The sequence below is a fragment of the Curtobacterium sp. MCPF17_031 genome (assembly GCF_003234035.1).
Taxonomy (GTDB): Bacteria; Actinomycetota; Actinomycetes; order Actinomycetales; family Microbacteriaceae; genus Curtobacterium.
This window is the reverse complement of the sequence record NZ_QKSG01000006.1, coordinates 56,537-114,207: the sequence shown is the minus strand read 5'-3', so window position 1 is coordinate 114,207 and position 57,671 is coordinate 56,537. Positions and strand designations below refer to the sequence as shown.

Sequence of the window (57,671 nt, the reverse complement as noted above, 5' to 3'; positions counted from 1 at the left end):
GCCCACGGCGGCGCGATCCCCGTCGAGCGGATCACCCTGCACCCGGGCGTCGGCGACCGCGGTGGCATCAACCAGACCGAGAAGATGGTGATCGCCGAGGCGGCCCTCGCCGAGCTGCCGGAGAACGGCTCCGTGATGATCGACGCCGGCACGTCGACGATCTGCCTGGCCGAGATGCTGCCCACCGACCGCGGTCTCACCGTCGTCACGCACTCGCTGCCGGTGGCGATGGCCGTCGCCAACCGCCCGGGCATCGACCTGCACCTGCTCGGCGGCAACATCCGGAGCGATTCGCTCGCCGGCGTCGGCACGTGGACGCACCAGCTCATCGGCATGGTCAGCGTCGACGTCGCCTTCGTCAGCATCAACGGGATCACCCCGGAGCGTGGGCTGACGACGCACAACATGGCCGAGGCCGCCGTGAAGTCCGCCATGATCAAGTCCGCCCGCCGGAGCATCCTGCTCGCCGACCACACCAAGTTCGGTCGCGAGGAGTTCGGTCGGGTCGCTCCGCTCGCCGCGATCGACACGATCATCACCGACCCCGACGTCAACCTGGACCTGGTGCGCGAGGTCGAGGCCGCCGGCACCGAGGTCTTCTGGCCCGGGCGCGACTGACCACGGGACGTCGACCACGCCGGCCCGTCCGCGCCCCACCAACCCCGGGAACCACCCGCCAGGCGCTCGCTACCATGAGCGCACCACCCATCGACAGGAGCCCATCGATGTCCGAAGCCACCCGCACCGTCACCGTCGCCAGCGCGTCCGGCCTGCACGCACGACCCGCGTCGCTGTTCGTCCAGACCGTCACCGCGTCCGGTCACCAGGTCACCATCACCAAGGGTGAGAAGTCGGCCAACGCCGGCAGCATCCTCGGCCTCCTCGGCCTCGGCGTCGAGAACGGCGACGAGGTCGCGCTGACCGTGTCCGGCGACGACGCCGAGACCACCGCGGACAGCCTGGTCGACTTCCTGCAGACGGACCACGACGCCGCCTGACCCGGCCTGTGCGCGACCTGCGCGACCAAGATCGGACGGGAGGCCCGGTACCAGCTGGTGCCGGGCCTCCCGTCCGTCGTCGGGTCACCGCTGACGTCCGCGCCGCCGCGTCGGACGCCGCCGATAGGCTGGTCGGCATGACACGCCTGCGCCTCGCGACCGTCAACGTCAACGGCATCCGTGCCGCGTTCCGGAAGGGGATGGGCGACTGGCTCGCCGAGCGCGACGTCGACGTGCTCGCCCTGCAGGAGGTCCGCGCCTCGACCGAGGACCTGACCGGCCTCCTCGGCGACGAGTGGGACGTCGTGCACGACCCCGCGTCGGCGAAGGGCCGCGCCGGTGTCGCCATCGCCTCGCGGCACCGGGCGCACCTGCACCGGGTCGAGCTCGGGGCCGAGGACTTCGACTCCGCCGGCCGCTGGCTCGAGGCCGACTACGAGATCGGCGGACGGACGGTCACGGTCGTCTCCACCTACGTGCACTCGGGCGAGGTCGACACCCCGAAGCAGGACGAGAAGTGGAAGTTCCTCGACGCCATGACCGCGCGGCTGCCCGCGCTCCGCGAGCACAACCCGCTCGCCGTCGTCGTCGGTGACCTCAACGTCGGCCACGACCAGCGGGACATCAAGAACTGGAAGGGCAACGTCAAGCGCGCCGGCTTCCTGCCGCGCGAGCGCGCCTACTTCAGCCGGTTCTTCGGCGCCGACGGCGAACCGGTCGAGGGTGCCGACGGCAGCACCGCACCCGGCCTCGGTTGGGTCGACGTCGGCCGTGCTCAGGCCGGTGACGTCGACGGGCCGTACACGTGGTGGTCCTGGCGCGGGCAGGCCTTCGACAACGACTCCGGCTGGCGCATCGACTACCAGGTCGCGACGCCCGAACTCGCCGCGACGGTGACCTCGTACACCGTCGACCGGGCCGCTGCGTACGACCAGCGATGGTCCGACCACGCCCCCGTGGTCGTCGACTACGAACTCTGATCCCCCACTCGCTCCCGAGCACCAGGACTCCCGCATGACCAGCACCCGCATCTTCTCCGGCATCCAGCCCTCGGCCGGGTCCCTCCACCTCGGCAACTACATCGGCGCCCTCATGCAGTGGCGCGACCTGCAGGACGACCACGACGCCGTGTACTGCGTGGTCGACATGCACGCCATCACGTCCCCGCAGGACCCGGCGGCGCTCCGCGAGAACACCCGACGGACCGCGGCGCAGTACATCGCCGCGGGCATCGACCCGACGAAGTCGACGCTGTTCATCCAGTCGCACGTGCCCGCACACGCCCAGCTCGCCTGGGTGCTCAACACCATCACGGGCTTCGGCGAGGCGAGCCGGATGACCCAGTTCAAGGACAAGTCGGCGCGACAGGGTGCCGAGGCCGCCTCGGTCGGGCTGTTCACCTACCCGATGTTGATGGCCGCCGACATCCTGCTCTACGACGCCCAGGTGGTGCCGGTCGGCGACGACCAGCGCCAGCACGTCGAGCTGACCCGAGACCTCGCCGGCCGCTTCAACTCCCGCTTCGGTGACACGTTCGTCGTGCCGGAAGCGCGGATCCTCGGCGACACCGCCCGGATCTACGACCTGCAGGAGCCCACGAGCAAGATGAGCAAGTCGGCGGCGTCGGACAGCGGCCTGGTGCTGCTGCTCGACGAGCCGAAGCGCACCGCGAAGAAGATCCGATCGGCGGTCACCGACACCGAGCGGGAGATCCGCGCCGACCGGGCCGGGAAGCCCGGTGTCACGAACCTGCTGGCGATCCTCTCCGCGTTCACCCACACCCCGGTCGCCGAGCTCGAGGCCTCGTTCGTCGGCAAGGGCTACGGCGACCTGAAGGGCGAGGTGGCCGACGCGGTCGTCGCCGAGCTCGAGCCGGTCCGCACCCGGACGCTCGAACTCCTCGACGACCCCGCCGAGCTGGACCGCCTGCTCGAGGTCGGCGCCGAGCGGGCCGAGTCGATCGCCGAGGCCACGCTCGCCCGCGTGTACGACGCGATCGGCTTCGTGCCCCGCGCCCGCTGACCGGCCGTGCTCCCCGTCACCCTCGAGTCGGCACGGGTCCGGCTCGACATGCCGACCCGTGCCGACACGGCCGCCATCACCGAGGCCTGTCAGGACCCGGAGATCGTCCGCTGGACGACGATCCCGCAGCCGTACCGGGCGCAGGACGCGCAGTCCTTCGTCGACGCGCTCGTCGGACCCGGATGGGCGTCGGACCGCGAGTACACCTGGGCGATCCGACGGCAGGGGTCGACCTGGCTCGACGGTGTCATCAGCTACCGGACGGCCCGCCGGGACCTCGGGTTCTGGCTGGCGCCCACGGCCCGCGGTACCGGACTCGTGCACGACGCCGTCGAACTCGTCGTGGCGTGGGCGTTCGCGCAGGGCGCCCCGGACGTGTACTGGGAGTGCTACGTCGGCAACACCGCGTCGGCCGCGGTCGCCCGTCGTGCCGGCTTCGCGTACACCGGAAGCGGTGACGCCCTCGTGCCGAACCGTGACGGCTCGCCGGCCCCGGCGTGGAAGGGCCTGCGGCGCGCGGACGGGACGCCCGCGTCCGACCTGCCCTGGCCTCCCGGATCGACGTCGCAGACCGCCGGTAGTCTCGCTCCGTGAGCCACACCGCACCCGACACGGCCCCGGGGCCGCACGGCCTGCCCGCCAGCGACGCCGAGGTCCGCGCGATGCGCCGCGCACTCGAACTCGCGGCCCGGGGCCCGGCCGTCGGCGACCACGCCCGGGTCGGCGCCGTCGTGCTCTCCCCCGACGGCGACGTCCTCGGCGAGGGTTGGCACCGCGGTGCGGGCACCCCGCACGCCGAGGTCGACGCGATGCGGAAGGTCGACCCGGCGCGGCTCCGTGGCGCGACCGCGGTGGTGACCCTCGAACCGTGCGACCACGTCGGCCGGACCGGGCCGTGCTCCGTCGCCCTCATCGAGGCCGGCGTCGCGCGGGTCGTGTACGCCGTCGACGACCCCGGTCCCGCCGCCCACGGTGGCGCGGACCGACTGCGAGCCGCCGGCGTCGACGTGGTGCCGGACGTCCTCGCCGACCAGGCCGAGGCGTTCCTCGAGCGCTGGCTGCTCTCCGTCCGTCTCGGGCGTCCCTGGGTGACCGTGAAGTGGGCCGCCAGCCTGGACGGTCGTGCCGCCGCGGCCGACGGGTCGAGTCAGTGGATCACCGGCGCCGCCGCCCGCCAGCACGTGCACGAACAACGGGCCGCGCACGACGCCGTCCTGGTCGGTACCGGTACCGCCCTGGCCGACGACCCCAGCCTGACCGCACGCGGCGACGCCGGGGAGTTCCTCGCCGACCAGCCGTTGCCCGTCGTCCTCGGCGACCGAGCCCTGCCGGCGGACGCCGCCCTGCACCGGCATCCCCGCGGGGTCGTCACGATCTCCGGACACGACCTCGACGCCGCGCTCCGCTCGCTCCGAGCACGCGGGGTGCACAGCGTCCTCGTCGAGGGCGGCCCGACCGTCGCCTCGGCGTTCATCGCCGCCGGACTGGCCGACGAACTGCTCGTCTACCTGGCCCCGGTACTGCTCGGCGGACCCCGCGTCGCACTCGGCGACATCGGGGTGGGAAGTATCCAAGAGGCGCGGACGTTGCGTGTACTGTCGACGTCCAGCCTCGGCCCCGATCTGCTGGTCCGCGCCCGCACGGTCCCGCAGCGGCCTGACGGCGCGGTCGACGGGGCCCCCACCGACCGGAGCACCACATGACCGACGCACTGACCTCCGCCACCCCCGGGAGCCCGGTGTCGTTCGAGGTGTCCACGAACGTCCCCACCACGCACGGCCTCTTCGAGATGCGCGCCTACCGCGACCTCGTGACGAGCGCGGAACACGTCGCCGTGATCGCGAAGACCCCCGACGGCCAGGCACCCTCGGACGGCGCACTCGTGCGGGTGCACTCCGAGTGCCTGACCGGTGAGGCCTTCGGGTCGCTGAAGTGCGAGTGCGGCCCGCAGCTCGACGCCGCCCTCGACACCATCGCCGCCGAGGGCGGGGTCGTCGTCTACCTGCGGGGCCACGAAGGTCGCGGCATCGGCCTCATCAACAAGCTCAAGGCCTACCGCCTGCAGGAGGACGGGCTCGACACGCTCGACGCGAACCTCGCGCTCGGCCTCCCGGCCGACTCCCGCGAGTACGGCGGCGCCGCCGGGATCCTCGCCGACCTCGGCATCACCCGTGTGCGGCTGCTCTCGAACAACCCCGAGAAGCGCCGACAGTTGGTGGAGCACGGCATCACGGTGGACTCCCTCGTGCCGCTGGTCGTCGGGATCTCCGCGCAGAACGCCGGGTACCTGGACACAAAGCGCGACCGCATGGGCCACACGCTGCCGTCGCACCTCGGCACCGGCGCGAGCAACTGACCGACCGGCAACCGTCCGACCGGCGAACTGACGGCCAGCTCAGGGTCGATTCGCAGCTGCCCGACATCCGTCGTACACTGAGGACCCCGTCACGAGCGGGACCACCACCTCCGAACGCACCCGACCCGGTGTCCGCGCCACCCCGCGCGAACCGTGTCGCCAGTCCGCCGTCCGGTCACCGCAGCGCTCCTCGAACGCGCGCACCTCGAAGGTCCTCACACGCATGTCCGCCGCCCCGGCCACCCCGACGTCTGCCACGAAGACGAACCCGCGCTCGCGCGTCGTCATCGCGAGCCTCGTCGGCACCTCCATCGAGTTCTACGACTTCTACGTCTACGCGACCGCCGCCGTCCTCGTCTTCCCCACCCTGTTCTTCCCGAACGAGGACCCGACGGCGTCGCAGCTGTCCTCGTTCGTGACGTTCGCGCTGGCGTTCTTCGCCCGTCCGGTCGGATCGATCCTGTTCGGTCACTTCGGTGACCGCGTCGGACGGAAGACCACCCTCGTCGCCTCCCTGCTCGTGATGGGCACCGCGACGTTCCTCATCGGCTGCCTGCCGACCTTCGGCTCGGTCGGGGTCCTGGCGCCCGTGCTCCTCGCCGTCCTCCGCTTCGCCCAGGGCGTCGGACTCGGCGGCGAGTGGTCCGGCGCGGCACTGCTCGCGACGGAGAACGCCCCCGAGGGCAAGCGCGGCGTGTTCGGTTCGATGCCGCAGCTCGGCGCCCCGATCGGCTTCCTGCTCGCCAACGGCCTGTTCATCATCATCAACGCGGCGCTGCCCGCCGGTGCCGACGGCACCCCGAACGCCGACTTCCAGGCGTGGGGATGGCGCATCCCGTTCCTGGTGTCCTCCGTGCTCGTCCTCATCGGGCTCTACGTGCGCTTCCGTCTGGTCGAGTCCACCGTGTTCCGTGGCGTCCAGGAGTCCGGCTCGGTCGCGAAGGTCCCGCTCGGCCGGGTGTTCCGCACCTCCTGGCGCGCGGTCGTCGTCGGCACCTTCGGCATGGTCGCGACCTACGTGCTCTTCTACTTCATGACGACCTTCACGCTGAACTACGGCACGGCGGGCGACACCGCGTCGAAGCTCGTCCCGAAGATCGGGCTCGGGTACTCGCGCGGCGAGTTCCTGTCACTGCTCATGATCGGTGTCGTCTTCTTCGGCATCTGCACGCCGATCGCGGGCCTGCTCGCCGACCGGTTCGGACGCCGCCGCACGCTCATCCCGACCACCATCGGCATCGCGCTCTTCGGCCTGACGTTCCAGTTCTGGTTCGCGGCGGCTCACGGACCGATCACCGTGGTCACGTTCCTGATCGTCGGACTGTCACTGATGGGGCTCACATTCGGTCCGATGGGCGCGCTGCTGCCGGAGCTGTTCCCGACCAACGTCCGGTACACCGGCTCCGCGCTGGCGTACAACGTCGCGTCGATCCTCGGTGCCTCGCTCGCGCCGACCATCGCCCTCAAGCTGTGGCAGCCGGACGGGAACATCTTCCTCGTCGGCCTCTACCTGACCATCGCGGCGGTCGTGACGCTGGTCGCGCTGTTCCTCGTCCGCGAGACCCGCGGGAGCGACCTCGCGGACACGGTCGACGACCAGCCGGCCGTGGAGCGCGTCGCCCCGTAGCGCGAGCGCTCCTCCGCGAGCATCTGACGGACGGGAGGCTCCCCACCACACCGGTGGGGAGCCTCCCGTCCGTCTGTCGGTCCCGCGGTGAGAGAATCGACCCACGATGAGCAACCCGTTCGCACGCCCGAAGAAGACCGACGGGCCCCGCGCCACCTTCGGTCGCCTGCTGTCCTACCTGTTCGAGAACAAGCCGGCGATGGTCGTCATCATCGTGCTGAGCATCCTCGGGGCAGGAGCGTCCCTGGCGCAGCCGCTGCTCGTGAACCAGGTCGTGACCGCCGTCCAACAGGGCACCGGCATGTCGGCGCTGGTGTGGGCGCTCGTGGTCCTGGTGCTCGTCGCCGGCGTCCTGAACGGTGTCCAGCACTTCCTGCTGCAGCGTGCCGGCGAAGGCGTCGTGCTCTCCACCCGGCGCAAGCTCATCGCACGGATCCTCAACCTGCCGATCTCGGAGTTCGACGTCCGACGCACCGGTGACCTGGTGTCCCGCGTCGGCAGCGACACCACGCTCCTCCGGGCCGTCCTGACGCAGGGGCTGATCGAGTCCATCGGCGGCGCGCTCACCTTCGCCGGCGCGGTCATCGCGATGGCGATCATCGACCCGCTGCTCCTCGTCGTGGTGATCGTCATCGTCATCGTCGCGGTGGTCGTCGTCGGCGGCCTCAGCCGGCGCATCCGGGTCGCCTCGAAGGCCGCGCAGGAGAAGGTCGGCGACCTCACCGCCGCGGTCGAGCGCGGCATCGGCGCCGTCCGCACCATCCGTGCCGCGGGTGCCACGGCGCGCGAGGTCAGTGAGGTCGACCAGCACGCGACGGAGGCCTACCAGCGCGGGCTCGTCATCGCCCGGATGTCAGCGTTCGTGGTGCCGGTCGCGAGCATCGTCATGCAGGTCGCGTTCATCGCCGTGCTCGGCATCGGCGGCGCGCAGGTCGCGGCGGGGACGATCACGATCGCGACCCTCATCACGTTCATCCTGCTGCTCTTCATGATGATCATGCCGCTCGGTCAGGCCCTCGGCGCGGTCGTCGCCGTGGCGCAGGCCCTCGGTGCCCTCGGCCGCATCGAGGAGGTCCTGCACCTGCCGACCGAGGACCAGGACGACGCCGCGGTCCGGCCGGCCGCCGCGATCGCCACGGACGACGCGATCACGTTCGAACACGTCACCTTCCGGTACGCGGTGTCCCCGGACGCGGTCGGCACGGACGGGGCCGAAGGGGCGGGCGACGTCAGTGCGGTGGCACCGAGCGCCGAGGACGACCAGGTCGTGCTGCGCGACGTGTCGTTCAGCGTCCCGCGCGGCTCCCGTGTCGCGCTGGTCGGTCCGTCCGGTGCGGGCAAGTCGACGACGCTCGCGCTCATCGAGCGCTTCTACGACCCGACCGACGGCGTCATCCGACTCGGTGGTCTGGACGTCCGCGGCCTCGACCGCGCCGAACTCCGAGCGCAGATCGGGTACGTCGAACAGGATGCCCCCGTGCTGGCCGGCACGATCCGAGCGAACCTGCTGCTCGGGTCGCCGGACGCGTCCGAGTCCGAGTGCGTCCGGGTGCTCGAGGCCGTGAACCTCGGCGACGTGCTGCACCGCGACCCCCGCGGCCTCGACGCGCAGGTCGGTGAGGACGGCGTGATGCTCTCCGGCGGGGAACGGCAGCGCCTCGCCATCGCGCGGGCCCTGCTCGCCGCTCCCCCGATCCTCCTGCTCGACGAGTCGACGTCCTCGCTCGACGGTGTGAACGAGCAGAAGATGCGCCTGGCGATCGACGCCGTCGCCGAGGACCGCACCCTGCTCGTCATCGCCCACCGACTGTCCACCGTGGTGGACTCCGACGTCATCGTCGTGCTCGAGCACGGCCGCGTCGTCGGTGTCGGCACCCACTCCGAACTCGTGCAGAGCACCCCGCTCTACCGCGACCTGGCGAAGCACCAGCTCCTCGTCTGAGGCCACCTCTGCGAGGGGCTCAGGCGGCGAAGGGGTCCGGCGTCAGGACGTAGACCGTCTCCAGGTACTCCTCGAGGCCCTCGTGCGAGCCCTCGCGGCCGAGACCGGAGGCCTTCACGCCGCCGAACGGGAACGCCGCGTTGGACACGACCCCCGTGTTCCATCCGAGCATCCCCGTCTCGAGCCGTTCGGCCAGCCGCTGCCCACGGCGCATGTCCTCAGTGAACGCGTATGCGACGAGGCCGTACTCCGTGTCGTTGGCGAGGCGGATGCCCTCCTCCTCCGTCGCGAAGCGCGTGATCGACACGACCGGTCCGAAGATCTCGGTGGTCAGGATGTCCGAGCCGGGCTGGACGTCGTCCAGGAGCGTCGGTGCGTAGAAGGTGCCCTCGCGCTCGACCCTCACCCCACCGGTGACGAGTCGTGCGCCGCGCTCGACGGCGTCGTCCACGAGCCCCGCGGCCTTGTCGACCGCGCGAGAGTCGATGAGCGGGCCGATGTCCGTACCGTCCTCGGTGCCCCGACCGATGCGCAGCGCGTCGATCCGCTCGGTGAGTGCCGCGGTGAACGCGTCGGCGATGCCCTCCTGCACGAAGAAGCGGTTGGCCGCGGTGCAGGCTTCGCCGACGTTGCGGAACTTCGCCTGCATCGCGGCGTCCACCGCGCGGTCGAGGTCGGCGTCGTCGAACACCAGGAGCGGGGCGTTGCCCCCGAGCTCCATGCTCGTCTTCAGGACGTTGTCGGCCGCCTGCTTGAGCAGCGCCGAACCGACCGGGGTCGAGCCGGTGAAGGTGAGCTTCCGCAGCCGGCGGTCGGCGATGACCGGCGCGGACAGGGCCTTCGCGTCCGAGGCCGGCACCACGTTGAGGACACCGTCCGGCAGCCCGGCGCGACGGAACAGCTCGACCAGGTACAGCGTGGTCAGCGGGGTGAGGTCGGCGGGCTTCAGCACGACCGTGCACCCGGCGGCCAGCGCCGGTGCGAGCTTCCGGGTGGCCATCGCCAGTGGGAAGTTCCACGGCGTGATCGCGTAGACGGGGCCGACCGGACGCTTGAGGACGATGCCGCGACCGGTGCCCTCCGGGTTCGTGCGGTAGTCGCCGCCGATGCGCACGGCTTCCTCCGAGAACCAGCGGAGGAACTCGGCACCGTAGACGACCTCGCCGCGGGACTCTGCGAGCGGCTTGCCCATCTCGAGCGTCATGATCGCGGCGATGTCGTCGGCGTGCTCGTGCACGAGGTCGAACGTGCGCCGGAGCAGGTCGGAGCGGTGCCGGGGTGCGGTCGCCGCCCACTCGGCCTGTGCGGCGACGGCGGAGTCGAGTGCGGCGATGCCGTCCTCCGGGGTGGCGTCCGCGACGCTCGCGAGGACCGCGCCGGTGGAGGGGCCGCGGACGTCGAAGGTCGCACCGCCGCTCGCGGGACGCCAGGAGCCGCCGATGAAGAGGCCGGTGGGCACGTCGGGGACGCTGACGTGCTCGTCACCGACCGTGGTCCTGGTGGCGGTCGTGGTGCTGGTCGTCTGCTCGTCGGTCACAGGACTGCTCCTCCCGGGCGCTGACGCCCCTCGTCCATGTCGCTGTGCCCGGTGTGCCCGCCCTCGTCGCGGACCTCCTCGAGCGCGGCGTCGCTGCTGGCCGGGTCGATGCCCACGACGAGGTCCTCGTAGACGAAGACGTCGAGGCCCGCGTGCACCCCGTCGAGCGCGGACGCCCGGACGCAGTGGTCGGTCGCGATGCCGACGATGTCGACGGCGTGGACCTCGCGGTCGAAGAAGACGTCGACGAGGTCGGCTCCGGCTTCGGTCGTGCCCTCGAATGCCGAGTACGCCGGCTCACCCTGCCCCTTGCGGACGTGGACGTCGACGAAGGACAGGTCGAGGGCCGGGTGGTACTCGGCGCCCGGCGTGTCGGCGACGCAGTGCGGCGGCCACGTCGTCCGGAAGTCCGGACCCTCCGGACCCGCGAAGTGTCCGCCGTTGTCCCCGGTGGCGTCGTGCCAGTCCCGGGAGGCCACGACGAGGTCGTACTCGTCCGCATGCCGACGGAGGAACGCGGTGATCCGCTCGGCGAGTGCCGCTCCCCCGTCGACCGCGAGCGCACCGCCTTCGGTGAAGTCGTTCTGGACGTCGGTGATGAGCAGTGCCCTTGCCATGCCCCCATCCAACACCCGTCGGGTCAGGACCCGGTGAGCGAGCCTCCGCATCGGTAGACCGCGGCCGTGACCGCGTCGAGTGCCGGGAGCGCGGCGGCCCGAGGCGACCCGATGGCGTAGAACGCGAACGTCAACTTCGTGCCGTCGGCAGCGTCGATGTAGCCGCCGAGGGTGTTCGCACTGTCGATCCACCCGGTCTTCGCGTGCACCTTGCCACGCGCCACGGCGTTCGCGCCGGTGAACCGACTCGAGAGCGTACCGGACACGCCGGCCACCGGCAGGACCTGCGCGAGTGTCCCGAGCCCCTTGTCACCCCGGGTCACCGGGACCATGAGGTGCGCGACGAACGAGGGCGAGACGGCGTTCGACGCGCTCTCGCCGGAGCCGTCGACGATGCGGATGCCGGACGGGTCCACGCCGTACCCGCGGAGAGCACTGCTGTAGACACCGGTCAGCGACGCTGCGGTGCCACCGGCGCCGGCCTGCTTCGAGGACACGCGCGCGAGCATCTCGGCGAGGGTGTTGTCCGAGTTCGGGATCAATTGCCCGATCAGCGTCGACACCGGCTGGGACTGCACCTGCGCGATCGTGTTCTGCGAGGTCGTCGCCCGCTGCGTCACCTGAGCGGTCGACGCTCCGACGACTCCGGCGTTCGCGAGGGCCGTCCGGAAGGCCACACCGGCCCGGCCGATCGGGTCCTCGGAGCGCGGCGAGGTCGCGGCCGCCGGGTTCGCGCGGTCGCCGTCGACCATCAGCGCGGTGACGTTCGGCTGGTACCCGATGGTCCGCTCGCTGACGGGCCAGGTCGGGTCCCAGGCGTCGGATGCGCTCCACCAGGTGCCGTCGGCGACGATCGTCGTCACCGGCGTGCCGCCGAGCCGCCCCTTCACCTGCTGGGCGAGTTGCGCGAGGCTCGGCGCCCCCGGGTAGACCGTGCCGTTGCCGGCCGTCAGGGTCGCGTCGCCGTGTCCGACGAGGGCGATCGTGCCACCACCCTCGTCGGTGACGGTCGTCGGGATGGTGTGCCCGGCACCGAGGACCGCCAGCGCGGTCGCGCTCGTCAGGGTCTTCATCACGCTGCCGGTCTGCGCCGGCGTCCCACCGTCGCGCGAGAACAGCTCTTCCCCGGTGGCCGCGTTCAAGACGTAGCCCTCGAAGCGACCGAGCCCACTCGCGGAGGCTGCGCCAGCGACCGAGCAGGTGCGGGCGGCAGCCTTCGCCGACGGGGTCGGTGTCGGGGTCGCAGTCGGTCTCGCGGTCGGCGTGGCCGTCCGGGCTGCCGACGGGGTCGGGGACGACGCCGGTGTCCGGGTGCCGAGCGGCGTCCGGGAGGCGCTGGCCGACCCGATCGCGCTGGGCTGGTCCGCGGTCGCCGCGTTCACCGCGACCACACCGCCGGAGGCGACCGCGAGGACGACGACGAGCCCACCGACTCCCCACGGCACCGGCTTCCGGCGGACGGAGGCGCGCAGGGCTGCGACGGAACGGTGGACGGGGCCGCCGGTGGGCGGCTGGGGTGACTGCTCGGACATCCAGGCGATCCTACGAGACGCGGGTCCGTGCCTCCAGGCCCACCGTCGTCAGCCGCCGGGCTGCGAGGTGTTCAGTGCCCGGGATCGGCCGGGTACCGGACGCCGACCTGCCGGCGGGCCTCGTCCATCACGGCCATGATCGCGACCGTGTGGTCGATGTGCGTGGTGCTGTCGGCCGGCACCCCGGCCGTGATCGCGGCCTCGAAGCCACGGGCCTCGTGGTTGTAGCCGGCGAGCTCCTCGCGCCCGTCGAACTCCTCCACGACCGCACCGTCGGCGTCCCGGATGCGCCAGGTGGTCGGCGTGCACCACGTCGGGTCGAGGTCGATACGCCCCTCGGTGCCGATGATCGACGCACTGTTCGGGCTGCGCAGGTCCAGGGCGAAGTGCACCGTCGACTGCGCCCCACCCGGATGGGTCATCACGATGCCCATCTGCGTGTCGACGCCCTGGTCGCTGAGGGTGCCGGACGCTGTGACCGCGGTCGGGACGCCGAGCACGTCGACCGCGAACGACACGGGGTAGACGCCGAGGTCGAGCAGCGCGCCACCGCCGAGAGCGGGGTCGTTGAGCCGGTGGCGCGGATCGGTCGGCAGCGCCTGGTGGTGCGTCGCCTGCACCAGTCGGGGGGTGCCGATGCGGCCCTCGGCGAGGACCCGCCGCATCATCGCGGTCTGCGGCAGGAAGCGGGTCCACATCGCCTCCATCACGAGCACACCGCGGTCGTGCGCCGCGTCGCGGACCCGTCGGGCCTCCTCCGCGGTGATCGTGAAGGCCTTCTCGACCAGGACGTGCTTCCCTGCGGCGATCGCGAGCAGGGCGTCCTCGGCGTGGCGGGAGTGCGGCGTCGCCACGTAGACCGCGTCGACCTGGTCGTCCGCCACCAGTGCGGCGTAGTCACCGTGCGCGTGCGGGATGTCGTGTTCGTCCGCGAAGGCCCGCGCGGACTCGTCGGTCCGTGAGCCGACCGCGGTGAACACCACCCCCGCGGCACTGCAGTCGCGGACGAAGGACCGGGCGATGCCGCCGGTCCCGAGTACTCCCCATCGGATGGCCATGGGTCGTGTCTACCAGCCGCTCCCGCGCAGGTCGTCGCGCGATCGCCCCGCTGCGGACAGGCCAGCTGTCCACAGGGGCTCGTGCAGCGGTGTCAGGACCGCCGGAGTACCGTGCGGGTGACCAGCCGATCGACTGGAGGCCCGACACCGGAACGCAGGACGGGCCTCCGGTCCGACGCACTGGTGGGCATGCGCGTAGGGGCGCGCACCGACGCGAGGAGGCGCCGTGACCGGACCGGAACCATGGTGGACGGGAGCCGTCGTCTACCAGGTGTACCCGCGGAGCTTCGCGGACGGCAACGGCGACGGCGTCGGCGACCTCGCCGGGCTGCGGCAGCACCTGGACCACATCGCCGACCTCGGCGTGGACGTCGTCTGGCTGTCGCCGGTCTACCGATCGCCCCAGGCCGACAACGGGTACGACATCGCCGACTACGAGGACATCGACCCGCTGTTCGGCACCATCGACGAGTTCGACGCGTTGCTGGTCGAGGTGCACCGGCGCGGCATGAAGCTCGTCATGGACCTCGTCGTCAACCACTCCAGCGACCAACACCCCTGGTTCCGCGCCGCCCTGCAGTCCCGCACCTGCCCGAAGCACGACTGGTACATCTGGCGCGACCCCGTCGACGGCCACGAGCCGAACGGGTGGCGTGCCGCCTTCGGCGGACCAGCCTGGTCGTGGGACCCCGGTACCGGTCAGTACTACCTGCACATGTTCACGCCGCAGCAGCCGGACCTGAACTGGGAGAACCCCGACCTCCGCGCCGCGGTCTACGACATGATGAACCGCTGGCTGGACCGCGGGGTCGACGGCTTCCGGATGGACGTCATCAACCACATCGCCAAGGACGACGACGCCCTCTCCGGTGACAGCGACGCGTACGTCATGCAGCCGCGCATCCACGAGCACCTGCAGGAGATGCACGAGCGCGTCTTCGCCGGTCGGGAGGCCCTGCTCACCGTCGGCGAGATGCCCGGTGTCACCGTGGAGGACGCGGCGCTCTTCACCGACCCGGAACGCCACGAGCTCGACATGGTGTTCCAGTTCGAACACGTCGGCCTCGACCACGCACCGTCGTCGAAGTTCACCCGGAACGAGACCGACCTGCCGGAGTTGAAGCGCTCACTGGCCCGGTGGCAGACCGGGCTCGAGGACCGCGGGTGGAACTCGCTGTACCTGTCGAACCACGACCAGCCGCGGCCGGTGTCGCGGTTCGGCGCGGCGGCCTCCGGCGGCGACCCCTTCGCGTTCCGGTACGAGTCGGCCACGCTGCTCGCCACCGTGCTGCACCTGCACCGCGGCACCCCGTACGTGTACCAGGGCGACGAGATCGGCATGGTGAACGCCGCCTTCACCAGCATCGACCAGTACCGGGACATCGAGTCGCACAATTGGTTCCGCGGCGCCGTCGGCCGCGGCATGCCGGAGTCCGAGGCGCTCGAGGCCCTCGCCTTCCGCAGCCGCGACAACGCGCGCACGCCGATCCCGTGGGACGACAGCGCACCCGCCGGCGGGTTCTCCACCGCCGAACCGTGGATCGGCATGGGGCAGGGGTGGCCGCGCGTCACCGTCGCGGGCGACCGGGCAGCCGGGCAGCGCTCGGTGTACGAGCATCACCGTCGACTCATCGACCTCCGACACCGCTCCCGCACCGTGCGGTTGGGGACGTTCACACTGCTCGAGGCGGAACACCCGACGCTGTGGGCGTTCACGCGGGCCTCGGCGGATGCGGACGGGCCGCCACTCGTCGTCGTCGCGAACCTGTCCGACGTGGACCTGGAGCTACCGGAGTCGGTCGGGAGGCTCGTGGGGGCGTTCGTCCTGGGGAACCTCGGGGAGCCGCCGGTCGCCGGAACGCTGCGTCCCTGGGAGGCGCGCGTGCACGAGTGCCGGTGACGGGCCTCCCGGGTGGGGCTGGTGGGGCTGGTGGGTTGCCTGGCCTCGCTCGCCTGCCCGCCCGCTCGCCTGCCTGGCCGCTCGCTGCCTGGCCGCTCGGGGAACGCAGAACCCCCTCGCTCCGGGAGGAACGAGGGGGTCTCGGAGCCGCCTGTCGGAATCGAACCGACGACCTATTCATTACGAGTGAATCGCTCTACCGACTGAGCTAAGGCGGCGGACGCCCCGGTGATCCGGAGCGGCACGAGAAATCACTGTACAGGATCAGACGAGCGAGCGCGAAACGAGCGCGCCGAGGTCGGCGAAGGACCGCTCGAGCTCGTCGACGAGGTGTGCGTCCGCGTCCGACTCGGACCACTCCCACCAAGCGTGACGGAGCGCTGCCATGCCGACGAGTGACGCCAGGCGGGCGCGGCGGCGCACCGCGTCGTCCTCGTCCGACCGACGCGGACTGCCGTCCCCGGTCAGGTCACCGGTCTCGGGCAGACCGTCCTCGAGCCGCAACCGCTGCTCGACGACCGTCTGGATGCCGGCCTGGAACTCCTTCATCGACGCCATCCGCTGGCTGAAGAGCTCGGGGTTCGCGCGGAGGACCTGCTGTCGCTCCCCGATCAACCCGCGTTCGTCGATGAGTTCGTGCGCCGAGTGCACCAGCAGCGTGCCGAGGTCCGCGAGCAGTTCACCCGTCGGGCCGCCGGCGACGAAGGTCTCGACGTCCTCGCCCTGCGGCAGGGTCGGGTCGTCACCGAGGATCGCCTGCTCCTTGCTCGGGAAGTAGTTGAAGAACGTCCGCGGCGAGACGTCCGCCCGGCGGGAGACCTCGTCGACGGTGACCGCGGACAGACCGTGCTCGATCGCGATGCGGAGCGCGGCCTGCTGGATCGCCAAGCGGGTGGCGCGCCGCTTCCGTTCGCGGAGGCCCGGTGCAGCGTCGGTCATGGGCCGATCCTCCCACGCCGAGCATCGCGGACGGCCTGAGAACCCTGTCGGGATCGCCAGGCCGTGCCGCCCCGGCCAGCCGGTCAGCGGACGGCGCGGGCGACCGTGACGAGCAGCGCTTCGAGCGCCAGGAGCGCGGCGACGTTCGCACCGATGCGCTGCCGCGCGGTCGCGATCGCGTCGAGGACCTCGAGTGCGGCCGCGGGCGGGACGGACGGCAACGCCCGCTCGAGCTCGTGACGGATCGCCAGGTTCACCGGCTCGGTGGGGGCGCCGAGTCCGAGCAGCAGCAGGTCGCGGTACAGCGAGGAGACGTCGACGAGGATGCGGTCCAGGCCGTCGCGGAGGCTCCGGGTCGCCCGACGCTTCTGGTCCTCTTCGAGCACCCGGAGCTGGGACCGGAGCGCAGGCGGGACGGTACCGCCCGGTTGGACACCCAGGGACCGGAGTGCGGCGTCGCGTTCCTCGGCGTCACGCTCGAGCGTGATCGCCTTGGCGTCCTCGTCCGCCACCGCCAGGAGCGCGGCCGCGGCGTTCACGGCGTCGCCGACGCTGCGGATCGCGAGGACCGTGGTCAGGGTCCGTCGACGACGGTCACGGGCGTCCTCGCTCGTCGCGAGGCGCTGCGCCATGCCGATGTGGCTCTGCGCCTGACGCGCCGCATCGGTGGCGAGGACACGGTCCACGCCGGTCCGGGCCACGATGAGGTCGGCGACCGACTCGATGCCCGGGACACGCAGGCGGACCGAGCGCACCCGCGAGCGGATCGTCGGCAGCAGGTCGGCCTCGCTCGGAGCGCAGAGGATCCACACCGTGCGCTCCGGCGGTTCCTCGAGTGCCTTCAGCAGCAGGTTCGAGGTCCGCTCCGTCATCCGGTCGGCGTCCTCGACGATCATCACGCGGTACCGGCCGACCGAGGGCGAGAAGTGTGACGAGGTCACCAGCTGCCGGATCTCGTCGATCGTGATGATGACGCGCTGAGTGGTGAGCCGGGCGACGTCGGGGTGGGTGCCGGCGGTGATCAGACGCAGCGTGTGGTCATCGTCGGGGCCGTTGCCGACCAGGGCGGCGGCGAAGGCCGCGGCGACGTTCGAGCGTCCGGAGCCGGGAGGCCCGGTGATGAGCCACGAATGCGTCATGCCACCCGTGCCGTCGGTCGACTCGGCGGCACTCCGCAGCGCAGCCACGGACTCTTCCTGTCCGGTCAGGCCCTCCCACACGCTCACGGGAGGATCCTGCCAGGAGCCACCGACGGGACCGGCCGGTCGTCGGCGCTCGCGCACGTCGTCGCGGTCCGCAGCATCAACCGACCCCGACCAGGCGTGCCACGGCCGAACGGATCCGCTCCTGCACGACGTCGGCCGACTCGGAGGCGTCGACGACGAGGAACCGCTCCGGTTCGGCGCGGGCCATGTCGAGGAAGGCCTGCCGGACGGACTCGTGGAACGTTGCCGCTTCGGACTCGAGGCGGTCGAACACGTCACCGCGGGCGGCCGCGACACGCGCCCGCCCGAGGCTCACGTCGAGGTCGAGCAGCACCGTGAGGTCCGGCGTCATGCCGTCCGCTGCCCAGTTCGACACCGACCGGATTTGCTCGGCGCCGAGGCCGCGGGCCACGCCCTGGTACGCGACCGAGGAGTCGATGTACCGGTCCTGCAGCACGACGTCACCGCGGGCGACGGCAGGCCGGACGACCGTCTCGACGTGGTGTGCACGGTCGGCGGCGTAGAGCAGCGCCTCGGCCCGGGGCGTCACGTGGCCGCGGTCGTGCAGGACGATCTCGCGGATGCGCTGGCCGAGGTCCGTGCCACCGGGCTCCCGGGTCCGGACGACCCGCCGGCCGTGCGCCCCGAGCCACTGCTCGAGGCGCTCGGCCTGCGTGGTCTTGCCCGCGCCGTCACCGCCCTCGAGGGTGATGAACCAGCCGCGGGCGTCGTCCGTGCGCACTGCTCCGTCCGTGCTCACTTCTTCTTCGCGGGGGCGCGTCGGGCCGGTGCCTTCTTCTTGACCGGGCCCTTGGCGCGCTTGTCCGCGAGGAGCTGGACCGCACGCTCGAAGTCCACCGTCTCGACCTCTTCGCCGCGCGGGATCGTGGCGTTCGTCTCGCCGTCGGTGACGTACGGGCCGAAGCGGCCGTCCTTCACCTTGATCGGCTTGCCGGACACCGGGTCCGCGTCGAACTCCTTGAGCGCCGCGCTTGCGGCACGCTTGGCGCCGTACTTCGGCTGCGCGAAGAGCTCGAGGGCACCGGGCAGGTCGACGTCGAAGATCGCGTCCTCGCTCGGCAGGGTCCGGGTGTCGGTGCCCTTCTTGAGGTAGGGCCCGTAGCGACCGTTCTGCGCGGTGATCTCGTCGCCGGACTCCGGGTCCGTCCCGACCGTGCGCGGGAGGTCGAGGAGTTTCAGCGCGGTCTCGAGGTCGACCGACCCTGGGTCCATCGACTTGAAGAGGGAGGCCGTGCGCTCCTTCGGGGCCGCTGCCTTCTTGGCCGTGGCCTTCTTCGCGGGCGTCTTGTTCGCGGCGGCGGTCTTCGCGCCGGTCTTGGTCGCGGTCTTCACGCCCGTCGCCGTACTCGCTGCCGCCTCTGCCGCTGCAGCCGGTTCTGGTTCAGCCGCCAGGACCTCGCCCGTCGCCGGGTCGACCGTCGGCTCGGGCTCCGGGGTGCGCTCGGTCACGTACGGACCGAAGCGGCCGTCCTTCGCCAGGACCTCCTTGCCCGTCTGCGGGTTGATGCCCACCACGCGGTCGCTGACGACCGGCGCCTCGACGAGTTCGCGGGCCTTCTCGAGGGTGAGCTCGTCCGGCGCGATGTCCTCCGGCACATTGACGCGGCGCGGTTTCTCCGGGTCGTCGCTCGGGGTCTCGATGTAGGGGCCGTACCGACCGATGCGGAGGGTCAGGCCCGGCGCGAGCTCGACCGAGTTGATCTCGCGTGCGTCGATCTCACCGAGGTTGTCGATGACCGTGCGGAGTCCGCGCTGGTCACCGCCACCGAAGTAGAACTCCTTGAGCCAGTCGACACGGTCTTCCTCGCCGCTGGCGATGCGGTCGAGGTCGTTCTCCATCTCGGCCGTGAAGTCGTACTGCACGAGGTCCCCGAAGTAGTCCTCGAGCAGACGCACGACGCTGAACGCGATCCAGTTCGGCACCAGGGCGGTCCCGCGCTGCGTCACGTACCCGCGGTCCATGATCGTGGAGAGGATCGCGGCGTAGGTCGACGGGCGCCCGATCCCGAGCTCTTCGAGCGTCTTGACCAGGCTGGCCTCGGTGTAGCGCGGAGGTGCGGAGGTGTCGTGCCCCTTGGCCGCCACGTCGGAGACGCCGAGGTGGTCACCTTCGGCCATCTGCGGCAGCTTCGCGTCGTCCGCGGAGTCGCCCGAGGAGCGCTCTTCGTCGCGGCCTTCTTCGTAGGCGTTGAGGAACCCACGGAAGGTGATGACCGTGCCGGACGCCGTGAACTCGACGTCGGTGCCGCTCGCCGTGGACGCCAGGCCCTCGATCGACTCGGTCGACGCGATCCCGAGCACCACGGACGCGGTCGAGCCCTTGGCGTCGGCCATCTGCGACGCGACCGTGCGCTTCCAGATGAGGTCGTAGAGACGGAGGTCGTTGCCGCGGAGGACACCCTCCATCTGCGACGGCGTCTTGAACGTGTCGCCGGCGGGGCGGATCGCCTCGTGGGCCTCCTGCGCGTTCTTGCTCTTGCCGGCGTAGGAACGGGGCTTCGCCGGGATCGAGTCCGCGCCGTAGAGGGCGGTCGCCTGCTTGCGTGCGGCGGTGATCGCCTGCTGCGACAGCGACGCGGAGTCGGTACGCATGTAGGTGATGTGGCCGTTCTCGTACAGCGACTGCGCGACGCTCATCGTCTGACGGGCCGAGAAGCGGAGCTTGCGCGCGGCTTCCTGCTGCAGCGTCGACGTGGTGAACGGAGCTGCCGGTCGGCGTGTGTACGGCTTCGACTCGACGCTGCGGACGACGGCGTCGCCGGCGCGGTCGAGGACCGCGGAGAGCGAGCTCGCCGAGCCCTCGTCGAGACGGACGACGTCCGCCGTGGTCTGACCACGGTCGTCGAAGTCACGGCCGGAGGCCACGCGCTTGCCCTGGATCCGGGCGAGGCGAGCCGTGAAGGCCCCCTCGTCGGACTTCTCGAAGCGCGCCGTCAGGTCCCAGTAGTTCGCCGAGACGAAGGCGAGACGCTCGCGCTCACGGTCGACGACGAGGCGGGTCGCCGCGGACTGGACACGACCGGCGGAGAGGCCCGGCCCGACCTTGCGCCAGAGCACCGGCGAGACCTCGTACCCGTAGAGCCGGTCGAGGATGCGACGGGTCTCCTGGGCGTCGACCAGCGCGGTGTCGAGTTCCCGCGTGGCTTCCTGGGCACGCTGGATGGCTTCCTTGGTGATCTCGTGGAACACCATGCGTTTGACGGGCACCTTGGGCTTCAGCACCTGCAGCAGGTGCCACGCGATGGCCTCGCCCTCGCGGTCCTCATCTGTTGCGAGGTAGAGCTCGTCGGCGTCCTTCAGCGCACGCTTGAGGTCCGCGACGGTCTTCTTCTTCGCATCGGAGACGACGTAGTACGGCTCGAACCCGTTGTCGACGTCCACGGAGAACTTGCCGAGGGAGCCCTTCTTGAGCTCGGCCGGCAGGTTCTTGGGCTCGACGAGGTCACGGATGTGTCCGACAGACGCCTGGACGTCGTATCCGTCACCGAGGTATTGCGCGATCGTCTTCGCCTTCGCGGGGCTCTCGACGATCACGAGCTTCTTCGTGCCTGGCACGTGACTCCTTGATCGATGGTGCTGATCGGCCGACGGACGTCGTGGAAGTGTCCGGGTCGACCGGGAATTCGGTGACCGGCGGGCCGACAGGCACACCATACACACTCCGGTGGGGATGGCCGGTGGAGCCGGAGCGAGTCCGCCGGACGTGGCTGAACCGCGCGGGCTGCCCACGGCGCGTCGGCCGACCGTCGCCGCAGCAGGCCGTGGGCCGGCCACGGCGACGGCGTGGGCGGACGGCAGGCCACCGCCGGCAGCCACCTCGACCCGGGCGACCACCCCGTCCACACCGCAGGCGACGAGGACGGCTCCGTTGGCCCGAGCGAGGCGTCCAGCAGCACGGCAGGGCGGGCCCGACACCAGGCCGATGGCCGATGCCGCCGCGGCGAGCGCCGCCGCGTCGGCCGCTCCCCGCGCACGAGCGGCCCCGACCCGGTGTCCGGCCGCGCCGAGGAACGAGCCCGTCACGAGGATGACCACCGCGAGGACGGCCGCGAGCGCCACCGTGGCGGATCCCTGCTCACCAGCCCGCAGGGTGCCGGCCCGCATGGTGCTGGCCCGCGCGTTCCTGGGCCGCAGGCCACCGCGGTGGCGCCCCGTCGTGGACCGTGTCGGTCCGGTCGCGTCAGGACCGGTCACCGGTGTCGGCCTCGTCCACGGCGCAGCCGCTCCCCTGCAGGACGACGTCCGAGAACGGCCCCGTGCCGGCGGGTCGTGCGGCACGGACGCAGACGAGTCCCGCCGCACGTTCGACACGGACCGTGCCGGCGTCGGCTCGCTCGAGGGCCTGTCGCGCAGCCGGGTCGTCACCGCGCGCGAATGCCCGGGCAGCGACGGCGGCGGCGGTCTGCAGCCGCCCCTGCCCGTCGACGGCCATCACCCCGGCGATCGCCGCGGCCAAGACCACGGCGAAGACCGGCAGGGCGAGGGCGAACTCGACCGTCACCGATCCGCGGTCACGGCCGTCGTCCTGGTGCTGGTTCCGGCGGTGATCCTGGTGCTCGTCCCGGTCGTGGCTGACGCGTCGTTCCCCTTTCATGGTGTGAGCGCCGTCCGGACGAGGTCCGTGAGGATCGCCTGCACCTCGCCGGACCGCATGACCGCGACGAGGACGCCGGCGAAGGCCACCGCCGCCAGGATGACGACGGCGTACTCGGCGGTGGCGGATCCCTGGTCATCGGACAACCGGCTCGGCGACGCTGGGCTCGGCGATGGATGCCGTCCGAGCCGCTGTGCTCGTTCGGCCGACGGTGTGTCCGGGGCAGCGTCGGAGTGTCCTTCCTGCATGGCGTCGTTCCTCTCTCTCGCGGCACCGGTCGGTCCGGTGCTCGTGACCGGCCCCGCGCGAGGTGCTTGCGGCGCGGGGACCTGCCTCCACCTTCGGCGGACGCGCCCTTCGGCAGGGGCCAACCGACGGGTCCGTGCAGAGTTCAACGGAGGCCTGTGGATGTGGAGGAGAGGATGCCGAGCACGACGGGCACCACTCCGACCGACACGAACGCCGGCAGCACGCAGACGCCGAGCGGCAGCACCAGTCGCACCCCGAGTCGTTCAGCACGCACCAGGCCCTCGGCGGCTGCATCAGCACGACGGTCGACGGCGCCGGCGCGGAGGAGACCGGCCGCCGGGACCCCCGCGTGGTCGGCCAGGGCGAGGGTCTCGACGAGGCACTCCCGGTCAGCGTCGGGCCAGGCCCGGTCGCCGTAGACCGCTTCGACGGTGTGCGCCGCGTCGATCCACGCGCCGCCTCCGGACAGCGCGACGGCCCACACCTCGAGCAGGAGGCCGGGTGTCGGTCCGCTGTCGGAGGCCTCGGCGAGCAGGTGGCGGGTCCACCGCGCGGCCACGACCACGAGGGCCACAGCGACGAGGATGCAGCACCACCCGACCGACGTCCGGGTGAGCACCCCGACGGTGTCGACGCCCCATGCCGAACCGAGCAGCACGCCGAACGCCGGGAGCGCCAGGACCACCCTGGCGCTGGCCCGTGGCCCGGCCGACGCCGTACGGATCGCTCGTTCCGCCGCCGCCCGGTCCCGTAACGACCCCGCGAGCGCCCGGAGTGCGGGCACGACGGGCGCTCCTGTCCGTGCCGCCACGGCGAGCACTCCGTCGATCTCCGGACGGCCCCCAGCCGCCACGGTGGGTGCTCCCGGCCCGGGTCCGGCCACGAGTGCCACGGCCCGGGACGGCGGGACGCCGGCGGACACGAGCACGGCGACCCGGTCCAACGCCCGCGCCGCGGCGAGCGCGTCATCCGTCCGCGTCACGCTCTGCGGGTCCGTCGATGTGCTCCACCAGCGGCGCGCGGACCGCCGATCGCCGAGCCGACCGGACCGGGGCCACCCGCGATCACGCCGTCTCCCCGCTCGCCGTCGCCGTCACCACCCGGACCAGCTGTCCCCAGGGAACCCGCCGGCACTGCGCGAGCCCGTCGCGCCCGTTCCCGCCCGGGCATCCCCAGTCCCCCGGACGCACCGATCGAGACCGGCATGACCTCGAGCCGCCCCTGCCGGTCCACCCCGAAGCGCCCCACCTCGGCGAGCCGTCGCACCCCGTTCCGACGCTCCACGTGCAGGACGAGGTCGAACGCACTCGCCGCCTGCCGCGCGAGCGACCCCGGGGTGAGACCGGCGAGCGCCCCGAGCGCCTCGAGCCGCGCCGCGACGTCGTCGACCCCGTTCGCGTGGACCGTCCCCGCTCCCCCGTCGTGCCCGGTGTTGAGCGCTGACGTGAGTTCCCGGACCTCGGCGCCCCGACACTCCCCCACGACGATCCGGTCGGGCCGCATCCGCAGCGCTTCCCGGAGGAGTCGTTCGGTGCCGAGCGCTCCGGCACCCTCCGCGTTGGCCTGTCGTGCTTCGAGTGCGACGACGTGGGGGTGGTCGATCCGGAGTTCGGCGACGTCCTCCACCGTGACGATCCGCTCGTCGGTCGGGACCAGGCCGAGCATCGCCGCGAGCAGGGTCGTCTTGCCACTGCCGGTCGCTCCGGTGACCAGGACATTCCGTCGTTCCTGCACGGCGCGGTCGACCACGGTCCGCGGGATCCGCTCGAAGAACCCGCCGCCGACGAGCCGGGCGATGCTCGGCAGCGCGTTCTGTGGCAGCCGGATCGAGATCGCCGTGCCGAGGACACTCACCGGAGCGAGGACCGCGTGGACGCGGATGCCGTCGCCGTGTCGGACGTCCGCACACGGCGTGGTCTCGTCGATGTGCCGCCCGCCGCGGGCCACGAGGGAACGGGCGAGGTCGCGGGCGCGGGTCTCGGACAGGACGAGTCCACCGACCGCGGTGAGGCCCGTCCCGCGGTCGGTCCACACCCCGCGCCCCCCGAGCACCAGGACGTCGGTGACACGGTCGTCGGCGACGAGGGGCGCGAGCTCCTCGAAGTCGACGAGCGACGCAGCCTGCCGCTGGTGGTCCGGTCGTGGTGTGCCGGGCAGGAACGGTGCGCGATGCCGGTGCATGTCGAGGACGGTACGGGCGTGGTCGACGGCGGGCGGGCCTCCTGACCGGATCGGTGGAGAACGCATCCGGCGGGCCCGATCGTGCCGGACTTGTACCCCGATCTCGTCGGCCGTACCCCGTCGCCTGCAGCGCGCTGCGGAGTCGCCGCCGGTCGGCCAAGAGGGGGACACGACAGGCACGGACCGCGCTGTCCTCAGGTCGACCAGGACGCAGCGAGCAACTCTGCTGGTGGACCGTTCTGTTCACCGTTCCGCGTCCCTCCGCGGATCGAGCCGGGTCGGACCCGCCGCGTGGGCGCCGTCACACATGAGGGAACCACGGGAAAAAGAAGAGGCGGCACCTGTTGGGGGGAACGGGTGCCGCCAGGACACCGGCGGATTGGGGGGAATCTTGACCGGCGCCACCGGGAACGAGCCCGGCACGGACAACTGTACCCCAGGAACGGGATGCGACGACACCGCTGACCGGAGAACGCGATCCTGCGCGCGGATCGGCCTCCCGGCTGCGCGAGGCTGCACCCGAGCATCGCCGGTGACCGAGTCGTCCACCGGCGCCTCGGCTGCGGTGTCGCCCGGAGTAGTCTGCGAAGGCGCCCGGTCGTCGACTGCCTCGGTGGGTCCGACCACGCCTCGGGCGGACGAGACGAGAGGACATCGATGACGATGCCGCAGCAGGACCAGATCCACGACGACCAGACGACCTTCCCGCCGTCCCCGGAGTTCGTGGCCGACGCGGTCGCCGACAGCGGCCTGCACGACGCGGCCAGCGCCGACCGTGTGGCCTTCTGGGCCGAACAGTCCCGAGCACTGCTGGACTGGCGGACGCCGTTCACGAGCGCGCTCGACTGGTCGGCGGCACCGTTCGCCCGCTGGTTCGCCGACGGCGAGTTGAACGTCGCCGAGAACTGCCTCGACCGTCACGTCCGCGCCGGCAACGGTGACCGCGTCGCCATCAACTTCGAGGGGGCGAACGGCGACACCCGCACCATCACGTACGCGCAGCTGACCGCGGACGTCCAGCGGGCCGCGAACATGCTCGAAGGGCTCGGCGTGGGTCAGGGCGACCGCGTCGTCGTCTACCTGCCGCTCATCCCGGAGGCCGTGGTCACCATGCTGGCCATCGCACGCCTCGGCGCGATCCACTCCGTCGTCTTCGGTGGGTTCAGCGCCGAGAGCCTGCGCGCCCGCATCGAGGACGCGGGTGCCAAGGTCGTCGTGACGGCGGACGGCGGCTGGCGACGTGGCGCCGTCTCACCGCTCAAGCCCGCGGTCGACGAGGCCCTGCAGGGCGAGGGCACCGCCAGCGTCGAGCACGTCCTGGTGGTGCAGCGCGGCGGCAACGACGTCGACTGGACGGACCGGGACCGCTGGTGGCACGACGAGTTCGCCGCCGCCGCTCCGGAGCACGAGGCGCAGGCCTTCCCCGCCGAGAACCCCCTCTTCATCCTGTACACCTCGGGCACGACCGGGAAGCCCAAGGGCATCGTGCACACCTCGGGCGGCTACCTGACGCAGGCGGCGTACACGCACAAGAACGTGTTCGACATGCACCCGGAGAAGGACGTGTACTGGTGCACGGCCGACATCGGCTGGATCACCGGGCACACCTACGTCGTCTACGGACCGCTGGCGAACGGCGTGACGCAGGTCCTCTACGAGGGCACGCCGGACGAGCCGGAGCCCGGCCGCTGGTGGGACCTGGTCGACGCGTACGGCGTCACCGTCCTCTACACGGCTCCGACGGCCGTGCGGGCGGCGATGAAGGCCGGCCGTCAGATCCCGGAGGCGCGCAGCCTCGAGACCCTGCGCCTGCTCGGCAGCGTCGGCGAACCGATCAACCCCGAGGCGTGGCAGTGGTACCGGCAGGTCATCGGCCACGACCGGACGCCGATCGTGGACACGTGGTGGCAGACCGAGACCGGCGGGATCATGATCTCCGCCCTGCCCGGCGTCACGAAGCTCAAGCCCGGCGCGGCCCAGACGCCGCTGCCGGGCATCGTCGCCGAGATCGTCGACGACGACGGACACCGCGTCGACCCCGGCGGCAGCGGCTACCTCACCATCACCGAACCGTGGCCGTCGATGGCACGCGGTATCTGGGGCGACCCGGACCGGTTCGTCGAGACCTACTGGTCCCGGTTCCCCGGCAAGTACTTCGCCGGGGACGGGGCGAGACTCGACGGACAGGGCGACATCTGGGTGCAGGGGCGCGTCGACGACGTCATGAACGTCTCCGGGCACCGCCTGTCCACCGCCGAGATCGAGTCGGCGCTGGTCGGACACGAGGGCGTCGCCGAGGCGGCCGTCGTCGGTGCCGCCGACGAGACGACCGGGCAGGCCGTGGTCGCGTTCGTGATCCTCACCGCCGAAGCAGCCGCCGACGTCGACCGCGACTCCGCAGCGACGGAACTCCGCAACTGGGTCGGCAAGCGGATCGGCCCGATCGCGAAGCCACGCCAGGTCGTCATCGTCCCCGAGCTGCCGAAGACGCGCTCCGGCAAGATCATGCGGCGCCTCCTCCGCGACGCGGCCGAGGGCCGCCGAATCGGTGACACGACGACGCTGGCCGACCCGACGATCATGGCGACGATCGCGGAACTGATGTAGCTCGCGGGACGCAGGAAGAGCCTCCAGGCCGGTCTGTCTGGAGGCTCTCCTGCTGTCCGCGGACGGCTTCCGTCCGCCGGTGGTTCAGTCCGTCAGCTCGACGATCAGTTCCACCTCGACGGGGGCGTCGAGCGGCAGCACCGCGACGCCGACGGCACTGCGGGCGTGGACGCCCGCTTCACCGAAGACGTCGCCGACGAGCTGCGAGGCACCGTTCGCGACCCCGGGCTGACCGGTGAACGACGGGTCCGAGGCGACGAAGACCGTCACCTTGACGACCTTCGCCACCCGGTCGAGCGACCCGGCGACGCTCTGCACGGCGGCGAGGCCGTTCAGCGCGGCCTGACGTGCCTGCGCGGTCGCGGTCGCGGCGTCGACCCCCGAGCCGACCTTGCCGGTGACCGGGAGGGCGCCGTCGACGAAGGGCAGCTGCCCCGCTGTGAAGACGTGACGGCCAGAGACGACAGCCGGGACGTAGGCGGCGACCGGGGCCGCGACGGCCGGGATCGTGAGGCCGAGCTCGCGCAGGCGGTCCTCGATGCTCACGCGTCGGCCTTCGGACGCTTCAGGTAGGCGACCAGGCCGCCCTCGGGGCCGGTGACGACCTGGACCAACTCCCAGCCCTCGTAACCGAAGTTGTTGAGGATGGCAGTGGTGTTGTGGATGATCAACGGAGTCGTGAGGTATTCCCAGCGGCGCATGCGGTTCCTTGCCAGCCTTTCAGTCCGAGGTGTCGTTTAGGCTGCATCCTATGTCTGCCCAGAAGACGTCTGCCCGTCGGACCAAGCCCGTCTCCGCAGTCGGCGCCTTCATCGGTTTCGTCGGCTTCAGCGCGCTCGCCGGTCTGCTCGTCACCATCGGTGTCACGCCGGCCATCGCCGTCGCCGGTGTCACGACGACCTCGACGATCGGTGTGTTCGAGTCCCTGCCCGAGTACATCGAGCTCGGTGACCTGCCCCAGCGCAACGAGGTCCTGGCCTACCAGGGCGGCAAGCCCGTGCACCTGGCGACGGTCTACGACCAGAACCGCCAGGAGCTCAAGTACGACCAGATCAGCGACAACCTGAAGAACGCGGCCATCGACGGCGAGGACAAGCGCTTCTGGGACCACGGCGGTGTCGACATGACCTCGCTGGTCCGCGCGGGTGTGGGCACGGTCGCCGGGGGTGGCCTCGGCGACTCGGGCGGTGGCTCGACGCTGACGATGCAGCTGGTCCGCAACATCAAGATGCAGCAGGCCCTCGAGCTCCCGACTCCGGAGGAGCGTCTCAAGGCCTACAACGAGGCGACGAAGGTCTCGGTCTCCCGCAAGCTCGAGGAGATGAAGCTCGCGATCGGGCTCGCGAAGAAGTACTCGAAGAAGGACATCCTCACCGGGTACCTCAACATCGCCTTCTTCGGTGACCAGACGTACGGCGTCCAGGCGGCAGCCCAGCACTACTTCGGCAAGAACGCCACCGACCTCACGCCGGCCGAGGGCGCGTCGATCCTGGCGATCGTGCAGTCCCCGAACACCCGCAACCTGTCCGACCCCAAGTTCTACGACGCCAACGTCGCCCGACGTGACGTCATCCTCAAGTCGATGTACGCGCAGAAGCACATCGACAAGAAGCAGTTCGACGAGGCCATCGCGTCCAAGCCGGCTGACTACGTGCACCTGACCGACCCGACGCAGGGCTGCAAGGCCGCCGCGGGCAACGGCGCGCAGTTCTTCTGCGACTACGCGGTGCAGGTCGTCAAGGAGATGTCGCAGCTCGGCGCGACGCAGAAGCAGCGCGACGCCGCTTGGCGCAACGGTGGCTACACGATCCAGACCACGCTGAACCTGGACCTGAACAACGCGCAGAAGGACCTGATCAACGCGTACGCCCCGAACACCGAGTCCCGGTTCGCCCTGGGCGGCGTACTCAACTCGGTCGAGGCCGACACCGGTCGGGTGCTCACGATGGTGCAGAACAAGAACTACAACCAGCTCGCGGCGTGTGGCACGGAGGGTGCTGACCCCAACGCCTGCGCGCCGGCCACCGACACCGGCATCAACTTCAGTGTCGACCAGAAGTACGGTGGTGGCGAGGGCTTCCAGACCGGTTCGACGTTCAAGCCGTTCACGCTGTTGAACTGGCTGCAGAACGGGCACGGCCTGCAGGAGATCGTGAACGGCACGCCGCGCACCTTCTCGAGTTTCACCCAGTGCGATGCTCCGCTGAACGTCAATTACCCGGTACGGAACGACGCCCCCGGCGAAGGCGGCAACATGACCGTCGAGAACGCCACGTACCGGTCGATCAACAACTCCTACGTCCAGATGGCCCAGAAACTCGACTTCTGCGACATCCGCAAGACCGCGGAGAGCCTCGGCGTCCACCTCGCCAAGCCGCGTCCGACCTCCACCGAGTACGCCGACGACATGTCCAAGTCCACGACCTCCGCAGTCAAGACGAACGCCTCGTTCGTCCTCGGCACGAACTACATCGCTCCGCTGACCATGGCGGCTGCCTACGCCGGCTTGGCGAACAAGGGCAACTTCTGCCGGCCCATCGCGATCGACAACGTGACGAACGCGGACGGCAAGTCGCTCGGCGGTCAGCCGAAGGAATGCACGCAGGCCGTCGACCCGCAGGTCACCGCAACCGCGATCTTCGCGCTCAAGAAGGTCCTCACGATCGGTACGGCCCCCGGCGGTCGCACCCCCGACGGCTACGACGAGTTCGCGAAGACCGGAACGACCGACGATGCCGACCAGATCTGGATCGTCGGTGCGTCGACGAAGGTCGCGACCGCTGCTTGGTTGGGCAACACGGTCGGCAAGCAGAACCTCCGGTTCGTGTACGGCCCGAACGGCGCCTACGCCGGCTCCCGTACGGCACTGTGGCGACAGGCCCAGACGGTCGTGAACACCCAGTACCCGGGCGGCCAGTTCGAGACCCCGACCACAGCGGCGATCCGCGGCAACAGCATCACCGTCCCGAACGTCGCCGGTCAGACCCCCGACGCAGCACGAGCGGCGCTGGCCAACGCGGGACTGACCTACGTCGACGGTGGCGTCCAGGCTGGCGGCGGGACCGCGGGGACGGTCTCCACCACGAGCCCCGCGGCCGGTCTGCAGCTCTCGAAGGGCTCGAGCGTGACCGTCTACACGACTGACGGCTCGCAGGCCTCGGTTCCCGACGTCGGGGGCGAGAAGGTCGACGACGCTCGTTCCGAACTGTCGGGGGCCGGCTTCACGAACGTGGCGATAGCCGGCGAGTACGAGCGTGGCGACGGCAAGAACGAGTGCACCGTGGCGGCGATCGCCCCGGGCGCCGGGACCGCTGTCGCCAAGGGCAGCGGCGTGACCCTGAAGCTGTTCGGCAACAAGGACGGCAAGGCTCCGAAGGCCTGCCGATGACGCGCGGCCGCGGCGCCCTCGGCGTCCTAGCCGCGGGTGCCGCGGTCGGCGTCGCCTCGGCTGCGTGGGGGTCACTGGTCGAGCGTCGACGGTTCGGCATCCGGTGGGAGACCGTCCCCGTCCTGCCCGCGGGTTCTCGGGACGTGACGGTGCTGCACCTCTCCGACATCCACATGGCTCCGTGGCAGGCCGACAAGCAGCAGTGGATCCGCGATCTCAGCCTGGTCGAGCCGGACTTCATCGTGAACACCGGCGACAACCTCGGGCACGAGACCGCCAACACTGCCGTCGAGTACGCCCTCGAGCCGTTCCGCGGTGTCCCCGGTGCCTTCGTGTACGGCTCGAACGACTTCTTCGCGCCGTCGCCGCGCAACCCCGTGAAGTACCTCTCCGGCCCGAGTTCGATGCGGCCGGAGACCCAGCCGGTCAGGCTCGACGTCGACCGGCAGACGGCGTTCTTCGAGTCGCTCGGGTGGCTCGACCTCAACGACCACGCCCGCGCGATCGAGGTCCGCGGTTCACGCTTCGAGCTCTTCGGCACCTCCGATGCACACCGGGACTGGGACCGCCTGGACCTGCTGCCGGCGAACGTCGACGAGATGCGCTCCGAGGTCCCCTGGTCAGAGGACGAATCCGGCCCCTCCCCCGTCTCCATCGGTGTCACCCACGCGCCGTACCGCCGTGTGCTGGACGCCTTCGTCACACAGGGTGCGGACGTCGTTTTCGCCGGACACACCCACGGCGGGCAGGTCGCGGTCCCCGGGGTCGGGGCACTGGTGACGAACTCGGACCTCCCCCGTCGGTACGCCAGCGGTCTGCACCAGTGGCAGAACCGCACGCACTGGTCATGGCTCAACGTCTCGGCCGGTCTCGGGACCTCGATCTACGCCCCGGTCCGGTTCGCGGTGCGGCCCGAGGCCGTCGTCGTCACCCTCACCGCCCGAGGCTGAGGTCGCGCCGACACATCGCGCTGTCCCTCGGCGTCCCCGCACGCACGTTCCGGCACCCGCTGGCGACGCCGCGGGATGGTTGGTGGACAGTCCCCGAGTCGAAAGCGACAGATGTGTACGGTCCAGCGGCGCGGTTCTGTCGCTTTCGCGTCCGGATCCCGCGCACCGGTCCGCCGGGACCGCGACGGGCTGCGAGGCATGCACTGGAGGCGCGGCTCAGCCCGCCCCGCCGCCGCCGGACCGCGACGCGCCCGGCTGACATCGTGTGGTCGTGTGCACCCCCGAACGTCGGGTAGACTTCTGGGGTTGCTCCGGGAACGGAGTGATCACACCGCGGGGTGTGGCGCAGCTTGGTAGCGCGCGTCGTTCGGGACGACGAGGTCGCAGGTTCAAATCCTGTCACCCCGACAGCCACGGCCCTGGTTCCACTCGGAACCAGGGCCGTTCTGCAGCCCAGGGGTCGGTCCGGACCTCCCGCCGGAGGCATCGCCCGCAACCGCCTCCGCCGCCGCACAACGAGAACCGGTCCGCACCACGGTCTCCCGCGGCGCGAACCGGTTGCAACCCGACGGATCCGCGCGGATGCTGCCCGCACTCGGCGAGCCCGCTCCCTAGCCGGCCGCGACGCCCGCTCGGACCAGCCGCCCTTCGGCGTGCAGTCCGGCGACGACCTCGAGCGCCTGGTGCCGGTAGCGCGACTGCGCCGCTCCCGGAGCGACGATCACGCCGTCTGCACCGGTGGACTGAACCAGGTCGTTGATCTTCGCCGCGACCTCGTCCCGCGTGCCGTACGCCTGACGCTCGGTGCGCGCGGCGATGAACCGACGCTCGAGGTCCGAGAACTGGTAGGCGCGGGCCTCGTCCATCGACACCGGCTCGGGCTTCGTGCCCTGACGCATCCGGATGAACGAGATCATGCCCGGGGCACTCTGCTCCTCGACCACGGCCGGGTCCTCGTCGGTGACGACCTGCACGCCGATCAGGGCGAGCGGCTGGGACCGGAAGCGGGAGGGTCGGAACGACTGGTGGTAGAGCGCGAGCGCTGCTTCGGTGTTGTCCGAGGCGAAGTGGTGCGCGAACGCGAAGGCGATCCCGAGCGCACCGGCGACCTGTGCACTGTAGCCGGAGGAACCGAGCAGCCAGAACTCGGGAACGTCGCCGTAGCCGGGGACGGCGCGGATCCGGGAGAGCGGGTTCGACTCCTCCATACCGGTGAAGAACCCGACCAGGTCGGCGAGCTGCTGCGGGAAGTCGTCGACGTCCAGTCGGTCCGTGCGACGCAGGGCCAACGCCGTCGCACCGTCCGTCCCGGGTGCCCGGCCGATGCCGAGGTCGACGCGGTCGCCGTACAGCGCGCGGAGGGTGCCGAACTGCTCGGCGATGACGAGGGGTGCGTGGTTCGGCAGCATCACGCCACCGGAGCCGATGCGGATGGTGGAGGTCGCAGCTCCCACGGCACTGAGCAGGACGGCGGGCGCCGACGAGGTGATCCCGGGCATGCCGTGGTGTTCGGCGACCCAGAAGCGTTCGTAGCCGAGCTGCTCGGCCCGGACGGCCATGTCGATCGAGCCCTGCAGGGCCTCGGTGTTCGACTGGCCGTACTCGCGCGTGGCGAGGTCGAGGACGGAAAGGTGCAGGGGTGCGTCGCTCATGACGAAGCCAACGTGGGCCGACCCGCGGCCATTCCGCGCCTCCCGTCCTGCCGCGCTGTCAGCGCCCGGTCTCGCCGTCCAGCCGCCCGCCGGACTCGGTGAGGTAACAGTTGGCGCAGAGGGACTCGTACTCGACGTCGGCGCCGTCGATCGCGACCTGCGACCCGTCGAACACGAACTGTCCGTCGATCTTCCGCGCGTTGAAGACGGCCTTCCGTCCGCAGCGGCAGATCGTCTTCAGCTCCTCGAGGGAGTGCGCGACCTCGAGCAGACGTCGGCTGCCCGGGAACGCCTCGGTGCGGAAGTCGGTGCGGATGCCGTACGCCAGGACCGGGATCTGATCGAGGACGGCGATGCGCAGCAGGTCGTCGACCTGACGAGGGGTGAGGAACTGCGCCTCGTCGACGAGCACGCAGCTGACCGGTCGGACCATGCCGTCCAGGCGCGCCGACTCCGGGTCGGTCGCGCCGGCATCGGCGACGGCAGCCCGGACATCGGCGTCGGCTGGCAGGACGACGTCGACGGTCCGCGTCACGCCGAGCCGAGAGACGATCTCGCGGTCGCCCTTCGTGTCGACCGCGGGCTTCGCGAGCAGGACGCGCTGGCCGCGCTCCTCGTAGTTGTAGGCGGCCTGCAGGAGTCCGGTGCTCTTGCCGCTGTTCATCGCGCCGAAGCGGAAGTAGAGCTTCGCCACTACGCGAGGAAGCCGTCCTCCGCCGCACGACGGATCAGGTCGGACTTCTTCGAGGCCGGACGACCGACCTTCGCGTACTTCTCTCGGACGCGGCGCAGGTAGGTCTTCGCGGTCTCGTACTGCACGTTCATCTGCGCGGCGACCTCGTTCGTGGAGTACCCGGAGACGTAGAGGCGGAGTGCTTCCTCTTCGCCGTGGCTGAGCTTCGGCCGCTGGTGTGCGCTCGCCCCCGTCGGCAGTGGCCGCCATTCGCGCTGTGCGGGCGTCTCACGGGCGACGCCCATGACCTCGCGGGCGATGTCCATGACCTCGCGCATCGGCAGCGACTTCGACAGGAAGGCAGCGGCACCGGCGGCCAGCGACCGGTCGCGGGACTCGCGGGCGTCGACGCTCGAGAGCACGATGACCTTCGCGCCGGCGGCACGGCAGGTGCGGACCCGGGCCTCGATCGAGACGGGCTCCTTCAGCTGGAAGTCGAGGAACACGAGGTCCGTCGGGAAGCTGTCGCTGTGCACCATCTCGAGCCAGGTGTGGGCGGTGAGGGCCAGGTCGAAGTCGAAGGCGTTCACCGCGATCCAGCTGGACAGGCTGTCGAGCAGGACCTCGTGGTCGTCGAGGATGGCCAAACGCACCCGGCGCGCGCCCGGGGTCGGCATCGACGGACCGCCCTCCACGAGCCGGTTCGGGTCAGTGCTGGTCATACGAGAACCTTAATGTCAGTGACGACGGCCGGACAGCGACGTCGGTGTCGGGGAACGTCACGCGGAGGACGGCGAAGTAGGGGTCGAAGGTCCGGTGGATGCCGACGTCCGAGTCGGCGACCGCGACGTCGAAGGTCATCCCCACCCGCGGTCTCGTCGTCCCCCTGACCGCGGGGCCGTCCGCGCCCCGACCGGGAGCGAGACCGCCGACGGGGGCGACGGTGACGCGAACGCCGGCCGGGTCCACCGTGGCGGCATGGAGCAGGGCCCGCACGAACGTGCGGACGACGGTCCGCTGGTCAGCGTCCATCGCGGCAGCCAGCCCGTCGGGGTCGTGAACGGTCGCCGCAGCGTCCCCGGACACCCGTACCGCGTACTCGAGCCAGGTACGGTCCGCTTCCGCGACCATCACCTGACGGATGCCGTCGGCGATCGCACGGGCCCGTTCCCGGTCGGCGTCGGAGATCGATGCACGCGTCCGGAGTTCGGCGAAGAACGGCGCGACGTCGCGCGCCAGGATCGTGGACCGGTCCTGCTGCACGCTCGCGGTGATGCCGTCACGTTCGGCCCGCTCGACGGAGTAGGAACCGGCGCGGATCTGCACGCGTTCGGCCAGTCCGGCGAAGGTCCGCGCGAACACGGCCGACGCGGCGGTCAGGACGAGGGTCGGCGCTGCGGCGAGGAACGCACCCACGCTGACCGGCACGCCCGCCGGGTACACGGCCGCGACGGTGCCGGCGGTCGCCGCGTTGACCGCCGCCAGCACGACCCCGCCGACCACCAGATCGGTCCACGGTCGGTACGGCGCGACGGCGACGATGCCGATCGCGGAGAGCAGCACCATGAAGTCGTTGACCAGCGAGCGGTCCGGCCCCCACTGCGCCGCCGCGCTGGTCACGGTCGCGGCGGAGAGCAAGGCGACGTGTGCGACGAACGCCCAGCGGGTGAACGGCGCACGGAACGGGCTGGAGGCACTGATCACCACGACCGCGGAGGCGGCCAGCAGCAGGACCGTCAGGGCGCTGACGGTCGGGGCGCCGACGACGTCACGGTCGAACAGCGAGACCAGCGTCGCCCAGAGCACCCCGCCAGCGCCGATCACGACCGCGAGGGGTCGCGACCCCATCGAACCGAGCGGGTCGTACTGCTGCGCGGTCCGGCTCCCGCCGGTGCGACCGTCGACCTTCCGACCGCCACTCACGAGGCACGCTCCACGTCGTCGTCCCCGGCGAGGTGCAGGACCGACGCCGAACCGACCGACGCAGCGAACGGCACGCTCATCATGACGCTCGTGCCGGACCCGGGCGACGACCACACCTGGACGTCACCGCCAACGCGCCCGATGCGTTCACGGACGGAGTTGCGCAGCCCCATCCGGTCCGCCCCGGTCGCCTGCTCGTCGAACCCGCGGCCGTCGTCGACGACCATCACCGTGCAGGCGACACCATCGTCGAAGACGCTGACCTCGGCGGCGTCGGTGCCAGCGTGCTTCAGGACGTTCGCCAGACACTGTCCGACGGCACGGACGACCGCGGTCATCGCGTGCGGGTCCAACCGTCCGACCGACGTGGGATCGCCCGTCACGGTGATCTGGAGGCCCGAGGCCCGCTGCTCGTCGAGCATGCGCTCGAACGCCGCCACCCCGTCCGACGTCGCGTCGGCCGGACCGGTACCGTCCGCCACGGTGTCGCCCGCCAGCCAGGCCCGCCCGGTGAGCATCGCGACGTCGGACTCCATCGTGCGGGCGAGGTGCTCGTCCATCGGACCGGCGGGAGCGAGTGCGATGGCGTTGAGGTGGTTGAGGACGGTGTCGTGCAGGATCGCGGCGGCTTCGGCTTCGATGCCGGCTCGGTACGCGGTGACGTGCTCTTCACGGGCCGATCGCAGCAGCTCGGGTTGGACGCGCTCCGAGCGCGCGGTCGACCGACTGACCGCGACGACGAGCGCGATCACAAAGCCGAGCGTCACCCAGGCGAGGACGAGGGGGTGATCGGGCCCCCCGGACTGCACGGCGGCGATCGCGGTGACGATCCGCCCGACGACGAACCCGGAGACCGACCAGAGGACGACCCGGACGGTTCCGCTGCCGGAGCCGCCGATGAGGACGAGCGGCACCACGACCAACGACAGCACGTACGAGCTCACCCAGGGCACGTCGGTGAGTTCGCGTTGCACGACGGTTGCGAACCACCACGCACAGATCCCACCGACGACGAGGAACGCGGCACCGGAGCGCCAGGTGCCGACGTGGGTGTGCACGCCGATCATCACGAGCATCGGCACGACGGCCAGGACCGCGCCGAGGACGTGGTCGTCCGGGGCGTCGAGTCGGTAGAGCAGCAGCAGGAGCGCCGCGGCCGCGAGGGACCCGATGGCTGCCGCGTGGAAGGCGCGCACGGTCGACCACGCGTTCACCCGAGGGGCGAGATGCGTGGGGATGCCGAGCACCGGGGCTGTCCTTCCGTGTGGTCGATGGGTCACGGAGCACCCGGCCAGCGAGTGCTCTCCGCGTCCGACGACCGTTGGGGAGGCCGTTCAGCTGCGGGGGCGCCGCTTCCGATCCAACCACGATGCACGGGGTGGTGTACCCCGATCAGATCCTCAGGCGGCAGACCGGACCATGGTAGCGGCGACCACCGACCCTCCGCTGTCCCCCGGACACGGGATCCTGGACCGACAGCGACTCAGAACAACCGTGTCCCGCCCGGAACGGAGGGCTCCGGCCGGAGTGTGTTCGACGGCGGTGTCGACACCACGGCCGGACGTTGCCCGTTCGTCGGCCGGTACTCGGCCGGGTGGGCGTACCCGGGGTCGGCGCGCTTCAACGGCGACTGATCGGACGTGCGCGGGACGGCGTCGTCCGAGAAGCCCATCGAGCCCGTGGCGGGGTCGACCTGTCCGAGCGACAGCCCGTGCTCGCGGAGGATCGGCCCGACCCGCTCCGCCAACCAGCGCCGGTAGTCCTTCGGCGCGTAGGTGTTGTCGAGGTACATCGCCCGGTACCGGCCGACCAGGTCCGGGTGGGTGCGGCCGAGCCACTCGTACCACCACGGCTTGATGCCCGGCTTGAGGTGCAGCGCCGAGTACATCAGGCTCGTGGCACCGGATGCCGCTGCGCGCCCGACGGCATCCTGCAGGTGTGCCCTGGTGCCCGTGATGTAGGGCAGGACCGGCATGAGGAAGACCGAGCAGTCGAGCCCGGCGTCACGGACGGCCCGGACGGTCGCCAGTCGGGCCGAGGTCGTCGGGGTGCCCGGTTCGACGGACTGCTGCAGGTCGTCGTCGTACACCGCTATGGACATGGCGATATCCACCGGCACCGACTTCGCCGCCTCGACCAGGAGCGGGATGTCCCGGCGGAGCAGACTGCCCTTCGTGAGGATGCTGAACGGCGTCCCCGAATCCGCGAGCGCTCGGATGATGCCGGGCATGAGTCGGTACCGACCCTCCGCGCGCTGGTACGGGTCGGTGTTCGTCCCGAGCGCGACCGGGTGCCGGTCCCAGCTCGGCTTCGCCAGCTCGCGCGTCAGGACGTCCGCCACGTTCGTCTTCACGACTATCTGCTGGTCGAAGTCCGCGCCGCCGTCGAACTCCAGGTAGGTGTGGGTCGGACGGGCGAAGCAGTACACGCACGCGTGACTGCACCCCCGGTAGGGGTTGATGGTTATCCCCCAGGTGCCGCCGTCCGCTCCGCCGACCTTGTTCAACGCCGACTTGGCCAGGACCTCGTGGAAGGTCACACCGGCGAACTCCGGCGTCGTCACACTGCGGACGAATCCGCTGTTCGATTCGAGCCCGGGGAGCATGTCGCTCCGCTCGGCCGTGATCGCCTGTCCGTCCCACCGCATGCCCTCATTCGAACACACGTTCGAACGAGATGCAGCACAGCGGAGGTCAGCGGTGCAGTCCGAGGACCGCCGCGGTGCGGTCCAGCGTGGCGTCCGCGAGCGCCGCGTCCTCCCCCAGGTCATGCCCGTAGGTCGGGACCATCTCGTGCACCGCGCCCTGCCAGCCGTCCCATCGGTCCGGGAAGCACTTGCGGAGCAGGCTCAGCATGATCGGCACGGCCGTCGACGCGCCCGGCGAAGCCCCGAGCAACCCGGCGATCGACCCGTCCGCCGACGTGATCACCTCGGTCCCGAACTGCAGGACGCCACCCTTGTCCTCGTCCGGCTTGATGACCTGGACGCGCTGCCCGGCCGTGATCCGGTGCCAGTGCTCCGGCTCGGCGGCGGGCATGAAGTCACGGAGCGCGTCGAACTTCGTCTGCTTCGAGGCGAGCAGTTGCCCGATCAGGTACTTGACCAGGTCGAAGTTCGAGAACGCCACCGCGAGCATCGGCCGCAGGTTGTGCGGGCGGATCGAGGTGAACAGGTCGAGGACCGAGCCCTGCTTGAGGAACTTCGGGCTGAACCCGGCGTACGGGCCGAACATGAGCGAGGCGCTGCCGTCGACGATGCGGGTGTCCAGGTGTGGCACAGACATCGGCGGAGCGCCGACGCTCGCCTTGCCGTACACCTTCGCCGAGTGCTTCTGCACGACTTCCGGGTCGTCGGTGCGCAGGAACTCACCGGACACCGGGAACCCGCCGTACCCGCGGATCTCCGGGATGCCGGACTTCTGCAGGAGTTGCAGGGCGCCGCCGCCGGCCCCGACGAAGACGAAGTCCGCGGCGATGCGCTGCTTCGTGCGACCGACCTCGTTGCGGACGTCGAGCACCCACCCGTCGGACACCTTCGAGCGGACGATCTTCGTGACGCGGTGGGACGGCTCGAACTCGAGCCCCGCGATCTCGAGCTGGTCGAACAGCTGCCGCGTGAGCGAACCGAAGTCGACGTCGGAACCGGCTGCCGAGTACGTCGCCGCGATCGGCTGGTCCTTCTTGCGGCCGGGGATGAGCGCCGGCGCCCACTTGCGGATCTGCTCAGCGTCCTCGCTGTACTCGAGACCGGCGAACAGCGGGTGGTCCTTCATCGCCTCGTAGCGAGCGCGCATGTAGGCGACGTTGTCCGCGCCCCAGACGAACGAGATGTGCGGCGTCGGGTTGATGAAGCTCTTCGGGTCGGGCAGCGTGCCGTCCTCGACCAGGTGCGACCAGAACTGGCGCGACACCTGGAACTGCTCGTTCACCGTCACGGCCTTCGCGATGTCGACCCGACCGTCGGGCAACTCCGGCGTGTAGTTCAGTTCGCAGAGCGCGGAGTGGCCCGTCCCGGCGTTGTTCCACGGGTTCGACGACTCCTGCGCAGGCGAGCCGAGCCGCTCGTAGACCCGGATCTTCCAGTCCGGCTCGAGTCGGTGGATGATCGCGGCGAGCGTGGCGCTCATGATCCCTCCCCCGACGAGGACGACATCGATCGGGTCCACCTGCTTCACTGCCACCCGTCGAGCCTACCTCCGACCGCTGACGGCCGGCCCGTCGCGCCGGAGAACAGACGGGAGGCCCGTCACCAGCTGGTGACGGGCCTCCCGTCCGGCGGACGTGCCGCCGTCGGTGCAGTTCCGGGATGCCTCAGGCGCGGACTGCGCGCCGTGCGACGACGACCTCGGCGATCTGCACGGCGTTCAGGGCCGCACCCTTCCGCAGGTTGTCGTTGCTGACGAAGAGGACGAGGCCGTGCCCGGCCGGAGCGGACTGGTCGGCGCGGATGCGACCGACGAAGGTCGGGTCCTGCCCGGCCGCCTGCAGCGGGGTCGGGACGTCGGACAGCTCGACGCCCGGGGCCGCCGCGAGCACCTCGGTGGCGCGCTCGGGCGAGAGCGGACGGTCGAACTCCGCGTGCACCGAGATCGAGTGACCGGTGAAGACGGGCACACGGACGCAGGTGCCGGCGACGAGCAGGTCCGGCAGGTCGAGGATCTTGCGGCTCTCGTTGCGGAGCTTCTGCTCCTCGTCGGTCTCGCCCGAGCCGTCCTCGACGATGCTGCCCGCGAGCGGGACGACGTCGAAGGCGATCGGACGGACGTACTTGACCGGCTCCGGGAACGTCACGGCCGACCCGTCATGGGTGAGCGCCGCGGTGTCCTGCTCGAGCGCGGCACGGGCCTGACCGAGGAGTTCCTCGACCCCCGCGAGCCCACTGCCGGAGACCGCCTGGTAGGTGGTCGCGACCAGGCGGCGCAGGCCGGACTCGGTGTCGAGCGCCTTGAGGACCGGCATGATCGCCATCGTCGTGCAGTTCGGGTTCGCGATGATGCCGTTCTCAGCGTCGTCGATCGCCTCCGGGTTCACCTCGCTGACCACGAGCGGGACCTGCGGGTCGAGCCGCCAGGCGCTCGAGTTGTCGATGACGAGCGCGCCGGCGGCGGCGAACCGGGGTGCCAGCGAGCGGGAAGCGGTCGCACCGGCAGAGAACAGCGCGATGTCGATGCCGGACGGGTCAGCGGTCTCGGAGTCCTCGACCACGATCTGCTGACCGCGGAACGGCAGGCTCGTCCCGGCGGAACGGGCACTCGCGAAGAAGCGGACCGTGTCCGCCGGGAATTCGCGCTCCTCGAGCAGACGGCGCATCACGGCGCCGACCTGGCCGGTGGCGCCGACAACGGCGACGGTGAACTGGGTGTCGGTCATGGTGCTCCTGCTCGGGTTCAGCGGCCGGTGCCGGCGTAGACGACGGCTTCGTTGTCGGCGTCCAGGCCGAATGCTTCGTGCACGACCCGCATCGCCTCGTTCAGGGTGTCGGCACGGGTGACGACCGAGATCCGGATCTCCGACGTCGAGATCATCTCGATGTTGATCGACGCGTCGTGCAGCGCGCGGAACAGCTGGGCCGAGACACCGGCGTTCGTCCGCATGCCGGCACCGACCAGGGCGAGCTTGCCGATCTGGTCGTCGTACTGGATGCCCTCGTAGCCGATGTCGGACCTCGAGACCTCGAGCGCCGTCAGGACGCTCTGGCCCTGGTCCTTCGGCAGCGTGAACGAGATGTCGGTCCGGCCGGTCGAGGCCGCCGAGACGTTCTGCACGATCATGTCGATGTTCGCGCCGGCGCGCGCCACGATCGTGAAGATCTCAGCCGCCTTCCCGGGCTGGTCGGGCACACCTACGACGGTGATCTTGCCCTCGGAGAGGTCGCCGGCGATGCCGGTGATGATCGGTTCTTCCACGGTTTCCCCCTCGGCAGGGTTGTAGACGATGGTGCCCTCGGCGTTGCTGAACGAGGAACGGACGTGCAGGGTGACACCGTGCCGACGGGCGTACTCGACGGCGCGGATGTAGAGGACCTTCGCACCGGACGCTGCGAGCTCGAGCATCTCCTCGGTGGTGACCCGGTCGATCTTGCGGGCCTTCGGCACGATGCGGGGGTCGGCGGTGAAGATGCCGTCGACGTCGGTGTAGATCTCGCAGACGTCGGCGTCGAGCGCTGCCGCGAGGGCGACGGCGGTGGTGTCGGAGCCGCCGCGGCCGAGGGTGGTGATCTCCCCTGTGGTGCGGTTGAAGCCCTGGAAGCCGGCGACGATCGCGACGTGGCCGGCGTCGAGCGCCTCACGGACGCGCTTCGGGGTGACGTCGACGATCCGGGCCTTGCCATGCTGAGCGTCGGTCAGCATGCCCGCCTGGCTGCCCGTGTACGACGAGGCTTCGACGCCGAGGCTCTTGATCGCCATCGCCAGGAGCGCCATCGAGATCCGCTCGCCCGCGGTGAGGAGCATGTCGAGTTCGCGACCCGCCGGGATCGGCGTGACCTCGTGCGCGAGGTCGACGAGTTCGTCGGTCGTGTCGCCCATCGCGGACACCGCCACGACGACGTCGTTGCCGGCCTTCTTCGTCTCGACGATGCGCTTCGCGACGCGCTTGATGCTCTCGGCATCCGCGACGGACGAACCACCGAACTTCTGCACGATCAAGGCCACGGGCACGCACTCCTGGGGACGGTTCACCGCGACGTCACGCGGCTCGACAATCGTAGACGGTGTTCCACGGATGTTGCGTCCGAGCGGGTCGCGACGCAAGGATCCCGCGCGGACGACCGCGTCGCCCCGTCCCCGGACGGTCCGGATGCGGTCCGCTCAGCCGCCGACGACCCGGCGCCCTTCGAACGCCCGGCCGAGCGTGACCTCGTCGGCGTACTCCAGGTCGCCGCCGACCGGCAGCCCCGACGCCAGGCGGGTCGTGCGGATGCCCATCGGCACGAGCAACCGGCTGAGGTAGGTCGCGGTCGCTTCGCCCTCCAGGTTCGGGTCCGTGGCGATGATGACCTCGTCCACCGTGCCGTCGGCGAGCCGCACCATGAGTTGCTGGATCCGGAGGTCGTCCGGTCCGATGCCGTCGATCGGGCTGATCGCACCGCCGAGCACGTGGTACAGCCCGCGGAACTCGCGGGTGCGCTCGATGGCGGCGACGTCCTTCGCCTCCTCGACCACGCAGATTGTCGCCGGGGAGCGACGGGGGTCACGGCAGATGCTGCACTGCACGTTCTCGGTGACGTTGCCGCAGATCTCGCAGAAGCGGACGCGCTCCTTGACGTCCGCCAGGAGCTCGGACAGCCGGCTCGGGTCGAACGACTCCGTCTGGAGGATGTGGAACGCGATCCGCTGCGCCGACTTCGGACCGATGCCGGGCAGGCGTCCGAACTCGTCGATGAGGTCCTGCACGATGCCGTCGTACATCAGATCGTCCCCTCGGTCAGTGACGTCTCCTCGATGAACTGGGCGCCGAGGATCTCACGCACCACCGCCTCGCCGTAGCGCCCGGGGACGGGAGCACGGCGCGCGCCGGACTGCCCAGGTGCCTGCTGCGTCTGCTCCTGCTGCGCCTGGCGAGGCTGCTGCGCCGTCGCCTGCTGCGTCGGGGCGCTCCGCTGCGGAGCGCTCTGCTGCGGAGTCGTCGGCCGCGACGGCGCGCGGGTCGCCCGTGCGGACCGGCCGTGGTCCGGGTCCGGGAACGGAGCGCCGTCGTCGAACGGCTCGTCGTCCAGCGGGTAGTCGTCCACCGGGATGCCGTCGGCCGGACCGGAAGGCGCGGCGGACACAGCCGTCGTCGCTGCAGCCCGATCGCGGCCACCGGATGTCGCCCCGGTCGTCGACTGGGACGGCTCGGGCGGCGAGGTGGTCCCGGCAGGCGAGGTGGGCGCGGCCGGCTCGACCGGTTCGGCCGGTCCGGCCGGCGCGACCGTGGCGTCCGACGGCACGACGCCGAAGGGGGCACCCCAGGCGGGGACGACGTCCTCGGGCACCGCACCGGTGGTCGGGTCCGAGGCCGGGATCGTCGCAACGGCCCACTCGGTCACGGGGCCGGAGTCCTGGGTCGCAGGCTGCTCGGCTGCCGGTCGCTCGGGAGCGGGTCGCTCCGGGGCCCGTCGCTCGGACGCAGATCGCTCGGCCGCGGCCTGCGACGGAGCAGCCGTGGGCGGCGCGGTCCGCTCCGACGACGGACCGTCCGATGCGGACGGCTGCGACGACTGCGCGCGGTCAGACCGTGGCCGCGCCGTTGCGTCGGACACCGTGCTCGTCTGCGCCACCGCCTCCTGCGGCGTCGGACCCTGCGGCCGGTCCTGCTTCGGCTGCTCAACCTGCTGCTGGGTCGAGGCGCTCCCCGTCGACGGCGCCGGTGGAGCTGCCTGCTGAACGGGTGCCTGCTGCGTCAGGCTTTGCTGCGTCAGGCTTTGCTGCGTCGGGGTTTGCTGCGTCGGGGTTTGCTGCGCCGGGCGGGCACCGGCAGCGCCCGGCCCACGCGCCACGAACTTCACCCGGAAGCCGAGCAGGTCCGTGATCGCGCTCCGGAGGTGTTCGCTGACGCTGGTGTCCGGCCCGCTCATCTCCTTGAAGGAGGCGACGTCCTGTTGGCTCGGGAACGTCAGGGTCAGGACGTCGTCCTTGAGCGCGGTGACCTGCGCCGTCGCGACGACCGCCCACGCCGACCGCTTGGCGCGCTGGACGTGCTCGACGATCTGCGGCCAGGTGTCCCGCATCTGCTGCAGGCCGACCGGGGTGACGGAGCGGACCGCGGGCTCGGCGCCGATGACGGTGCCGACGCCGGTGGAGGACGGCGAAGCCTGCCCCTCCGGCTCGGCGCCGGCAGCCGGCTCGGCGCCCGCAGCGGGTTCAGCCGGTGCTGCGGGCTCGGCCCGGGCTGCGGAGGCGTTCGACGGGACGGCTGCTGCCCAGGAAGCTGCGGCGTCCCGCGCGGCTTCGCCAGGACCTTCGTCGGTGTGTGCGGCCGGGGTCTCGGGAGCAGCAGACGCCGTGGAGGCAGCGGGCGCGGCAGTCGGCGCGGTGCCGACCGGGGCGGCACTCGACGGAGCCGTCCGGACAGGCGGCGCAGCGGACGGCACCGGGGTCGATGCAGCGGCCGGCACCGCCGTCGGCAGCGTCTCCGGCGGCGCCTGGTGTCCCCCGGCATCGCCGACACCGACGCGCCGCTCGAGTCGCTCGACGCGAGCGAGGGCACCGCGCTGGGTGTCGTCCGCCTCGGGCACGAGCATGCGGGCGACCATGAGTTCGAGGTGCAGACGTGGCGAGGTCGCGCCGGTCATCTCGGTGAGGGCACGGTTCGCGATGTCCGCACCACGGGACAGCGCGGTGGCGCCGAACACCCCGGCCTGCCGTGACATCGTGTCGAGCTCTTCCGGCGAGATGCCGCGCAGCACCGCTCCGGCGCTCTCGTTCGTCGCCGCGACGACGATCAGGTCGCGCAGTCGTTCGAGCAGGTCCTCGACGAAGCGCCGCGGGTCCTGCCCGGTCTGCACCACGCGGTCGATCGCCGAGAACGCCGACGCCGGGTCGGCCACGGCGAGCGCGTCGACCACGTCGTCCAGCAGGGCGGCGTCGGTGTACCCGAGCAGGGCGACGGCTCGCTCGTACGCGATCGCGCCGTCCTCGCTGCCGGCCATCAGCTGGTCGAGCAGCGAGAGGGTGTCACGCACGGAGCCGCCACCGGCCCGGACCACGAGCGGCAACACGCCAGGTGCGACCGAGACGGACTCCCGCGCGCAGAGCTGCTCGATGTACTCGAGCATCGTGGCGGGCGGGACCAGGCGGAACGGGTAGTGGTGGGTCCGCGACCGGATGGTGCCGATGACCTTCTCGGGCTCGGTGGTCGCGAAGATGAACTTGACGTGCTCCGGCGGCTCTTCGACGAGCTTGAGCAGGGCGTTGAAGCCCTGCGGCGTGACCATGTGGGCCTCGTCGAGGATGAAGATCTTGTAGCGGTCGCGCGCGGGGGCGAAGACGGCGCGGTCCCGGAGGTCACGCGCATCGTCGACGCCGTTGTGGCTGGCGGCGTCGATCTCGATCACGTCGAGGGACCCGCTGCCGCCGCGGGCGAGTTCGACACAGCTGGGGCAGACGCCGCACGGGGTGTCGGTCGGGCCCTCGGCACAGTTCAGGCAGCGCGCGAGGATGCGTGCCGAGGTCGTCTTGCCGCAGCCGCGGGGGCCGCTGAACAGGTACGCGTGGTTGACGCGGTTGGTCCGGAGTGCGGTGCGGAGCGGGTCCGTCACCTGCGACTGCCCGATCAGCTCGGCGAAGTTCTCGGGCCGGTAACGGCGATACAGGGCGGTGACCACGCGACCAGGGTAGTCGGGACCGCCGACACCTCGACACCGCTCTCCACAGGGCATGAAGTCCGGGCCGGAAACGAAGAAGACCCCGCACGCACGCAACCAACACAGCCCCGGTTGCCCTGCGCTCATCTCACCCGAAAACGAAAGAAGACCCCTCACGCACGCAACCAACACAGCCCCGGTTGCCCTGCGCTCATCTCACCCGAAAACGAAAGAAGACCCCTCACGCACGCAACCAACACAGCCCCGGTTGCCCTGCGCTCATCTCACCCGAAAACGAAAGAAGACCCCTCACGCACGCAACCAACACAGCCCCGGTTGCCCTGCGCTCATCTCACCCGAAAACGAAAGAAGACCCCTCACGCACGCAACCAACACAGCCCCGGTTGCCCTGCGCTCATCTCACCCGAAAACGAAAGAAGACCCCTCACGCACCCGCCAGAGCCCGGTTACCCTTGCTGCGTTTCCGCCCTGGGGGAGTTGGCCTGGATGGCGTCACGTGAGGAGCCGCTGAACACTCTACCGGACGGAAGGAGCAGCATCGAACCCATGAAGATCGCCATCGCAGGGGGACACGGCCAGATCGCCCTGATCCTCGAACGCCTGATCACCGACGCCGGTCACGACGCCATCGGCATCGTCCGGAACCCCGCGCACGTCTCCGACGTCGAGCAGACGGGTGCGCGAGCTCTCGTCGCCGACCTGGAGCAGCTCAGTGAGGAGGAACTGGCGCTCCGGCTCCGCGGGGTGGACGCGGTGGTGTTCGCCGCGGGCGCCGGGCCGAACAGCGGTGCCGAGCGGAAGCTCTCGGTGGATCGGGACGCCGCCGTGCTGCTCGCCGAGGCCGCGGTGCGTCTGGACATCGAGCGGTTCGTGATGATCTCGGCGATGGGTGCCGACGCCTACGATCCCGAACGTGCGAAGCTGCCCGCGCAGAACGAGGACGACGTGTTCCAGGTCTACCTCCGCGCGAAGGCCGAGGCGGACGCGAACGTCCGGATGCGCCGGTTCCAGTGGACGATCGTCCGCCCCGGCGCCCTCCTCGACACGCCACCGCAGGGCACGGTGACGGTCGGCAGCACGGTCCCCCGTGGGTCGATCCCCCGCGCGGACGTGGCGGCCGTGGTCCTGCACGCGCTGCTGGACGACTCGGCCGTGGGTCGGCAGTTCGAGGTCACCAGCGGCGACACGCCGATCCCGGCAGCGCTGCACGCGCTCGGCTGACGGACGGGCCCCGCTGTCGGGACTGGCCGGTGACGGACGGGAGGCCCACCACCGGACCGGTGGCGGGCCTCCCGTCCGTCAGGGCGTCACCCTGGACGCGACGCTGGTCAGAGCGCGGCGGCAGCCGACTGCCGTGCGATCTCGAGCTCCTCGTCGGTCGGGATCACGAGGACCGCGACGCGGGAGGCGTCCGTCGAGATGCGACGGGCTTCCTTCGAGTGCAGCTCGTTGCGGTCCGGGTCGATCTCGATGCCCAGGTGCTCGAGCCCGGCGAGCACGCGACGGCGGAGCAGCGCGTTGTTCTCCCCCACGCCCGCCGTGAACACGACGGCGTCGAGCCCGCCGAGCTGCGCGGTGTACGCGCCCACGTAGCGGCGGATCCGGTGGCGGTACACGGCGAGCGCCGCCTCTGCCGTCTCGTCGCCCTTCGTCGCGGCGTCCTGCACGTCCCGCATGTCGCCGCTGCCGGTGAGGCCGAGCAGGCCGGACTGCTTGTTGAGCATGGTGTCGAGGTCCTCGAAGGACAGGCCGGCCTCGCGGTGCAGGTGGATGAGGACGGCCGGGTCGAGGTCGCCGGAGCGGGTGCCCATCACGAGCCCCTCGAGCGGCGTGAGCCCCATCGACGTCTCGATCGACCTCCCGCCGTCGACGGCTGCGGCGGACGCGCCGTTGCCGAGGTGCAGGACGATCGTCTTCAGCTCGGACAGCGGCCGGTCGAGGAAGACCGCGGCCTGCTCGGACACGTACTTGTGGCTCGTGCCGTGCATGCCGTACCGGCGGATCTGGTACCGCTCGGCCAGGTCGGCGGGGATCGCGTAGGTGTACGCGTGCGGCGGCATCGTCTGGTGGAACGCGGTGTCGAAGACGGCGACGTTCGGGACGTCCGAGAACACCTGCTTCGCGGCCCGGATGCCCTCGAGGTTGGCCGGGTTGTGCAGCGGGGCCAGGCTGGACAGGTCGTCGATCTGCTGCTCGACCTCGTCGGTGACGACCGTGGCGGCGTCGAAGCGGGTGCCGCCGTGCACGACGCGGTGTCCGACGACCGCCGGGGGGTGCTCGTCGAAGGACGGCCCGACCTTGCCGAACGCGTCGATCATCGCCTGGAAACCCGCGGCGTGGTCCGGGACCTCGGCGCTGTCGTTCGACGACGTCTCCCCCGTCAGCACGTTCGTGTGCTTCCAGGACCCCTTGGACTCGCCGATCCGTTCGACGAGCCCGGACGCGAGGGTGCTCTCGTCGTCGAGTTCGATGAGCTGGTACTTGAACGAGCTCGAGCCGGAGTTGACGACGAGTGCTGCACTCACGAGGGGTCGCTTTCTGTTCGGGCGGTCGGGACGGCAGCGGTCGACGCTGCGGCGGTCGGCGCTGCGGCGGTCGGCGCTGCGGTGCCCGCCTGGATCGCGGTGATGGCGACGGTGTTCACGATGTCGCTGACCAGGGCACCGCGGGACAGGTCGTTGATCGGCTTGCGCAGCCCCTGCAGGACCGGCCCGATCGCGACCGCACCGGCCGAGCGCTGCACGGCCTTGTAGGTGTTGTTGCCGGTGTTGAGGTCGGGGAAGATGAACACGGTCGCCTGCCCCGCCACCGGGGACCCCGGCATCTTCGTGCTCGCGACCGTCGGGTCGGCGGCGGCGTCGTACTGGATCGGCCCCTCGACGGGTAGGTCGGGCCGGCGCTCGCGGACGAACGCGGTGCCGGCGCGGACCTTCTCGACGTCCGCCCCCGAACCGCTGTCGCCGGTCGAGTAGCTGAGCATCGCGACCCGCGGTTCGATGCCGAACTGGGTCGCGGTCTCGGCGGACGAGATCGCGATGTCGGCGAGCTGCTCGCTGGTGGGGTCCGGGATCACGGCGCAGTCGCCGTAGACCAGGACCCGGTCGGCCAGTGCCATCAGGAACACGCTCGACACGATGGAGGTGTCCGGCCGCGTCTTGATGATCTCGAACGACGGCCGGATGGTGTGCGCGGTGGTGTGCTTCGCGCCGGACACCATGCCGTCGGCCAAGCCGAGTTGCACCATGAGCGTGCCGAAGTACGACACGTCGGTGACGGTGTCGCGGGCGAGCTCGACGCTCATGCCCTTGTGGGCACGGAGGGCCGTGTACTCCTGCGCGAAGCGCTCCCGCAGGTCGGGGTCGAACGGGGAGAGCAGCTGCGCAGCGTCGAGGTCGAGCCCGAGCTCGGTCGCCCGTGCCCGGATGGCGGCCGGGTCGCCGAGGATCGTCAGGTCGCACACCTGCCGCTGCAGCAGTGTGGACGCTGCCCGGAGGATGCGGTCGTCGTCACCTTCGGGCAGGACGATGTGCTTCCGGTGCTCGCGCGCCCGGTCGATCAGGCCGTGCTCGAACATCAGCGGCGTCACCACTCCGGACGGCGTCAGCTGGAGTCGGGCGAGCAGCGCCTCGGCGTCCACGTGCCGTTCGAACAGTGCCAGCGCCAGCTCGGCCTTCCGGGGCGAGTCCGCGGCGAGGCGGCCGCGCGTCTGGGTGATGCGGAGCGCCGTGTCGTACGTGCCGAGGTCGCTCTGCGCGATCGGCAGGGAACTCGACAGCCCCTCGAGCAGGCGGGAGATCTGCGGCGCCGTCTCGAAGCCGCCGTTGAGGATGACACCAGCGATGCTCGGGAACGTCTCCGACTCGTTGGCGAGCAGCGTGGCGATGAGGACGTCGTTGCGGTCGCCGGGGACGACGACGATGCCGCCCTCGATGAGGCGCGGCAGGACGTTCTCCATGCTCATGCCGGCGACCACGGTGCCCAGGGCCTCCCGGTCCAACAGGGCGTCGTCACCGCGGACCAGGGTGGCCCCAGTCGCCGCCAGGAGCGCCCGGACGGTCGGGGCGACGAGGACAGCGTCCTCCGGGATCGCCCAGACCGGGGCGTCGGGGTGGTGGTCGTGCACCGCTGCGGTGACGCTCGCGACGATCGGGCCGAGGGCATCCGGGTCGGCACGGTTCACCACGACACCGAGGAGCTGGGCGTGCTCTGCGCGGAGTTCGCTCGTGGTGACGTCGGCGACCTGGGCCATGTCGTCCGCGGTGCGGGGCGCGCGCTCGGCCGAGTCACGACCGCCGAGCACCAGGAGCACCGGGGCCCCGAGGTTCGCGGCGACCTTCGCGTTGAAGGACAACTCGGTCGGGCTGCCGACGTCGGTGTAGTCCGAGCCGAGGACGACGACCGCGTCGCAGCGTCGCTCGACCTGGCCGAAGCGCGTGATGATGGTCGCCAGGGCCGCGTCCGGGTCGGCGTGCACGTCGTCGTAGGTCACCCCGACGGCGTCGTCGTACGGGATCTCGACGGCGGTGTGCTGGAGCAGGAGCTCGAGGACGTAGTCGGGTTCGGCGACGGACCGCGCGACCGGTCGGAAGACGCCGACGCGTCCGACGGTGCGGGCGAGCGTCTCGAGCACCCCGAGGGCGACGGTGCTCTTCCCGGTGTGTCCTTCTGCTGACGTGATGTAGATGCGGGTCGACACCCTCCCCAGGATAGACCTCGCGTCGACACGGACCTCCGGGGCACCCGTGAGCGGCGGCGGTCGCGGCCGGTGGTCGGACGGGTGGTCGGGCGCGTGGTCTCGACGGGCGGTCGGACGGGTGGTCGTGAGCACCCCTTCGGACCTGTACCATGGGGTGTCGTCACCGCGAGGTGGTGGCTCGGAGGATTCGCCTAGTGGCCTATGGCGCACGCTTGGAAAGCGTGTTGGGTGCAAGCCCTCGGGGGTTCGAATCCCCCATCCTCCGCAGAGCGAGACCGGAACCCCCGCAGCATCAGCTGCGGGGGTTCCGTCGTCTCGGCAGTGCCGTCGTCCGGTCAGTGCCGTGGTCCGGGCAGTGCCGTCGTCCAGGCCACGGCACCGCTCCGCTCGCGCCGCTGATCCGGTCGCTTCCGTCCGGCCGGGAGGCCCGCCCACCGCTGGTCCCCCAGCCGACGGACCGCCACGCCCCCCGTCCGCTGGGCACCGTCCGCAAAGCGGCATCCGGCCTGTTCCGAGGGCCGTCTCTCCCCTATGCTGACCGGACCGAGCACGCCGGAGGGACCCGGTCGGCTCACCAGCATCGGACGGCACAGGCGCCGTCACGGGAACGGCGACGAGTCGTGCCCGGCGCGATCGTCGCTCGCGCAGTCGAGCCCCGGCATGCGGGGCCGGCTGTCGGGCGATCCGGCGCAGTTCGGGGACGAGGAGGCCTGCCGTGGGGGCAACGACGGCGCGAGCGACACCGCTCGACACCAGCACCGCAGACGTGGTCATCCGACCGCGCGCCGCCCTCGTGCGTTCGACGGCACTGAGCATGGGGTTCTCGGCCGTCCCGATCGCCGTCGCCGTCGTCTGGGTGGCCGTGCCGAACGGCCCCTGGCTCGTCGTCAGCGCGGTGGTCGGGATCTTCACCGTCGCCGTCCTCACCGTGTTCCTGCGCCTCCGGTCGTCGTTCGTGGCCGTCGACCCGGAGCGGGTCGCGATCCGAGGCGTCCTCAGCCCGCGGCGCTCCTGGTTCCGCTCGCAGGTGCACGAGGTGGTGCTGGCCGCCACCCACGGACCCGCGGTCGACCGCACCAGCCGGGAACTCGTGGCCTTCGACGCGAACGGCGACACCCTCTTCCGGATGCGCGGTGAGGTCTGGGGCGACGACGGCATCGACCGCCTGGTCGACACGCTCGACGTCCGCACCACCCAGCTCCCCCGACCGATGTCGACGCGGGAGTTCACCCGACGCTGGCCCGGCATCCGTGCCTGGTACGAGCAGCCCCGCGCGTACGTGTTCGTCGGGGGTGTGACCGCGCTCGCGGTCGCCGGTCTGCTGGTGGCCGAAGCCGTGGGCCTCGCGCGCCGCTGAACAGCACGGCGCCAGACGAACCGGTGTCGGACGAACCGGTGTCAGACGAACCGGTGTCAGACGAACCGGTGTCAGACGAACCGGTGTCAGACGAACCGGTGTCGGACGAACCGGTGTCGGATGAACCGGTGTCGGACGAACCGGTGTCAGATGAACCAGTCTCGGAGACCGCACGCGGCGTCGGAGGCAGGCGGAGCCTCCCGTCCAGGCGAAGCGCTGCCGCGAGCGCCCGCGCCGCCGTGCCACCCACCGTCGGACCCGGCGGACGCCCGGGTCAGTGCGTCAGCGCCGGCACGGTCCTCGGCCGCACCACGAACCACAGCACCAGGACCGCGACGGCCGCGGTGCACCCCATCACCAGCGCCATCGGCGTGGCGGTCGAGATGCCGAGCAGCCCCACGACCGGGGAGATGATCCCGGCCACGCCGAAGTTCAGGGCGCCGAGCAGCGAGGCGGCGGTCCCGGCTTCCTTGCCGTGGGACGCGAGTCCGATCACCTGCACGAGTGGGAACGAGAACCCGCAGGCGGCGATGTAGAACCACAGCGGGATGAGGACGCCGATGAGCCCGGCCCCGAGCTGGTCGAGGACGACGATGGCCACGGCCGCCAGGAACAGCGTCGCCGTAGAACAGGCCAGGATCCACTGCGGGCCGACCCGCTGCGCCAGCCGCGACGAGATCTGCACGCCCAGGACGACGCCGACCGAGTTCACCGCGAACAGCAGCCCGTACTGCTGCGGATCGAGCCCGAACACGCCCTGGAACAGGAACGGGGACGCGCTGAGGTACGAGAACAACCCGCTGAACACCATCGCACCGATCAGGGCGACGCCGACGAAGATCCGGTCCGAGAAGAGCGCCCGGTACCGCTGCCCGATGGTGGAGTGCCCGGCCTCCTGGCGACGCTCCTTCGGCAGGGTCTCGACGATGAGCAGGATCGACGCGATCACGACGGCGGTGCCGTAGCAGGCGAGGAACACGAAGATGCCGCGCCACGAGACGAACCGCAGCATCTGCGATCCGATGAGCGGCGCCAGGATCGGGGCCAGGCCGTTCACCATCGCCAGGCGCGAGAGCATCCGGACGAGCGGCTTGCCGCCGAACAGGTCGCGAACGGTCGCCATCGCGACGACACCGCCGGCCGCGGCCCCCATGCCCTGCAGCACGCGGAACACGGCGAGGACCTCGACGTTCGGCGCGAGGGCGGCGCAGATCGAGGCGGCGACGTGCACGCTGGTCGCGATGATGAGCGGCAGTCGACGGCCGACCTTGTCACTCCAGGGCCCGACGAGCAGCTGGCCGATCGCGAAGCCGATGGTCGTGGCCGTCAGGGTGAGCTGGACGGCTCCCTCGGAGATGCCGAGGTCACGCTCGAGCGACGGGAACGCCGGCAGGTACAGGTCGATGGTGAACGGCCCGAGCGCGGTGAGCGCGCCGAGCACGAAGACGTAGACCAGGCGCTGGGCACGGGTCAGGGAATCGCCGGGGTGCAGGATGGTCTTCTGGGAACCGGTGGTCGCGGGCGCGGACACGAGGGGATCCTCCGAGGGGGACGAGAGAGTGGGATCGGCCGCTCGAATCGATTCGGTCCGTTCCACCATGGTACGGGTTCGTCCGGACGGCGGACAAGCGTCGATCCGATGCTCCGCGCTCCTCGTACCGGCCCCGCGTGGTCCCACCGCGACGCCGCCGGGAGGCCCGCCCTCCGTCCTCGACGCCGGTGCGGCGGACGCGTGCTCGGGCCGGACGGTGCGGTACCGTCGGACTCCCGACCGCGCAACGTCGCGGGACAGATCGAGATGGGAGGAGCGTCATGGTCGACGCTCGGATCCTGCACACCACGGCCGCGCTCCGCGAAGCCGTCCTGCGCCTCGCCGCCGACCGTCCGGTCTCGCAGATCACGGTCGCCGACGTCACCCGTGCCGCCGGGATCAACCGCGCGACGTTCTACTCGCACGCCGTCTCCCCCGGCTCGTTGCTCGCCGACGTCCTGACCCCGGAACTCGACCGGATCCGCGAGGACGACGCCGTCGCCCGTCGGGTCGCCGTCGAGCACGGTGCCGGACCGGACGACCTCGCCGCCATCACCCGTCGCGGCATCGACGCCGTCGTCGACCACGTGACGGCACATCGCGCGATCTACGCGCTCGCGCTCCCCGACCCGGCGGACGCCTCGCTGCACCGCCTGCTCGTCGACCACTTCACGGTGTCGAGCACGATGCACATCCGAGAGCTCGACCCGCGTGCGAAGCCGGAGATCATCGACGAGGTCGCCGCGGGCTTCGTGGCGCAGGGCTTCGTCGGCGCCATCGAGGCGTGGCTCGGCGGCCCGCGGCGGTCGCGGAAGGCGCTGGTCGAGACGATCACCCGGTCGTTCCCGGCCTGGTGGAGCTGACGACCCCTACTCCGTCGACGGTTCCTCGCCACGCTGCAGCGACGTCACCATGTCCACAGCCCGGCTGACCAGCTGCGCGTCCGAGTCGCCGCCATCGACGCGGTAGTCCGAGGACAGTCCGTCGTTGCCGCCGCCGGAGGACGGCAGCGCCCCGTCCAGCGCGACCACGACCACGCCCGCGTCGTGTGCGGTGCGGAGTTCGGTCCGGAGCGAGGACGGGTCCGCGGCGCGGACGAGCAGCGCCTTCGCCCCGGTCCGCACCAGGTCACGGACGGCCGAACGTTGGCGCGCGGCCTGATCGGCTCCCGCGACGCGGACGTCCGGCCGGAACCCGGCCTCGGTCAGTTCCTCGTGGAATCGGGTCGCGAGCGAGCGATCGTCCTCGGAGTCACCGGGTGTCGCCGCGTCGCCGGTGAGCACCACACCGATCACCGCGTTCTTCGCGAAACCGCCGTCGGAACTCGTCAGGTCGGTGCTCCGGACCGGGGTCGGTGCGGCCGTGGTCGTACCCGTGCACCCGGCGAGCGCGACCGTCGTCGCCGTGAGTGCGACAGTCAGGACGGCAGCGGCGGTGCGGCGCACGGTTCCTCCTCGTTCCGGGTCTGCCACGCTACCCGCCCGGCCGCGGCGGCGGCGGGACCGCGCCGAGTCGTCGGACGGCGACGAGCCCCACGAGGGCGATCAGGGTCATCGCCACGAACACCAGTGTGAACGCGAGGGGCTCGTCCCGACCACCGGCGCCCGTGAACAGCAGCCCGGCCACCGCGAGCCCGACGACGCTCCCCGACGCATCCGCGATCGTCAGCGCTGAGCTCGCGAACCCGTCGTCGCCCTCGCGCGAGAACCGGAGCGTGAGCATCGAGGTCCGCGGGTAGGCGACTCCCATCCCCGCGCCGCCGACGAACCACCCGGCGACGAGCACCCAGGCGGGCAGGTCGAACAGCGCCACCGCGAGCGCCGACAGCAGGCTGACCAGGACCAGCCCGAGACCCGCGCCGAACGCACGGGCGGCGGGCAGCCGGCTCTCGCCGAGACGTCCGTGCGCCCAACTCGCCGACGCCCAACTCAGTGCCGCCACGGTCAGGGCGAGTCCGGCAGCCGAGGCGCTCAGTCCGTGCTGCGCTTGGAACAGGAACGGGACGTAGGCCTCGCTGCCGAAGAACCCGGCAGCCAGGACCCCGCGGAGCAGGACCACCGACGGCAGGCCGGGCCCGCCGGTGAAGGTGCCCCTGGGCAGCAGTGGGCGCAGCGCAGACCAGGCGCCGACGAGCCCGACCAGCACCGCGGCGACCCGGACCGGGACGGGCAGGTCCGGGGCCAGGTTGAGCAGCAGCACCGCGGCAGCGGCGGCGACCGACCACCCGATGCGCCCGCGGTGCCATGGCGGGCGGGCCTCCAGGACGGGTGGGTGCAGGCGGCGGAGCGTCGGAACCAGGCACGCGAACGCGACCACCGCGATGCCGAGGGCACCCGCGAAGACCCAGTGCCAACCGAACGCGTCGGTCACGATGCCCGCCAGCGCCGGACCGATCAGTGCCGGCACGACCCACGCGGCCGCGAACCCGGCGAACACCGCCCCGTGCAGTTCCGCGGGGAAGACCCGCGCGACCAGCACGTAGAGGACCACGTCGATCGCGCCCGCGCCGAAGCCCTCGACCAGACGCCCGGCGAGGAACACCGGCATCGTCGGGGCGAGCATCACGATGGCGGTGCCGAGCGCGAACAGCGCGGCGGACACCCATGCGACCACCCGGCCGCCCGCCTGGTCGGTCCAGTTGCCTGCCAGGACCATGCCCGGCACGCCGGCCGCGAGCGGTGCCGCGAAGCTCAGGGAGTACAGCGCCTCGCCGTCCAGGTCGGCGGCGATCACCGGCATGATCGTCGTCATCGCAAGGTTCTGGAACGCCGAGACCGCCACGATCGCGACCATGCCCACGGTGGCGACGAGGTGCCGGCGCTCGAAGAGGCTCGGCCGCGGCGCCGTCGTGGAGGTCACCCGTTCATCGTAGGACGGGGTCAGCGCTCGAGTGCCTGCTGCACGTCCGCGACGAGGTCACCGGCGTCCTCGATGCCGACCGACAGGCGGACGACGTTCTCCGGGACGGCGAGCTCGGTGCCCTTGACCGACGCGTGCGTCATCTCGCTCGGGTACCCGATGAGGGACTCCACGCCGCCGAGCGACTCCGCCAGCGCGAACAACTCGGTCGACTCGGCGAACCGCTTCGCCGCCTCGGGGCCACCGGCGAGTGCCACCGACAGCATGCCGCCGAAGCCGCGCATCTGCTTGGCCGCGACGTCGTGTCCCGGGTGCTCCGGCAGGCCCGGGTAGTAGACGTGCTCGACGGCCGGGTGGGCGAGCAGCGCCTCGGCGACGGTCTGGGCGTTCGCGGAGTGCCGTTCCATGCGGACGCTGAGGGTCTTGATGCCCCGGATCGTCAGCCAGGCGTCGAACGGGGACGAGATCGCGCCGCCGCCGAACTGCACGAACTGCACCTTGTCCGCGAGCTCCTGGTCACGCAGCACGACAGCGCCGCCGACGACGTCCGAGTGCCCGCCGAGGTACTTCGTCGTCGAGTACACGACGACGTCGGCACCGAGCGACAGCGGCTGCTGCAGGGCCGGCGACGCGAAGGTGTTGTCGACCACGACGAGTGCACCGGTCTCGTGTCCGATGGCGGCGAGGGTCTCGATGTCCGCGATCTTCATGAGCGGGTTCGTCGGGGTCTCCACCCACAGCACGGTCTTCGCCGGGCTGTCGGCGAGCGCGGCACGGACACGGTCCGGCTCGCTCATCTCCACCGTGACGAGGTCGATGCCCCACGGCACGTGCAGGCGGTTCGCCAGGCGGTGGGTGCCGCCGTAGACGTCGTTGCCCATCACGATCCGGGCGCCCGGCTCCAGGTAGGCGCGGAGCAGGGCGTCCTCCCCCGCCAGGCCGGACGAGAAC

General features: G+C 71.2%; 46 protein-coding genes, 3 tRNA genes, 1 other RNA gene and 1 pseudogene (2 of these 51 running past the window's edge). 18 read left to right on the top strand and 33 right to left on the bottom strand.

The window, feature by feature from the left end:
* From DEJ31_RS10365 to DEJ31_RS10325, 9 genes and pseudogenes are all read left to right on the top strand, one after another.
* On the top strand, positions 1–618 hold the 3' portion of the coding sequence (locus tag DEJ31_RS10365) for a DeoR/GlpR family DNA-binding transcription regulator (protein WP_111078243.1). The gene continues 153 nt to the left of window position 1, outside the view; the window shows 618 of its 771 coding nt (coding positions 154–771); its start codon lies beyond the left edge, outside the window; it ends in the stop codon at positions 616–618.
* A 107-nt stretch (positions 619–725) separates the two neighbouring features.
* A complete protein-coding gene (locus DEJ31_RS10360) occupies positions 726–998 on the top strand; it encodes an HPr family phosphocarrier protein (protein ID WP_110902694.1) in 273 nt (90 codons plus the stop codon).
* Positions 999–1,135: 137 nt separating this feature from the next.
* On the top strand, positions 1,136–1,978 hold the full coding sequence (locus DEJ31_RS10355) for an exodeoxyribonuclease III (protein WP_110902693.1): 843 nt from the start codon (positions 1,136–1,138) through the stop codon (positions 1,976–1,978).
* Between the two features lie 34 nt (positions 1,979–2,012).
* The gene (gene trpS, locus DEJ31_RS10350) at positions 2,013–3,020 is read left to right on the top strand and encodes a tryptophan--tRNA ligase (protein ID WP_111044348.1); all 1,008 of its coding nucleotides are present in this window, start codon (positions 2,013–2,015) and stop codon (positions 3,018–3,020) included.
* 6 nt (positions 3,021–3,026) lie between these two features.
* On the top strand, positions 3,027–3,614 hold the full coding sequence (locus tag DEJ31_RS10345; RefSeq protein WP_111121799.1) for a GNAT family N-acetyltransferase: 588 nt from the start codon (positions 3,027–3,029) through the stop codon (positions 3,612–3,614).
* A 68-nt stretch (positions 3,615–3,682) separates the two neighbouring features.
* Entirely contained in the window at positions 3,683–4,723 is a 1,041-nt protein-coding gene (ribD, locus tag DEJ31_RS10340; protein ID WP_110902768.1) for a bifunctional diaminohydroxyphosphoribosylaminopyrimidine deaminase/5-amino-6-(5-phosphoribosylamino)uracil reductase RibD, read from the top strand.
* A pseudogene (ribA, locus tag DEJ31_RS10335) lies at positions 4,711–5,376 on the top strand (GTP cyclohydrolase II); the annotation flags it as partial. The gene ribD and the pseudogene ribA, both read left to right, overlap by 13 nt.
* 223 nt (positions 5,377–5,599) lie before the next feature.
* Positions 5,600–7,003 carry an MFS transporter gene (locus tag DEJ31_RS10330; RefSeq protein WP_111044349.1) on the top strand — a complete coding sequence of 468 codons (1,404 nt, stop codon included), beginning with the start codon at positions 5,600–5,602 and terminating at the stop codon, positions 7,001–7,003.
* Between the two features lie 106 nt (positions 7,004–7,109).
* Positions 7,110–8,945: an ABC transporter ATP-binding protein gene (locus DEJ31_RS10325; protein ID WP_111044350.1), complete on the top strand. Its 1,836-nt coding sequence runs from the start codon at positions 7,110–7,112 to the stop codon at positions 8,943–8,945.
* Between the two features lie 19 nt (positions 8,946–8,964).
* On the opposite strand, the gene DEJ31_RS10320 is transcribed toward DEJ31_RS10325, so the two are convergent.
* From DEJ31_RS10320 to DEJ31_RS10305, 4 genes are all read right to left on the bottom strand, one after another.
* Positions 8,965–10,404, bottom strand: coding sequence for an NAD-dependent succinate-semialdehyde dehydrogenase (locus DEJ31_RS10320; protein WP_111121836.1), 1,440 nt, complete (start codon positions 10,402–10,404; stop codon positions 8,965–8,967).
* 74 nt (positions 10,405–10,478) lie between these two features.
* On the bottom strand, positions 10,479–11,099 hold the full coding sequence (locus tag DEJ31_RS10315) for an isochorismatase family protein (protein WP_111121798.1): 621 nt from the start codon (positions 11,097–11,099) through the stop codon (positions 10,479–10,481).
* 23 nt (positions 11,100–11,122) lie between these two features.
* Positions 11,123–12,631 carry a D-alanyl-D-alanine carboxypeptidase/D-alanyl-D-alanine-endopeptidase gene (gene dacB / locus DEJ31_RS10310; protein ID WP_111121797.1) on the bottom strand — a complete coding sequence of 503 codons (1,509 nt, stop codon included), beginning with the start codon at positions 12,629–12,631 and terminating at the stop codon, positions 11,123–11,125.
* Positions 12,632–12,702: 71 nt separating this feature from the next.
* The gene (locus DEJ31_RS10305; RefSeq protein ID WP_111121796.1) at positions 12,703–13,689 is read right to left on the bottom strand and encodes a Gfo/Idh/MocA family protein; all 987 of its coding nucleotides are present in this window, start codon (positions 13,687–13,689) and stop codon (positions 12,703–12,705) included.
* Between the two features lie 226 nt (positions 13,690–13,915).
* Between DEJ31_RS10305 and DEJ31_RS10300 the strand changes: the two genes are divergently transcribed.
* Positions 13,916–15,589, top strand: a complete 1,674-nt coding sequence (locus tag DEJ31_RS10300) for an alpha-glucosidase (protein WP_111044353.1) — start codon at positions 13,916–13,918, stop codon at positions 15,587–15,589.
* A 145-nt stretch (positions 15,590–15,734) separates the two neighbouring features.
* Here DEJ31_RS10300 and DEJ31_RS10295 read toward each other — a convergent pair.
* From DEJ31_RS10295 to DEJ31_RS10255, 9 genes are all read right to left on the bottom strand, one after another.
* Positions 15,735–15,807 (bottom strand) — tRNA-Thr (locus tag DEJ31_RS10295).
* Between the two features lie 46 nt (positions 15,808–15,853).
* Complete coding sequence (locus tag DEJ31_RS10290) at positions 15,854–16,528, bottom strand: TetR/AcrR family transcriptional regulator (protein ID WP_111044354.1); 675 nt, start codon at positions 16,526–16,528, stop codon at positions 15,854–15,856.
* A gap of 83 nt (positions 16,529–16,611) precedes the next feature.
* Positions 16,612–17,754, bottom strand: coding sequence for a DNA polymerase III subunit delta' (locus DEJ31_RS10285; RefSeq protein WP_111078252.1), 1,143 nt, complete (start codon positions 17,752–17,754; stop codon positions 16,612–16,614).
* A gap of 76 nt (positions 17,755–17,830) precedes the next feature.
* The gene (gene tmk, locus DEJ31_RS10280) at positions 17,831–18,475 is read right to left on the bottom strand and encodes a dTMP kinase (protein ID WP_111121795.1); all 645 of its coding nucleotides are present in this window, start codon (positions 18,473–18,475) and stop codon (positions 17,831–17,833) included.
* 14 nt (positions 18,476–18,489) lie between these two features.
* On the bottom strand, positions 18,490–21,309 hold the full coding sequence (gene topA / locus DEJ31_RS10275) for a type I DNA topoisomerase (protein WP_111121794.1): 2,820 nt from the start codon (positions 21,307–21,309) through the stop codon (positions 18,490–18,492).
* Positions 21,310–21,934: 625 nt separating this feature from the next.
* Positions 21,935–22,348, bottom strand: coding sequence for a TadE family protein (locus tag DEJ31_RS10270; RefSeq protein ID WP_111121793.1), 414 nt, complete (start codon positions 22,346–22,348; stop codon positions 21,935–21,937).
* The gene (locus tag DEJ31_RS17785) at positions 22,345–22,596 is read right to left on the bottom strand and encodes a DUF4244 domain-containing protein (protein WP_110902678.1); all 252 of its coding nucleotides are present in this window, start codon (positions 22,594–22,596) and stop codon (positions 22,345–22,347) included. Before DEJ31_RS17785 ends, DEJ31_RS10270 begins: the two co-directional genes overlap by 4 nt.
* A gap of 143 nt (positions 22,597–22,739) precedes the next feature.
* Entirely contained in the window at positions 22,740–23,579 is an 840-nt protein-coding gene (locus tag DEJ31_RS10260; protein WP_111044359.1) for a type II secretion system F family protein, read from the bottom strand.
* Complete coding sequence (locus tag DEJ31_RS10255) at positions 23,576–24,778, bottom strand: CpaF family protein (protein ID WP_146243135.1); 1,203 nt, start codon at positions 24,776–24,778, stop codon at positions 23,576–23,578. Before DEJ31_RS10255 ends, DEJ31_RS10260 begins: the two co-directional genes overlap by 4 nt.
* Before the next feature lie 657 nt (positions 24,779–25,435).
* On the opposite strand from DEJ31_RS10255, the gene acs reads away from it, so the two are divergent.
* Positions 25,436–27,385, top strand: a complete 1,950-nt coding sequence (acs, locus tag DEJ31_RS10250; protein WP_181433502.1) for an acetate--CoA ligase — start codon at positions 25,436–25,438, stop codon at positions 27,383–27,385.
* Between the two features lie 84 nt (positions 27,386–27,469).
* Here the strand turns inward: acs and DEJ31_RS10245 are convergent, their stop codons facing one another.
* Both DEJ31_RS10245 and DEJ31_RS17200 read right to left on the bottom strand, forming a co-directional pair.
* A complete protein-coding gene (locus tag DEJ31_RS10245) occupies positions 27,470–27,931 on the bottom strand; it encodes a RidA family protein (RefSeq protein ID WP_110902676.1) in 462 nt (153 codons plus the stop codon).
* A complete protein-coding gene (locus DEJ31_RS17200) occupies positions 27,928–28,086 on the bottom strand; it encodes a hypothetical protein (RefSeq protein ID WP_181433501.1) in 159 nt (52 codons plus the stop codon). Before DEJ31_RS17200 ends, DEJ31_RS10245 begins: the two co-directional genes overlap by 4 nt.
* A 50-nt stretch (positions 28,087–28,136) precedes the next feature.
* Between DEJ31_RS17200 and DEJ31_RS10240 the strand changes: the two genes are divergently transcribed.
* From DEJ31_RS10240 to DEJ31_RS10230, 3 genes are all read left to right on the top strand, one after another.
* Positions 28,137–30,773 carry a transglycosylase domain-containing protein gene (locus DEJ31_RS10240; protein WP_111121792.1) on the top strand — a complete coding sequence of 879 codons (2,637 nt, stop codon included), beginning with the start codon at positions 28,137–28,139 and terminating at the stop codon, positions 30,771–30,773.
* The gene (locus tag DEJ31_RS10235; RefSeq protein ID WP_110902674.1) at positions 30,770–31,723 is read left to right on the top strand and encodes a metallophosphoesterase; all 954 of its coding nucleotides are present in this window, start codon (positions 30,770–30,772) and stop codon (positions 31,721–31,723) included. Before DEJ31_RS10240 ends, DEJ31_RS10235 begins: the two co-directional genes overlap by 4 nt.
* Positions 31,724–32,057: 334 nt before the next feature.
* A tRNA-Pro gene (locus tag DEJ31_RS10230) sits at positions 32,058–32,131 on the top strand.
* A 203-nt stretch (positions 32,132–32,334) separates the two neighbouring features.
* On the opposite strand, the gene DEJ31_RS10225 is transcribed toward DEJ31_RS10230, so the two are convergent.
* The 12 genes from DEJ31_RS10225 to ffs form a co-directional block, all read right to left on the bottom strand.
* Positions 32,335–33,375, bottom strand: coding sequence for an LLM class flavin-dependent oxidoreductase (locus DEJ31_RS10225; RefSeq protein ID WP_111121791.1), 1,041 nt, complete (start codon positions 33,373–33,375; stop codon positions 32,335–32,337).
* A gap of 58 nt (positions 33,376–33,433) precedes the next feature.
* Positions 33,434–34,069, bottom strand: coding sequence for a thymidine kinase (locus DEJ31_RS10220; RefSeq protein WP_110902672.1), 636 nt, complete (start codon positions 34,067–34,069; stop codon positions 33,434–33,436).
* Positions 34,069–34,770 carry a response regulator gene (locus DEJ31_RS10215; RefSeq protein ID WP_258366259.1) on the bottom strand — a complete coding sequence of 234 codons (702 nt, stop codon included), beginning with the start codon at positions 34,768–34,770 and terminating at the stop codon, positions 34,069–34,071. Before DEJ31_RS10215 ends, DEJ31_RS10220 begins: the two co-directional genes overlap by 1 nt.
* Positions 34,757–35,971 carry a hypothetical protein gene (locus DEJ31_RS10210; protein ID WP_111121790.1) on the bottom strand — a complete coding sequence of 405 codons (1,215 nt, stop codon included), beginning with the start codon at positions 35,969–35,971 and terminating at the stop codon, positions 34,757–34,759. Before DEJ31_RS10210 ends, DEJ31_RS10215 begins: the two co-directional genes overlap by 14 nt.
* Positions 35,968–37,218 (bottom strand): sensor histidine kinase, encoded by a 1,251-nt coding sequence (locus DEJ31_RS10205; protein WP_110902670.1) that lies wholly within the window; start codon positions 37,216–37,218, stop codon positions 35,968–35,970. The genes DEJ31_RS10210 and DEJ31_RS10205 overlap by 4 nt, the downstream gene beginning before the upstream one ends.
* Before the next feature lie 236 nt (positions 37,219–37,454).
* Entirely contained in the window at positions 37,455–38,618 is a 1,164-nt protein-coding gene (locus DEJ31_RS10200; RefSeq protein ID WP_111121789.1) for an Rv2578c family radical SAM protein, read from the bottom strand.
* 46 nt (positions 38,619–38,664) lie between these two features.
* A complete protein-coding gene (locus tag DEJ31_RS10195; RefSeq protein WP_110902668.1) occupies positions 38,665–40,152 on the bottom strand; it encodes a malate:quinone oxidoreductase in 1,488 nt (495 codons plus the stop codon).
* 130 nt (positions 40,153–40,282) lie between these two features.
* Complete coding sequence (locus tag DEJ31_RS10190; RefSeq protein WP_110902667.1) at positions 40,283–41,341, bottom strand: aspartate-semialdehyde dehydrogenase; 1,059 nt, start codon at positions 41,339–41,341, stop codon at positions 40,283–40,285.
* Between the two features lie 17 nt (positions 41,342–41,358).
* Complete coding sequence (locus DEJ31_RS10185) at positions 41,359–42,624, bottom strand: aspartate kinase (protein WP_110902666.1); 1,266 nt, start codon at positions 42,622–42,624, stop codon at positions 41,359–41,361.
* A gap of 156 nt (positions 42,625–42,780) precedes the next feature.
* On the bottom strand, positions 42,781–43,380 hold the full coding sequence (recR, locus tag DEJ31_RS10180; protein WP_110902665.1) for a recombination mediator RecR: 600 nt from the start codon (positions 43,378–43,380) through the stop codon (positions 42,781–42,783).
* Positions 43,380–46,331, bottom strand: coding sequence for a DNA polymerase III subunit gamma and tau (locus DEJ31_RS10175; protein WP_111121788.1), 2,952 nt, complete (start codon positions 46,329–46,331; stop codon positions 43,380–43,382). The genes recR and DEJ31_RS10175 overlap by 1 nt, the downstream gene beginning before the upstream one ends.
* Positions 46,332–46,689: 358 nt before the next feature.
* Positions 46,690–46,786, bottom strand: an RNA gene (gene ffs, locus DEJ31_RS10170) — signal recognition particle sRNA small type.
* Positions 46,787–46,823: 37 nt separating this feature from the next.
* Here ffs and DEJ31_RS10165 point away from each other — a divergent pair.
* Positions 46,824–47,498 carry an SDR family oxidoreductase gene (locus DEJ31_RS10165; RefSeq protein WP_110902663.1) on the top strand — a complete coding sequence of 225 codons (675 nt, stop codon included), beginning with the start codon at positions 46,824–46,826 and terminating at the stop codon, positions 47,496–47,498.
* Between the two features lie 107 nt (positions 47,499–47,605).
* Here DEJ31_RS10165 and DEJ31_RS10160 read toward each other — a convergent pair whose 3' ends face one another.
* Positions 47,606–48,802, bottom strand: a complete 1,197-nt coding sequence (locus DEJ31_RS10160) for an acetate/propionate family kinase (protein ID WP_110902662.1) — start codon at positions 48,800–48,802, stop codon at positions 47,606–47,608.
* Positions 48,799–50,973: a phosphate acetyltransferase gene (gene pta / locus DEJ31_RS10155; RefSeq protein ID WP_110902763.1), complete on the bottom strand. Its 2,175-nt coding sequence runs from the start codon at positions 50,971–50,973 to the stop codon at positions 48,799–48,801. The genes DEJ31_RS10160 and pta overlap by 4 nt, the downstream gene beginning before the upstream one ends.
* A gap of 180 nt (positions 50,974–51,153) precedes the next feature.
* Here pta and DEJ31_RS10150 point away from each other — a divergent pair.
* Together DEJ31_RS10150 and DEJ31_RS10145 are read left to right on the top strand one after the other, a co-directional pair.
* A tRNA-Ser gene (locus DEJ31_RS10150) sits at positions 51,154–51,238 on the top strand.
* 450 nt (positions 51,239–51,688) lie between these two features.
* Positions 51,689–52,330, top strand: coding sequence for a hypothetical protein (locus DEJ31_RS10145; RefSeq protein ID WP_110902661.1), 642 nt, complete (start codon positions 51,689–51,691; stop codon positions 52,328–52,330).
* A gap of 274 nt (positions 52,331–52,604) precedes the next feature.
* On the opposite strand, the gene DEJ31_RS10135 is transcribed toward DEJ31_RS10145, so the two are convergent.
* Complete coding sequence (locus DEJ31_RS10135) at positions 52,605–53,861, bottom strand: multidrug effflux MFS transporter (RefSeq protein WP_258366258.1); 1,257 nt, start codon at positions 53,859–53,861, stop codon at positions 52,605–52,607.
* A 281-nt stretch (positions 53,862–54,142) separates the two neighbouring features.
* Here DEJ31_RS10135 and DEJ31_RS10130 point away from each other — a divergent pair, with 281 nt between their 5' ends.
* A complete protein-coding gene (locus tag DEJ31_RS10130; RefSeq protein ID WP_110902659.1) occupies positions 54,143–54,724 on the top strand; it encodes a TetR/AcrR family transcriptional regulator in 582 nt (193 codons plus the stop codon).
* A 6-nt stretch (positions 54,725–54,730) separates the two neighbouring features.
* On the opposite strand, the gene DEJ31_RS10125 is transcribed toward DEJ31_RS10130, so the two are convergent.
* The 3 genes in view from DEJ31_RS10125 to DEJ31_RS10115 are tightly spaced (at most 28 nt apart) and all read right to left on the bottom strand, a layout consistent with a single transcriptional unit that may run on beyond the window.
* Positions 54,731–55,306: a substrate-binding domain-containing protein gene (locus DEJ31_RS10125; protein ID WP_181433500.1), complete on the bottom strand. Its 576-nt coding sequence runs from the start codon at positions 55,304–55,306 to the stop codon at positions 54,731–54,733.
* Between the two features lie 28 nt (positions 55,307–55,334).
* Complete coding sequence (locus tag DEJ31_RS10120; RefSeq protein ID WP_111121785.1) at positions 55,335–56,720, bottom strand: MFS transporter; 1,386 nt, start codon at positions 56,718–56,720, stop codon at positions 55,335–55,337.
* 20 nt (positions 56,721–56,740) lie between these two features.
* Positions 56,741–57,671, bottom strand: partial view of a cystathionine gamma-synthase gene (locus DEJ31_RS10115; protein WP_111121784.1) — the 3' portion only. 215 nt of this gene lie beyond the right edge of the window; the window shows 931 of its 1,146 coding nt (coding positions 216–1,146); its start codon lies beyond the right edge, outside the window; the stop codon is at positions 56,741–56,743.

Coding starts and splice junctions, on each gene's coding strand:
- DEJ31_RS10270 (WP_111121793.1), bottom strand. CDS start 22,348: ATGAAAGGGGAACGACGCGTCAGCCACGACCGGGACGAGCACCAGGAT.
- DEJ31_RS10315 (WP_111121798.1), bottom strand. CDS start 11,099: ATGGCAAGGGCACTGCTCATCACCGACGTCCAGAACGACTTCACCGAA.
- DEJ31_RS10225 (WP_111121791.1), bottom strand. CDS start 33,375: ATGAGCGACGCACCCCTGCACCTTTCCGTCCTCGACCTCGCCACGCGC.
- acs (WP_181433502.1), top strand. CDS start 25,436: ATGACGATGCCGCAGCAGGACCAGATCCACGACGACCAGACGACCTTC.
- DEJ31_RS17200 (WP_181433501.1), bottom strand. CDS start 28,086: ATGCGCCGCTGGGAATACCTCACGACTCCGTTGATCATCCACAACACC.
- DEJ31_RS10255 (WP_146243135.1), bottom strand. CDS start 24,778: ATGCACCGGCATCGCGCACCGTTCCTGCCCGGCACACCACGACCGGAC.
- DEJ31_RS10200 (WP_111121789.1), bottom strand. CDS start 38,618: ATGCGGTGGGACGGACAGGCGATCACGGCCGAGCGGAGCGACATGCTC.
- DEJ31_RS17785 (WP_110902678.1), bottom strand. CDS start 22,596: ATGCAGGAAGGACACTCCGACGCTGCCCCGGACACACCGTCGGCCGAA.
- DEJ31_RS10360 (WP_110902694.1), top strand. CDS start 726: ATGTCCGAAGCCACCCGCACCGTCACCGTCGCCAGCGCGTCCGGCCTG.
- trpS (WP_111044348.1), top strand. CDS start 2,013: ATGACCAGCACCCGCATCTTCTCCGGCATCCAGCCCTCGGCCGGGTCC.
- recR (WP_110902665.1), bottom strand. CDS start 43,380: ATGTACGACGGCATCGTGCAGGACCTCATCGACGAGTTCGGACGCCTG.
- DEJ31_RS10240 (WP_111121792.1), top strand. CDS start 28,137: ATGTCTGCCCAGAAGACGTCTGCCCGTCGGACCAAGCCCGTCTCCGCA.
- DEJ31_RS10190 (WP_110902667.1), bottom strand. CDS start 41,341: ATGACCGACACCCAGTTCACCGTCGCCGTTGTCGGCGCCACCGGCCAG.
- DEJ31_RS10290 (WP_111044354.1), bottom strand. CDS start 16,528: ATGACCGACGCTGCACCGGGCCTCCGCGAACGGAAGCGGCGCGCCACC.
- DEJ31_RS10175 (WP_111121788.1), bottom strand. CDS start 46,331: ATGCCCTGTGGAGAGCGGTGTCGAGGTGTCGGCGGTCCCGACTACCCT.
- DEJ31_RS10215 (WP_258366259.1), bottom strand. CDS start 34,770: ATGACCAGCACTGACCCGAACCGGCTCGTGGAGGGCGGTCCGTCGATG.
- dacB (WP_111121797.1), bottom strand. CDS start 12,631: ATGTCCGAGCAGTCACCCCAGCCGCCCACCGGCGGCCCCGTCCACCGT.
- DEJ31_RS10165 (WP_110902663.1), top strand. CDS start 46,824: ATGAAGATCGCCATCGCAGGGGGACACGGCCAGATCGCCCTGATCCTC.
- DEJ31_RS10330 (WP_111044349.1), top strand. CDS start 5,600: ATGTCCGCCGCCCCGGCCACCCCGACGTCTGCCACGAAGACGAACCCG.
- ribD (WP_110902768.1), top strand. CDS start 3,683: ATGCGCCGCGCACTCGAACTCGCGGCCCGGGGCCCGGCCGTCGGCGAC.
- DEJ31_RS10305 (WP_111121796.1), bottom strand. CDS start 13,689: ATGGCCATCCGATGGGGAGTACTCGGGACCGGCGGCATCGCCCGGTCC.
- DEJ31_RS10235 (WP_110902674.1), top strand. CDS start 30,770: ATGACGCGCGGCCGCGGCGCCCTCGGCGTCCTAGCCGCGGGTGCCGCG.
- DEJ31_RS10325 (WP_111044350.1), top strand. CDS start 7,110: ATGAGCAACCCGTTCGCACGCCCGAAGAAGACCGACGGGCCCCGCGCC.
- DEJ31_RS10130 (WP_110902659.1), top strand. CDS start 54,143: ATGGTCGACGCTCGGATCCTGCACACCACGGCCGCGCTCCGCGAAGCC.
- DEJ31_RS10355 (WP_110902693.1), top strand. CDS start 1,136: ATGACACGCCTGCGCCTCGCGACCGTCAACGTCAACGGCATCCGTGCC.